Origin of the sequence: Sulfitobacter noctilucae (assembly GCF_000622365.1) — a bacterium.
Taxonomy (GTDB): Bacteria; Pseudomonadota; Alphaproteobacteria; order Rhodobacterales; family Rhodobacteraceae; genus Sulfitobacter; species Sulfitobacter noctilucae.
On the sequence record NZ_JASC01000004.1, the window covers coordinates 1 to 57,671 of the forward strand.

Consider the following 57,671-nt stretch of genomic DNA (forward strand, 5'->3'; position numbering starts at 1 on the left):
GATCGGCAGTTCGAAGTTGATGCCCCTGACCGTGTTTGGGTGACCGATATTACCTCCATCAGGACCCATGAAGGCTGGTCGTACCTCGCTGTGGTCATCGACCTGTTCTCACGGCGTGTTGTGGGCTGGTCGATGCAATCCCGAATGACAACTGATCTGGCCTTGCAGGCATTGCTGAGTGCCGTATGGCGGCGCAAACCAAAGCACAGGGTCATGATCCATTCCGACCAGGGGTCACAGTTCACCGGCAAAGAGTGGCAATCGTTTCTCGGCAAACACTATCTGGATGCCAGCATGAGTAGGCGCGGGAATTGTCATGATAACGCAGTCGCCGAGAGCTTCTTTCACTTGCTGAAACGGGAACGCATCAGGCGGCGAACGTACACCACGCGCGACGCAGCAAGGCAGGACGTGTTCGACTACATCGAGATGTTTTACAACCCGACCCGCAAGCACACCAACAACGGAATGCTGTCGCCAATTGACTATGAAACAGAACAGAGGAAAATGAACGAGGCAAGCGTCTAGGAAACTAGGGGCACGTCACATTGCCCTCGGCAAACCAATGCAGAACGGCTTTGTGGAAAGCTTCAACGGCAGAATGCGGGATGAATGCCTGAACGAACATCTGTTCGACAACCTGCGCCATGCCCGCCAGTTGATCGCTGCTTGGCGTAATGACTTCAACAACCACCGCCCACACAGAAGCCTCGCTGGCATGACTACAGCTGAATATGCTAACCGGTCAGAAGAGGACCAAAACCTGAACAGAGCTAACCTAAATTAGCGGACACAATGGGGAGCAGGTCAGAGCAGGTCACATTCACTGAATAGGACTGCGCCATCGTCAAAGATCTCTATCTAACCGCCGGAACCCCGGGTGTCGTCCTTGCCAGCGTCCAAACTGCTATGTGTCAATCTATATCGAGAACGAAAATTTATATTAGGTCTACCCTGAAAGGGCGTGACCTTCCGGTCGACCGGAGTTTCCACTGAAAGTTTGGGTTTTCCGCCCGATACCAGAGCGTCTAGAGAGTTTGAGCCGGATCCAGAAAGTAGTCTTTACATTGGGTAGCGAGTCATATCCGATCTTGCCGCCCATCGCTTCAACTAGGCCTTTTGAGATCGCTAGGCCAAGACCGCTTCCTTCCTTATCCCTTGTCAGATTGTCTGCTTCCTGAGTGAAGGGTTTAAAGATTTGTTTTGAAAAGCTCGTGGAGACACCTCTGCCGTTATCAGTTACAGAAATTTGACAGGCTCCATTGAACCTTTCAACCCGCACTTCTACAGACCCTTTCTCACTCGAAAACTTTGTGGCATTTGACAGAAGTTGCGAGATGGCCTGCTTTAGAAGTATCGCGTCTGCATCGGCCCAAATGGGATTAGTAGGTAGTTTTAGACTATACGTCACACCTGACTTTTCCGCGATGTCTTGGTGCTGTATGACGGCCTGGCTAATTAATTCAGCAATACTAACCGGTTCCATTTGAACTGCTAGGCCTCCGGTATTGAGTTTCTGAAAATTGAGAAGATCATCGACCACTTCAAGGAGCCTATCGCTATTACGTTCGGCTACCTCAATGAGCCCCTTGGCCTTGTCGCCGGTTTCGAATTGGGCACACTGAGCCAGTAATTTTATCGCTCCATAGACAGATGCTAAGGGTGTACGAAGTTCATGACTTACAGTGGCGACAAAGTCGTCTTTCATTGTAGCCAGCCGCTTTTGCTCAGTGATATCTAACATCTGTGCAATGATTTGGCTCTGCTCAACATCGCCTTCTCTGAGGACAGACAAGCTTATCTGAAGGTCAGCAACTGACCCATCTGGCCTCGTAATGCGCGTTTGCGTCGTACTGGTTGCAGATTTGCCCGAAACTAGGTCGCTAATGCTTCTTTTAATCTCTTTGGTGTTGCCGATGCCCGAAAGATTTCCAATATTTTGACGGACCAGTTGGTTCTTCGTATATCCGAGCAGTTTTTGACACGAGTCGTTGAAAAGCAGAATGGTACCATCCAAGGCAAACACCGACATGGCGATTGGCGCGTTGGATATAAGCAGTTCAAGTTCATCCCGCCTTGACCTTGCAAGCTCCAAGGCAGCTTCTAAAGGCGAGATATCTGTCATTGTGCCTAATACTCTTGTAGCTTTTCCCTGGTCATCACGTTCTGTCACGCGCAAAACTGACTTCATCCAAAGCCATGTTCCGTCGCCGCCTTTCATGCGAAACTTTGCCTCGGATTGTTCGATTTGACCGTCGATACATTTAGCGTCGATTTCGAGCACCGCATCCAAGTCGTCTGGATGGACTCTTTTCCGCCACTCCTCGTCTGAGTTATTTTCGTCGGCTTTCGAAAGTCCGAGTAGTTGGTACCAAGTATCTGACGCTGATCCCAATCCTGTGCGCAGGTCAGATTCAAATACGCCAATTCTGCTGCCTTGCAGCGCTAAATTCCACCGTTTCTCCTGTTCTTCAACCGTTTGCCAGGCTCGTTTGCGCGCCGTGACATCGCTTAGCGTTAAGACATTAGTTCCCTTATGCTCTCCCTCGGAAATGTGATCTACTTTCACGTCGTAGTATCTAAGATCACCCTTGGGTGAGCAAACCGTTATCAAGTTCATTTTCCATGCGGATAGAGACGTCGGGATAGCTAGCCGGCCCTCATGAAGCTCAATCTCTGGGAAAATTGTCGAAATTTTCGAACCGACTAATTTGCTCTGGTCGATATAAGCTAGCCTAGCTGCACTTAAGTTGCAGTATGTGACGTTCCCTGCGGCGTTTACCCCGAATATTCCCAGTGGCGAACTCTCGACGATTGCCTTAAACATTCCATGCTCCAACATGTTGGCGACTTGAGCGCCTTTTACTCATACTTCCAGGAATTAGTTTAATTTCCTTTGGACTACGTTTTAAAACACTTAAACATCGCCTAGCATAACGGTTAGTGGAAACGATCTGAAGGCTTTCGACAAGTGCAAATGCTTCTAAAGCTTGAACCCTTTCAGCATCTGTTTCTGAGGGGCCGCCAATGCTGGCGACCCACTAAGCAACTTAAGATCCGCTCTATTTTGAGATGCGCGCGATGAATTTGGCGCTAGACATCTTAATCTTTAGTCGGCCGTTCCTGATCCAGTCAGGGTCCAGTCTAAGCAAAGCAGTCTCATTGCGAATGATTTTCGAATTCAATTTCAATCGAGCGTCTACTTGGCCGCCGGCGGCAGGTTTAACTTCATAGACCTGTCCAAGGAAAACCCCATCCGATGCCCATACATTCGCACCGATGATGGCCTGTGCGCTAGAAGTCGGTTCCGCCGCGAACGACCGCTGCTTGGTCGTACTGAGCCCCAAACTACGACTAATGCTGCTAAATCCAAAATCACCATTCCGGCCACCCGATGCGGAGCTACTATCTGCTGATCCCGGCCCGCCGCTATCCGAATTGCCGCCTGACCCAGAGCCGCCAGTGCCACTGCCACCCGTGCCTGAACCACCTGTGCCACTACCACCCGTGCCTGAGCCACCTGTACCGCTGCCACCTGTGCCTGAGCCACCTGTGTTCCCGTTTGATCCACCGCTGCCAAGACCCACTCCAAGGCCAGCTCCTAATCCGCCAACAGATGCTCCGAGGCCGCCGCTACCAACGCTGCCCGAGCCACTCCCGGTTCCATTGCCCGACCCTTGGCCGGTTGCGCCACCCGAGCTACTTCCACCACTATTCCCTGATCCACTTCCGGTGCCGACACCAACTCCGGCACCCAGCCCTCCTGACTGACCACTTGAGCCTTGACCACTTCCCCCGGAGCTTGATCCGCTACCGTTGCCACCTCCTAAGCCGACACCGACACCAACGCCGAGCCCGCCGACATCTGCCCCGATGCCCGCGCCGATACCGTCACCACCAATTCCTATGCCTACCCCTGCACCGAGGCCAAGCGCCATTGCACTCGACGAAAGACTGATCGTGATTATCGCTGTTGCAGTCAGTTGCTTTGCGTGTCTCATTTCGTAATCCTTCTTACTTGTTTAAACTGATTAAGACGGCTCCACACAACTTGCGGGGTATGCCATCGGCGTACTTACAAGCGTAGAATCGGTTTTCGGCACAATTCAGGCGTGTGAGAATATATCTCAGAGTTGTATTTTAGGGTTGAAGAATAGGAAATATCAATATCTATCAAGTAGATAGACTAAATTCGAACTTTTATCCTTTAAGAAATACGCCGGCAAATTGGCCTTTCAAACTTAAAATAAGACTTCGTCTAATAAACACAGTTCATATATTGAACTGAGCTACTCCCCATTATTTGGACAGTATCTGGCGTAAATTAAGCTACTTTTTACACCTGTTGATCGGGGTTGGTTTTCTCATTTCTCTGCCTATAGACCAGGGCAGGTGGCCTGCCGCCAAGCGAGGAATGCGGTCGCTTGTGATTGTAGAACTCGATCCACTTTCTGATGCCCGCCTTGGCCTCTGAACCGCTCTCTCAAGCATGCAGATAGACGCACTCGTATTTCAGCGGCCGCCACAGGCGTTCGACAAAGATGTCGTCCAGGAACCGACCCTTGCCGTCCATCGAGATCCGGGTGCCAACCCGCTTCAGTCGGCAGTCCAAACGAAGGACGTGAACTGGCTGCCCGATCTGTGTTCATGATCTCGGGCGGGCCGAACCGGTGGATCGGCTCGTTCAGCGCCTCGACGCAAAAGTCAGCCTCAAGGGTGTTCGAGATGCGCCAAGCCAAAACCTTGCGGGTGTGCCAGTCCATGATCGCCACCAAATACAGGAACCCACGCCGCATCGGCAGGTAGGTGATGTCTGCGCGCCAGACCTGATTGGGCCGATCAACGCGCAACCCGCGCAGCAAATAGGGGTAAGTATTGTGCCCTTTTGCCGCTTTGCTGGTGTTGGGCTTCTGATAGATCGGCATCAAACCCATTAACCGCATGAGACGGCGGATGCGCTTCTCGTTCACGAGATGATCCTCATTGCGCAGGTACCAGGTCATCCATTGGCCGTCAGGGTATTTGCACAGCAAATGTCCCGAGAGGCTGGCGCTCGCCGTAAAACGGGGCCTCCAGGAACTGCTTGTAGATCAGACGCATCAAATCGAGGTTCATCTCGGTCTCGCGTTTCGGCTCATAGTAAAATGACGAACGTGAGATCGACAGCAGCGCACATTGTTTGCCAACAGACAGGCCAGGCAGGTTCGGCTCAATCATCCTACGCCTCACTTGCCGGTCCAGAGTTTGAGCTTTCTGGCCAAAAAATTGTTGGCGACGGCCAACTCCCCAATCTTGGCGTGCAGGTCTTTCACCTGCTCCTCATCAATCTCCAGCGTTTTCGGCCTCCGCATGCCGCCAAACTGGAAAGGGATCGGGCAGGTCCGGCAATGCCTCGGGACCGGGTGCAAGATGTTCAGGTACAAGGCATTGATCCAGCCGGGCCTTGATCGTGGACCAATCGATGCCCGCGCCGATAAAGACCAACTCCTGACGACGGTCGCCCCAGGGCGCGGACCAGTGCGCGGCCATATACTGACGCGCGCTTTCGTGATCGGGCCAGCGCTCTTCAGGCACAGAAGCCCACCATGTGCCCAACGGCTTGATGCTCGACAGTGCCCCGCCAGACTGAACTCAGCCACCCATTCCGGGCGTGTGGCAATCCAGAAGTGTCCCTTGGCACGGATCACACCGGGCAGGTCGCCATTCAGCAGCGCCAAGATCTTTTCCGGCTCGAACGGGCGGCGGGCGCGGTAGACATAGCTGGCTACGCCATATTCCTCGGTCTCGGGCACATGGTCCGCGAAGCCATATAACTCCTTGGCCCACATCGGGTGTTCATGCGCCTTCTCGAAATCGAAAAGCCCCGTATTCAGGATCGCATCCGCCGGGACATCACCGTGATTGGTTTCAATAATCTGCGCATCGCCGTTCAGACTGCGGATGATCTTGCGCGCAGCGTCCACATCATGCGTTTGGGCGTCTGCAACCTTGTTGAGAACAACCACATCGGCAAATTCGATCTGTTCGACCAGAAGGTTGACCAGCGTGCGCTCGTCCTCCTCGCCCAACGTTTCACCCCGGTCACGCAGAAAATCATGACTGGAATAGTCGCGCAGCAGGTTCACCGCATCGACTACCGTCACCATTGTATCCAGGCGCGACACATCTGACAGGCTTTCGCCGGCTTCGTCGCGAAAGTCGAAGGTTGCGGCGACAGGCAGCGGCTCGGAGATGCCGGTCGACTCGATCAATAGGTAGTCGAACCGCCCGTCCTCGGCCAAGCGCCGGACCTCTTGCAACAGGTCGTCGCGCAGGGTGCAGCAAATACACCCGTTCGACATCTCTACCAGCGTCTCATCGGTGTGGCTCAGGTTTGCTCCGCCTTCGCGCACCAGATCGGCATCGATGTTCACCTCGGACATATCGTTGACGATGACCGCTACACGGCGGCCCTCGCGGTTGTTCAAAATGCGGTTCAGGAGTGTTGTCTTGCCAGCACCCAGAAAGCCTGACAGGACTGTTGCGGGAAGACGTTCTTGAAGCACGCGCATACCTCGGTGTTGGTGAAACTCAGAATCATGTAACTAGATGAGTTACCGAATACGCGCAACTGCTACTGTTACAAAATAACGCAACCAATGGAGATTGCCTGTGAAACGCAACAGCCGCCTGTCACTGGCCCTTCACACCCTCGGGCATATGGCACGAGACCCCGAGCAGACGCGGAAGTCTGCCGATATTGCCGCGCATGCAGGGACAAACCCCGTGGTCGTGCGCCGTGTGTTGGGGAGCCTGCGCGAGGCAGGATTGCTGGTGTCCGAAAGTGGCCACGCAGGCGGTTGGCGTCTGGCGCGCGCGCCGCAGCAGATCACACTGGCAGATGTATACCTTGCGTTGGATGAACGGCTCGTCGCCCCCCAAGCCGATACCGAAGAGCATAATTGCAGCGTCGAACATGCACTTCATGCACGTGTCTCCAAGGTCATGGCAGAAGTCGAACAGACCCTTCTTGCAAAGCTGTCCGAGACCAACATCCTTGCCATACGCGGCTCGGCTGATGAGGGGATGGGCGAGTAGGGGCGGGTTTTTTCTATTAGACTGAACGCAATGAACCGTCGATTTTACGGATAATCCCACTGCCTTAGCCACGATCATTTGCGCCGATAAACGTAACGATCACCCATGACAATCACGCCACGCTTTAGGGCCCGCAACCACTGGAGCTATCATGCACGTCACTGATATCCTTTCCGAGCTGATCGCCATTCCCGACCTGCCGGGTCAATCCAATGCTGCGATGGGTGCCTGTATCGGCAAACACCTTGATAACGCCGGCGCCACGGTTACGCTTTTGCCGGGTCCCGAGGGGGATCGCGGGAATATATTTGCTACGCTTGGCCCTGCAGATGAGCGGGGCTATCTGCTGTCGGGGCACATGGATGTGGTGCCGGTGGAAGGGCAGGATTGGACCAGCGATCCGTTTTCCCTGACCGCGCGGGACGGAAAGCTGTACGGACGAGGCACTTCGGATATGAAGGGCTTTCTGGCCTCCATGCTGGCGACGGCCTATGCCCTTAAGGACAAGCCGTTGCGGCAACCGCTGCACTTTGCCTTTTCCTATGACGAAGAAATCGGCTGTCGCGGGGTGCCGCATATGATCACTGAAATGCCCCGGCTTTGCGCGCCGCCGCTGGGTTGTATCATTGGAGAGCCCTCCGACATGCACCCCGTCCTGTCACACAAGGGCAAGCGGGCTGTGTCGTTCACGTTCAAAGGGCGTGCGGCACATTCCTCCACGCCGGATGCGGGGCTGAATGCCCTCTACCCTGCTGCCGACCTGGCATTGTTTGTGCGGGGCTTGAACCTCGAACTGGCACAATCAGGGGCAAAGGACGACAGGTTTGATCCGCCCCACTCTACTGTGGTGGCAAGTGTCATCACCGGCGGCACGGCGGTGAATATCATCCCTGATGGCTGCACCGTGCAGATCGAATGCCGTGCTGTGCCCGGTCAGGATGCAGATGCCATCATCGACAGGGTTTTGCAGTTTGCCCGTGCCGCACAGCGCAGCGGTGCGGCGGATGCGGTGGAAGTAACGGACCTTAGCAGCTATCCCGCGCTTACACCGCCTGACGATCCGGCCTTGGAAAGCATGATGTCGGAACTTACCGGCCATCCAGTGCAGCAAGCCGTCAGCTTTGGCACCGAGGCGGGGCTTTTTCAGGCTGCGGGCCATGCGGCCCTGATTTGCGGTCCGGGGTCCATGTCCAGAGCACATCGCGCAGATGAGTACATCACACAAAGCGAGCTTGATGCCTGCTGTAAGGTTCTCGGGTTGCTGGCAGATCAGTTGCGTCCCTGAACACGGCGCGCTTTGGCACCTGTAGGGATATACCCGGCGGCGGGCCGCACAGAGCGTGACGTCACTTCACCCCTTGGGTTGCACCTTGGCGACGAGGTGTGTTCAGTCACGGCCAGCGCGGCGCTGACGCCGCATCTTACATTCTACTCACCTACTTTGGAGATACTGACATGAGCATCACCGGCAAGCAGCTTTTCACCACGCTGGAAAGCGATGGCACCCTTACCGTCGCGATTGAGGATGTGACCTTTCCCGAACCGACAGGCAATCAAGTGCTTGTCAAAATGGAGGCGGCTCCGATCAACCCTTCGGACCTCGCCATCCTGACCGGCGCTGCCGATCTTGAGAACGCCGATTATTCGGCCGGCAAATACGTGGCCAAGATGCCTGAGCCATTCAACACCGGGTCAAAGGCGCGGCACGGGCTGAAACTGCCTGCCGGGAACGAAGGTGCGGGTACCGTCGTCGCGACAGGCGACGGCGACAAGGCCAAAGCATTGATGGGCCAGCGCGTTGCCTGTGTTCCGGGCAACGCCTACAGCCAGTATTGCATTGCCGACGCCCATATGTGCTTGCCGCTGGGTGATTATACTGCCGAAGAAGGCGCGAGCGCATTTGTTAACCCGATGACCGCTCTGGGCTTTGCCGAGAATGCCAAAGCAGAAGGTCAGGACGCCCTTCTGCACACCGTTGGCGCGTCTAATCTGGGACAAATGCTGACCCGCATTTGTCAGGAAGACGGGCTTGGGCTGGTCAATATCGTACGCAAGGAAGAGCACGCCGATTTGCTGAAAAAGCTTGGCTCAACCCATGTCGTAAATTCTTCGGATGACGACTTCATGAAGAACCTGCGCACCGCGATTGACGATACCGATGCCTTCTTTGGCTTCGACCCGATTGGCGGCGGCAAGACTGTTGATGGTGTTTTCAAAGCGATGGAACAGGTCGCGATCACCAAGATGACCGAATATTCGCGCTATGGCTCCAACCAGCAAAAGCGCATGTTCATCTATGGCCGTCTGGACACGAGCCCAACGACCCTGTCACCCAGCTATGGCTTTGGTTGGACCCTGTCAGGCTGGCTGTTATTCCCGTTCTTGCAGTCCGTCGGTTCGGAAACCGTGGGTCGGATGCGCAAACGTGTGCTGGAAAACCTGACCACCACCTTTGCCAGCCATTACAAAAAGCACGTAAGCCTCGAAGAGATGCTGACCAAGGAAGCCGTGACAGACTATCGCGCGATGAAAACGGGCGAGAAATATCTCGTCACGCCTTGGAAGTAATCTGATAAGGCATTTCGCCTAAAATCTGCACGGGCGATGGGGGCTAACCCTATCGCCCGATTGCCATTCAAAAACAGACACGATCCAGACCAGTCAGAACGCAAGGTGAAACGCTGCCCCTAGCCCGGCCTCGTTTACATCTCCTGGTGAGTGAGACCCATGAGCCCGCTCGACCTCCCCAATTAAGCCACAGACCACCCTTTCACGGTCATGTCAGCGGGCAAGCTGTGTTCCTCCACAAACCGCGCATTCTTCAGATCGTTGCCCCGGGCGCGCACCTTCGCAGCGTCCGTCGTCAATCCATGCTTCACCCATCGCGCGACCAACCTGCGCTCAAGTTCATCATGATCGACCTGCAAGCTGATTGTCAGATCAAAGGCCTTTGCCAAATCAGCCCAGGGCGAGATATTCAGCAGCAGATAATTGCCTTCGATCAGGACAATGCGGGTATCGGTGGTCACCCGCCCACCACCAAGCACAGTTTTATCAGCGGCACGGTCAAAAGTGGGAAAGGACAGTGAAACCTCTTCGCGCAGGTGCGTCACCAGATCGACAAAGGCCGGCGCGTCAAAGGTTTCGGGCGCACCTTTACGATCCAGCAATCCAAGCTCTTGCAATGCCTCATTGTCCATATGAAAGCCGTCCATCGGCATGACCATCGCCGTTGGACCAAGACGCGATGCGAGTTCATCGGCCAGCGTCGATTTACCGGAGGCAGGTGGACCGGCAATTGCAACAAGCACACGCGCCTCGTTGGCGCTCAGATCGGTAATCCGCTCCACAAGAGATGTGAGGCTGGGCACGTTCCGATCAGCACTGCTGGCCCCTCGGTCCACCGTCATCAGCTTAACCAGTTTCCGCCGTCAACGTTGTATGTCTGCGCGACGACATATTCCGCATCTCCAGACGCGAGAAACACCGCCATGCCGGTCAGATCATCCGCCGTGCCCATTCGCCCGTAAGGCACCGCATTACCCACCTCGGTTTTCTTCTGGCCGAGCGGTTTGCCCTCGTGTTTTGCGAAAAAGGCATCAACCCCGTCCCAATGCTCTCCGTCCACCACACCTGGCGCGATGGCGTTGACGTTGATGCCGTGCTGGATCAGGTCCAGCCCCGCCGATTGGGTCAGGCTGATGATCGCCGCTTTGCTTGCGCAATAGACAGCAACCAGCGCCTCGCCCCTGCGACCCGCCTGAGAGGCCATATTAATGATCTTGCCCCCGTGGCCCTGTGCAATCATCTGCTTGGCGACAGATTGCAGGGTGAACAACGCCCCTTTTACGTTGATGTCGAACACACGGTCGTAGTCGGCCGAGGTGATATCAACAATCGGCGCTGCACTGAAGATCGCGGCGTTGTTGATCAGGATGTCGATCCGGCCAAAAGCCTCTACCGTCGCTGCAATGCCAGCGTCGATGCTGGGCTGGCGGGTGACGTCCATCTCGACCGCGATGGCTGCGGGACCGATGCGTTCCGCCTCCGCGCGCGCGCGATCAATGTCGATGTCGGCGATGGCGACACGGGCACCTTCGGCGATATAGGCCTTGGCAAAGGCCAAGCCGATGCCCCGTGCCGCCCCTGTGATCAGGGCCGTTTTACCAGCAAGCCGGCTCATACTGTCCTGCTTTCTGCAGATCTATGGCCAAACAATTTGGTGCTCTCCTTCTCGAGTGGAGCAAATCTGCCGAAACCGATGAATTCTGCCATGCCGTTGATCCTTCGTATTTAATGCAAACGGCCTGCGACATGTGGGCGCGCAACCCGTTTGCTTGATCCATTGCCCCTTGTCCTAGCGGCCTTGGAATACCTGAGCAAGATCATACGGTGGGAAACCAAAGCACACGGAGGATCCCAGACCAAGCCCGGCGTTGCCTTGCTCAAGTTGATCTTGCTCGCCGGGTCACAATCGTGTTGGCGGCCTGGCTGGTGCGATGCGAAGGGCGCGTATGGGCTGCGCTGACCGCCCGGACCGCGGGTATCACACCCCTATATAAGTCTTCAGCTTGGTTTTGTCGCGGCGCAACTCGGCGGCCAAGACAGTCTCTCGATCTTTGCCGTTTTCGATGAAAGTTACACGGTCGGCAATCGACAAAACTGCATCGACCCGCTGTTCGACCAGAATGATGGCATAGCCTTCGGCTTTCATCTTGATGACCACTTGCCGGATCAGTTCGATCATCGAAGGCTGCAGCCCTTCGGTCGGCTCGTCCAGCAACAGCACCTTGGGTCGCAGACACAGGGCGCGGGCTGTGGCGAGCATTTGTTGCTCTCCGCCTGACAGTGTGCCCGCCACCTGACTTAGCCGTTCGCGCAGGCGCGGGAACAGGTCGAGCACCCAGTCGCGGGTCGACGCCCCCTCGCCCCGTGTCATCAGACCGACTTCGATGTTCTCGGCCACCGTCAGTTCTTTGAACAGCCGCCGGCCTTGCGGTACATAGCCAATGCCCTGTTTCGGGATCAGATGCGCGGGCATCGTATGGAGCGGCTTGCCGTCCAGTGTGATGCTGCCCCCGGTCACCGGAAGCTGCCCCATGATTGCCTTGAGGATCGTGGATTTGCCGGCGCCATTCCGGCCCATCAAGCACAGGATTTCACCCGCGTTGACCTGCAACGACACATCAAAGAGCACTTGGACAGGCCCGTACCCGGATTCGATATTGCTGACCTCAAGCATGAGGCGTCGATCCCAGATAAGCGGCCTGAACCGCGTCGTTCGCGTGGATTTCTGCAAAGGTGCCAGAAGCCAGCACACGCCCCTGGTCCAAAACCGTGACGTGATCCGCAAGTGCCGCCACCACGCGCATATTGTGTTCGATCAGCAGGATGGTGGTCTCCCCCGCGATTGATTTCATCAGAGCAATAAAAGCATCGACTTCGGTTTCCGACAGACCCTGCGTCGGCTCGTCCAGAATGAAAACCTCGGGCTCCTGCGCAAGCCCCATCGCAATTTCGAGCACCCGTTGGTGGCCATAGCTCAGATCGCCGGCGGTTTGATCGGCGCGGTCGTCCAGACCGATACGGTCCAACACGGCATGTACCTTGGCATCATGGGCCTGTTTGTCGTGCGCCAGTCGCAGGCCCGCCGCCAGCGCCACGTTGTCATAGACGCTCAATCCCGGAAAGATCGACGTGATCTGAAACGTATAGGCCATGCCCAACTGCATCCGCTTGTGCGCGGGCAATTGGCTGATGTCGCGGCCCTTGAAATACACAGTGCCGCGGGTGGGTGCGATGCGCCCGCTGATCATGCCGACAAAAGTCGATTTGCCCGCCCCGTTGGGGCCGATCAGCGCGGTGATTTTTCCCTGATCCAAATGCAGATCGACGTCGACGTTGGCCTCTACCCCGCCATAGATTTTCGTCAGCCCCTTGGCCTCAAGCACATTCACGGCAGCCATGCGACACCCCTCTTGCGCAGCGTGCCGACAATCCCTTGCGGTGCGAAAAGGGTCAACAAGACCAATACAATACCTGCCACCAGCATGTAGGCATTGGTCCAACCGCTAGAAATGTCGATCAGGTAAAACATGAAGATCACGCCGATCAGCGGGCCGATTGTCGTCCCTGCGCCGCCCAGAAGCACCCAAAGCAGCGGGAAGATCGAATATTGCACCCCGGCAAAGCTGGCCCCGACATAGCCGAACAGCAAGGCATATGATGCCCCGGCAACGCCAGAAAACACCCCCGAGATTACCATCGCCCGCAATTTCAGGTTGGCCACATCATAGCCCAGCATCCGCGCGCGTTCTTCGTTCTCCCGGATCGCGATAAGGCGCTTGCCGAAAGGCATCTGCACCAGTTTCGCCATTGCCAGAAAGCAGACCGAGAACAGAATGAAAGCGGTAAAATAGCGGGCGGTTTCGGTGGTCAGGTCGATGCCTGCTAATTGGCGCTGCGCCTGTTGCACGACGAACCCTTCGTCGCCACGGGTGTAGGTGCCGAAATAAAGAATGATCAGGTAGACCGTCTGTGCGAACATCAGCGTGACGATCATGAAAGCGACCCCGGCCGTGCGCAGCGCCAGATACCCCACGCCCAGCGCCAGCAGTCCAGCGGCCAGCATCGCGGACGCGAACGCCGGGATCACCGAAAAGCCGGTAAGGTTCGTGGTCAGCCCAAAGCCGTACATCCCCGCGGCAAAGAACATCGCATGACCAAGGCTGAGCAATCCGGTGTAACCGAACAACAGGTTATACCCCATCGCGTAGATCGCCAGCACCATGATCCGCGAGAACGCCCCGACATGGTAGGCGGGCAACACGAAGAACAGGACCAGCAGCAGCGCGAGGATGCCCAAGTGCAGGGCCAATGGCTTGCGGCTGGCCATCATGTCTCGGCCCTGCCCAACAGCCCCTGAGGGCGAAAGACCAGCACCATAGCCACCAGAAACGTCGCGATAATTTTGGCCAGGGTGGGCGAGAAAAATACCGAGATGATGCCGTCGCTCATTCCGATCAACAGAGCCGCGATGACGGTGCCGGGCAAACTGCCCAGACCGCCGATGATCACCACGATAAAGGCCAGCAACAGCGGGTCGCCCCCCATCAGGTAATGCGCCTGCTGGATCGGCACGACCAACACCGCACCCAATGCAGCCAGCCCCGCACCCAGACCAAAGACCCAGGAATAGACTTTGCCGACCGGCACACCAAAGGCCTGCGCAGTATCGCTGTCTTGTTGGGTGGCGCGCATGATCAGACCGATCCTCGTTCGGGTTAGCAGCAGCCACAGGGCGACCAACACAGCGGCCGCGGCAAAGATCACGAAGAGCTTGTAGCTGGTGATACTCAGCCCCCATGGCCAGATCATCGCAAAACCGTTTTCGCCAAACTCGAACCACGGCAGGGACAGCCGCGTGTTGAAGGGTGGCTGGACGGGGCGTGCTTCGGGTCCGTACAGCATCAAGGTGGATTGCTGGATGATATAGAGCACACCAATTGTCGCGACGATGGTGCGATCCGCATCATAGTTCACGCGCTTGAGAACAAAGCGGTCAACGCCCGCCGCGATGCACCCCACCAACACGGGTGCCACGATTAACGCGCCGATAAATCCAATCGCCGGATGCCCGCCCAGCGTGGTCGACACCACCCAGGCCAAGACCGCACCGAGCATGAAAAACTCGCCGTGCGCCACATTCACCACGCGCATCACACCAAAGACAAGGCTGAGCCCCATCGCGGTCAGCACCAAAATCGCCGAGATGACCGCCCCCTCGAGGGAGGCGAGCATCAAATGAGGCCCGAAATCCATAGATGGTCTCTTTTCCTGTTCGGTCTGCGCGCGGGCCTAGAAGGTTTGCGTCGTATAGTCGACTTCGTCTTCGTACATGCCGTCCTCAATCGAAGTGGAATGTTCGACTACCAGCGTCCCGTCCGTGACCTTGGAAATATGCTGCTGGGCAAAGACCTGATGAGTTTTGCCGTTGAAAAGCTTGTCACCCTGCGGATGATCTTCGGAGGCCGGGATCGCTGACATGGCCTCGACTGCTTCAATCAATTTGGGGCGATCTGCCGGACCTTGGTAATCGGCGGCTTCCATGCCGGCCTTGATCACGTTCAATGTCTCCCAGCAGCCAAACATATGCGCATAGGTCGAGACGTTGGCAGGATCCTCCACCGATGCACCGCGCTCATTACAGCCCACCGCCGCGCGGTAGGCTTTCTGCGCCTCGGTGTCACCCGCCTGCGCATGGCGCGGCATGCCTTCCCAGAAATACGACCCTTCAAGGAATTCAAGGCCGGGACTTTGGATGTCGACCGCCTCTAGGCTGTCGATAAAGCCGAAAAGCTCGGGCCGGTTGGGGCCAAAGAATTCGCCCAGCTCCTTGACGAAGGTCAGAACAGCAGGGCCGACCATGACGTGATAGATCACTTCGGTCTCGCGCGGGATGTTCGGGAAATAGCGGGTGAATGTTGTCTCGGTTGGCGGGATTGCGATCTTGGCAACAACCTCGCCGCCTTGCGCCTCAATCGCCTCCGAGAAAAAATCGCGGTGGTCGTGGCCAAACGCAAAGTCGGGATAGATCATCGTGACCTTTTTACCGAGGTTTTCCGCCACAAAAGGGGCCATTGAGATGACCTGGCTTTTCACATCCGTGATGCACGGCTGAAGCGTGTAGCGGTTCAGCATGCCGCTGGCGACATGGTGGCCTTCGGAGACCACGAAATACGGCAGTTTCAGTTCGCCCGCACGCGGCGCGGACCCGATCACCACATGGCTGAAGAGCGTCCCGAAGGCCACGTCGACCTCGTGCTGTGTCGCGAACTTCTCAAGCACCTCTGCACCACGGCCGGGATCGGTCGCATCGTCTTCGACCACGATCTCGACGGGGCGTCCGTTGATGCCGCCGTTTTCGTTGATCCGCTTGACCGCCGCGTCCGTGGTCGCACCGTACCAGCGACCATAGGCAGCACCGATGCCGGTGGCGTGCTTTTGAAAACCGATCTTTATGGGCGCGGCGCTTTGCGCATGTGCAAATCGTTCAGCACCGGGAAAGGCACCGCCTGCGGCCAGAGCACCCGTGCTGGCACCCAATCCAATCAGCGCCTTGCGGCGGTTCATCTTGGTGGGCTTTTTGGTCGGTTGTGTCATTGGGTATCTTCCTGTCAGAGCGGCGCAACGTTTCGTCGCGTGCGAAATACTGTCTATGGAAGCCGACAAGATGTCTAGAAACTTGTCAGACCCCGCGCGGGCTTGCCAGCAGCCATAACCCGAAAACAGTGTAGGCCACCATGAGGAATGACAGTCCAAGCTGCATCTTGAGTACGTCAGCGCGTGTTCTACACAGCGTTTCGGCAGTTTTATGGGTAAGAATGACACTCAGGATATGGGCCAAGACAACGATCCCGGCTTGCGTCAGCCAGATCAGCTTTACGGTTTGCGGCACCGTCAGAAAGCCGACCATGACCCGCGATTGGGCCAAACCGAACAGGTTCCATCCTTTCGCCAGCGGATCAGCCAACGTCGCCACGACAACCTGCATCTGCACAAGGAATGTGACGAAGTAATGCGCAAAGTGATAGCCGATGGCGATTGGCAGCAGGGCAATTGCGAACCTGATGAAGGCTTCGGCAAAGCCTGCTGCCCGTTGGCCGTCGACCACAGGGACCGCTCGCAAGCCGATCCAGACCGCCCCTGCAAAAACCGCTGTCAGCAAGCAAATCGCGCCAATCAGACCAAGTGTCGTGATCTGAACCATCGCGGTGCGGCCGGGATACTCCAAAGGATTGATGCCGAGTTGACCCAGCCACCAGAATGTTTCGTGAAGACCGTCGAAACTGCCCGCCGCAAGGAGAACGAGCACAAAGAACGCATGGCTTAGGTCAAACCTCGTCCCGTGGAATGTCTGCCATCCTGGAACACCCAGTTTGAGCGTGCGATCCCCCCCCGCGATACGCATGTTGCCGATCAGGCCGAAAAGGACCGTGAAACACTCAACCTGCCGCAGCCAGGCTTTCCTGCCAAACAGTGCCATCCCGGTCAGGGTAAAAAGCCAATAGCCCAGCGCGAAAGTGGCGAGCCGCTCCGGATCGTTCGGCGCGGTGTCTGCCAGAACAAAGCCCATGAAGGCGGCAAAGAGGAGGACCGCAGGCCAGACCGACAGGGACTTGGGTAAGACCAAAGGAGCTTTATGATCGGGAAAAACCGTGTCAAACACTCCGGTCCAGGGGTTAATCCAGCGCCAGACGTCGCAGACGACCCCCTGCACCACAAACAGCGCCATCCACCAGACCGTCCAGAGGGTCAGCGGCAGCAGGTTTGCCTGCGGGTCCGTGGGTCCGGCCAACCCGATATAGATCAGCGCAGCAAGTGCGGCCGAGGCCAAAAGCGAAAAGCCGCGCGGGGGCGTGAACCACCGGCCCGGCAGTCCTGTATCATAGGGTGTAAAGGCGCGGGCTAGCTGATGGGTATTTAAAAAAAACATCAGCAGGATTGTGACCGCCACTGCGATTGTGCCGCCGGTGATATAGGCCGTGGTTGGCAAAAGCAGCACAAAACCCTGATCCGCTGCATGCGCATGCGCGGCGTCCCCGGTCAGAACCGCGCCTATGAGCATGCCAATAAAGCGCTTTGTTCCAACCACCATCTTGTTAGTTTACACCTGAGTTCTCGACGGGAGACAAGATAGACAATGAAGCGGTTCTTTGTATTCGGCGCGGTGATTGCCATCGCGGCTCTGGTCTATTTCTCAACGAAACCGCCGCAAAGCACGGTCACGGTTACAAACGCCATCGCAACGCCAATGGGCACGGGTGGGGATGTTTTCATGGTATCCCTGGAAATGCACAACAGCGGTGATGCGGTTACGCTGATCGGTGTCACCGCACCGGCTGCCGATGTTTCTATTACGAACCCCGGTGGCGCGGGCCCGCTTGTAGTGCCTGCAATGGGGCAAGGCCTGCTGGCGATGGACGGTGCGCATCTGATGTTGTCCGCACCCCAGGGCAGCTTTGCAAAGGGGACGTATCAACCCATCGCGCTGGTCTTTGATGATGGCAGCGAAGTCGCAGCGCGCGTGATCAGACCCGCAGGCGGCGATGGCATGGCAGAAATGCATCACGGCATGATGCAGGGTGTTGATGCATCTCCGACACCTGAAATATCACTCCCGTCTCCCCCGGCCGCCGATAACGACGGATTTGAGATCAGCCTTGCGCTGAAGAATTTTACCTTCGTCCGCGTAGCTGATAATGCCGGTCATATTGCAGGTGAGGGGCATGCCCATATCTATCTAAACGGCCTCAAACTTGGCCGGCTTTATGAAAGCAGCTTTACGCTGGGCGCGCTTCTGCCCGGCCGTTATGCCTTGCGCATCGCGCTTAATACCAATGATCACCGCCCCTATATGAACAAGGATGGTCCGGTCGATTTGGTCTATGACTTCGAGATCGAGTAGTCCGCCTCCAGAATAAGTCTCACTCGGCAGATCCAAGCCGTTAGGCCCATCCGTACTGGCGGAATTAGGCCAAACTTTACCCGACCTTAACTTCTGGATAGCCACAGTCGTTTGCATGTCTAGGGTCCGCCGAAAGCCCTACGATAATTGTGCGGGCAATCGGGGGTAGCATGGCAGGAAATACGCTTTTCATCGGGCACAGCCTTATTGGGCAGGTCATGCCTGACATGTTCAACAGCTTCATGGCGGATCACGGTCAGGCGACCCGTGCTGATGCGCAAATCATCAACGGTGCCCCGCTGCGCTGGAACTGGGACAATGGCGATACCGCACAAGGGGTGAATGCACGGGCTGTTTTGCCCAGCGGCGACTACGATACGGTTGTCGTGACAGAGGCGATACCACTGGACGATCAAATCCAATGGAATGACACGCACGGCTATGCCAAACGCTATGCCGATCTGGCCTATGACGCCAATCCGCAAACTCAATTCTATCTCTATGAGACATGGCATCCGCTTGGCAGCGATCCCGCCGCGTGGCGTGACCAACTGACGGCGGATCTGCCCAAGTGGCAAGGCATCCTCGACCATGTGAACGCAACGGCCGCATCCGGTGCGTCCGATGCGTTGCTCATCCCTGCCGGTCAGGCGATGGGCCGTCTTTATGATGCGATCGAGGCCGGGGAGGTTCCGGGCCTCAGTAGCATCACCGCGCTTTTTACCGATGACGTTCACCTGAACGATACCGGGATGTGGTTCATCGCGGCACTGCATGCCGAGGTGATTGCAGACGTTGATGCCGCAGCGCTGCCGGTCGAGACGTTCTCGCAATGGGGCAGCGCATATGGCGGGCCGGATGCAGCATTGGCGCAGGCGATGAACGATGTGATCGACGAAACCCTTGCCGCCGTCGGACAGAATGGCGATGTCGGCGCGCCAGGTCCGGTGCCCCCGCAAGTGCCTGATCCAGCGCCGGATACGGATACAGGCGATACGCCTGATACGCCGCCGGTCGGCAGCCCTGTCGATACGGTGCCGGAAGTCGGGTTGGGCTTTGGCTTGAGTGGCATTGCAGACTACGCAACCGCCTCTCCCTTCCTTGATGTTTTCAAGTCCTCACGCCCGTTCTTTGGCCATGAAACGGGCCGATGGGGTGGATTTGAACATGACGCATTGGATCAGGGTGGCTTTCTTGACCCGATGGGTTGGCCGACCGATATCCCGGCCGGTGTCGACCGCATTAGCGCCCTGGTCCTGACCGAGCTGCCAGCCGAGATGGAAGACGCGCAGGGACGCTACCGCGTGACGTGGCAGGGGGAGGGCGAGGTCCGGTTAAGTCTGAGCGCAGAGGATGTAACCTATGGTCAGAACGAGGCGTGGTTTACCTATACGCCTGATGGCACAGGCCTTGTCAGCGTTGACATTCTATCGACCGATCCCAACGGCACCGGCAGCTACATTCGCGACATCTCAGTCGTGCATGAACGCCATATCCCGGCATTCGAGGCGGGCGAGATCTTTAATTCCAAATGGATTTCCGTCATCGAAGACGCCCATGCGCTGCGTTTCATGGATTGGATGGATACCAATAATTCGACCATTTCTGATACTGCTGACGCCCCGCAATTCGCCGATGCCAGCTGGGCCACCACGGGTGCCCCGCTTGAGGTGATGATCCGCCTTGCCAATGAAACCGGGACCGACCCGTGGTTCACCCTGCCCCACCGTGCCACCGAAGATTATATGCGCGATTTCATTACCAAGGTGAAAGCGATCCTCGACCCTCAGCTGACACCCTATTTCGAATTCTCGAACGAGGTTTGGAACTGGCAATTCAGTCAGGCGCAAGAAGCCCAGACCGAAGGGCAGGGCCGCTTTGGCGATGTCAGCTCGGCCTGGGTGCAGAACTATGCCGCTGATGCCGTTACAATGGCCCGGCTGATTGACGACATCTACGGCGCGAACAGCCCCGATGTGGTCAAGGTGATTGCGACCCAGACGGGTTGGCGCGGACTTGAAGAACCGATCCTGAACGCTCCCGATTGGGTGGCCGAGGACCCGGGCAACCGCGCGGCCCCTTCGAGCTATTTCGACGCCTACGCGATCACCGGCTATTTCGACGGTGGTTTGGGCCGTGAGGACAAAGCACCCACGGTACTTGAATGGATCGCCGACAGCCTGTCGCGCGCGCAGGCGGAGGCGGCGGCCCTCGGGCTTTCGGGCGATGCGGCGGCGCAATATGTGCAGGACCACCGCTATGACCATGCCACGACCCTCGCCATCCGCGAGTTGCGCGATGGATCGGTCACGGGAAACCCGGATGGATCGCTGGCCGAACTATCAGAGCTTTTTGCCTATCATAAAGAGCAGGCCGACAAGGCAGATCTGGATCTGGTCATGTACGAAGGCGGCACGCATATTGTGGGCGTGGGCCAATGGCAGGCCAACGCCGATTTGGCAGCCTTTTTCGCTCATCTTAATTATACCGCAGGAATGGGAGAGATTTATACGGAGTTGCTCGCCTCTTGGGTACGCGAAGGTGGGACGCTCTTTAATGCTTTCACTGCTGTGGACCGGCCCACGCCCTTTGGCAGTTGGGGGCATTTGCGGCATCTGGACGATGAAAACGCACGCATGGATGCGGTGATTGAATTCCTTGAAGTCTTTCCCAAAGATGTCAGCACAGCACCTGACGGTGGTTCCGATATTCCATCACCGGGTTTGCCCCTTACCGGCGATGGAGAGGATAACCAGCTGGCCGGTGACGCGGGAGATAACGTGCTGCGCGGGCAAGCAGGCGACGATTGGCTCAGCGGCAACGCAGGCGATGATCTTCTTTATGGCGGCAGCGGCTGGGATGTTGCAACCTACAGCGGCCCGCAAGACGCTTTCACCCTGACGTTTGCACCGGACGGCACCATCATGACGGACCGCCGGGCGAGCGGCGATGGCAAGGACAGGTTGATCGACATCGAAGAGGTGGTGTTTGGATCGGGTGGGGAGATCGACAGTCTGGATCTGACCTTGTTGCAAGGCATTTCGAACCTGTCCACGCAAAGCATCGCCGATGTGGTCGAGCTTTATATCGCCTACTTTGACCGCGCGCCTGCTGCCAAGGGATTGGCCTATTGGGCAAGCAGACTGGACGACGGTATGACACTGCCCGAGATCGCGCAGAGCTTTTTTGTTCAGGATGAGACCCAGGCAACCTATGCCGGTTTCCTGAACAACGATGGCAGCCTTGCTGATACAGAGGCTTTCGTAACGGCCGTCTTCAACAACCTTTTGGGCCGCGATCCCTATAGCGCCTACTGGATTGACGCCCTTGATCGTCCCGATAGCGGGATCACACCGGGCATCTTCATTCTTGCTGTTCTAAACGGTGCCAAAGCAGAGAGCGGCGGCGTGGCAGATGCGGCTTATCTGGAGGCCAAGACCGACATCGGGGTCTATTTCTCGGCCATAAAAGGGCTGGACGGATATGAAAATACTGTGTCGGTGATGCAGATGTTCGACGGAAGCCGCGCCAGCGTGGAGAGTGCAACGCGGGAAATAGACAGACTTCACGCCGAGGCGTTGGACTCCGAAACAGGCAGCTTTCTGATCGAACTGGTCGGGGTGATCGACAATCCCTTCGCCTTGGTATGAAGGCTGTTGCGCAAGCCCGACATGACAGCCGCCGCCCTCAGCATAAGCGTCCGCTTAGCCCAGCCACTCTGCGTAATCACTGACCAGCAGATGCCGTGGCGGCGCGTCTTCTTCGATCTCGGAGAACCGTCCGACCGGGTCGCGAAAGATGTTGTCGGTGGCGTCGTCGTTCACGCTAGATACTTCGCCCACCAGCACTTCGCCCCCTTCGGCCCAAAAGGCATGCCAATCGCCGGGCTGTAACGTGACACTTTGCCCGGGGGCCAGACGCAGCTTTTCACCGGGGGCAAAACCATATTGCATCCCATCGCGCATCACTGTTCCGCCGCGTTCCTGCGCGAAGGCACCGGAAGGGTCAGAGCCATAGAGCATCACCACCAGCACCCCACCGCCCCTGTTAATGATATCTTCGGTTTTACGGTGATGACGGTGCATCGGGCTGAGTTGATCCTGCCGCGTGATCATAAGTTTTTCAGCGTAGCACATGCCTCCGCCAACCCGCTGGCCAGCCTGCGCGCCATTGCGGAGCGTGAACAGGAACAGACCCGTCTTTTCAAAGTCACCCGCGCCGTAGTCTGTCACGTCCCAACCACAACGACTGTCGATCAAATGTCTGGCCTCGGGCGCGTTCTGCTTGAACTGCTGCGGCGTCCAATAGGCGAAAGGGGGCAGCGAGAAACCGTATCTACGGATCGTCTCATCCGCTGCTGCAAGAATAACATTGATATCAGAACGCTGCATTGAGCCACCTTTCGAATGCCCGATGGCACCGATCCGTCAGCTTTGATGCAGAGCGTTGTTTGAGCTGACGGGATTAGGATAAGGCGAAACCGGTTTTTTCCTCAATCCTGATGCTGCGTTTAATGCCCTGCGCTATCAAGCTTGACGCAGATTGCCATTGGTCTGATTGTAGTATGACACCGGCACATGCCATGGCATCACGGTCGAAAGGTCTTTTGTCTTGATGAAAACGCGGATCACAACCAGCCATTGGGGTGCTTTCGAAGTCCGCGTAAAGGACGGGCGCATCGTCGGCACCGCCCCGTTCAAGGATGATCCGCATCCCCCTACAATCTTCCGCACCGTCCCGCAGGCGGTGCATCATCACACCCGGATTAACCGCCCGCATGTGCGCAAGGGCTGGTTGGAGAAAGATAGGACAAAGTCGCGCAGCAATGACACTTTTATCCCAATGGATTGGGATGAGGCGCTTGATCTTGCCGCTCAAGAGATTGATCGCGTGCGCACCCAACACGGGAATACGGCAATCTATGGCGGCTCTTACGGCTGGGCCAGCGCCGGGCGATTTCACCATGCGCAAAGTCAGGTGCACCGGTTTCTCAATCTGCTGGGCGGCTATGTCAGCTCGTTTGCCAGCTATAGCACCGGGGCGGCGCAGACCATCATTCCGCATATTCTGGGGACAAATTTTCACAAGGTCACATGGGGTGAGCAAAGCACCTGGGACATGATCGAGGCCCATACCGATACGCTTTTGATGTTCGGCGGGATCAATCCCAAGAACGCTCAGGTCAGCATGGGCGGCGTGACGGAGCACCGCACCGCAAGCCATCTGGAGCGTTTTGCGGCGCAGGGCAAACGGCTGATTTCGGTCAGTCCACAGCGGAGTGACAGTCCCGATTGCACCGAGTGGTTGGCCCTGCTGCCCGGCACCGATGTGGCGTTGATGCTGGCGTTGGCCTATGTGCTAGAGACCGACAAACTGGCAGACCATTCCTTTCTGCAAAGTCATTGTGTAGGCTACGACCGTTTCCGCCCCTATCTTTTGGGTGAAAGTGACGGAGAGCCCAAAAGCCCCGAATGGGCGTCAGGCATTTGCGGGATCGGCGCCGCTGAGATCCGCGCGCTGGCGCTGCGGCTGACCCAGGGGCGCACAATGATCAGCGTGGCATGGTCCTTGCAGCGCGCGCAGCACGGGGAACAGCCCTATTGGATGGCCTGTGTATTGGCGGCGATGCTGGGCCAAATCGGCCTGCCGGGTGGCGGCATCGGCTTTGGCTACGGCGCGATTGGCAACGTCGGATCTAATGTGACCCGTCTGCGTGGTCCGACTTTGGATCAGGGCAGCAACGCGGTCGAGGAATTCATCCCGGTGTCGCGCATTGCCGACCTGTTGCTAAATCCAAATCAGCCGTTTGATTTCAATGGAAAGCGCCGCACCTATCCTGACATCCGGCTGGTCTATTGGTGTGGTGGCAATCCTTTTCACCACCATCAGGATCTTAACCGCCTGATGCGCGCATGGGACAAGCCGGAAACGATTATCGTGCATGAACCCTGGTGGACGCCCACCGCCCGACGTGCCGATATTGTCTTCCCTGCGACCACACAGTTTGAACGTGAAGATATCGGTTGGGCCAAAGGCGATCCCTATCTTTTTCACATGCCTAAAATGATTGAGCCGGTGGCCGAGGCCCGTGATGATTATGCGATTTTCTCGGGGCTTGCCCAACGGCTTGAACTGCATGAAGCCTTTACTGAAGGCCGCGATGCCACGGCGTGGCTTGCGCATCTTTTCGATGAATTTATGCATAATGCGCAGACCGATGGGATTGCCGTCCCGGATTGGGCGACCCTGAAAGAGCACAATTTCATCAAGCTGCCGATTGTGCCCGATGCGCCCGCCCCTGCCCCTTTCGCCGCCTTTCGCGCCGACCCTGCGCAGGCCCCCATCGGGACGCCTTCGGGCAAGATCGAGGTTTATTCCGATACCATTGCAGGCTTTGCTTATGCCGGGATCAAGGGCCATCCAACCTGGCTGGTGCCGACCTGCGATACGGAATACCCGCTGCGCCTGCTGTCGCCGCAACCCAAAGACAAACTGCATAGCCAGATGCAATCGGCGCTGATGGACGGCACTGCTGGTACCCTGGCGGAACTTACCCTCCACCCCCAAGACGCGGAAGCGCGGGGGCTGGTGGAGGGCGATCTGGTCCGGATTTGGAACGCGCAGGGCGCGTGTCTCGCCCGGCTGACTGTCTCGAACACGATCCTTACAGGCGTGGCGGCCCTGCCCACCGGCGCGTGGTTTGACCCCGCGCCAGACGGCACCGACCGCGCAGGCAACCCCAATGTACTGACACGGGATTGCGGCACCTCGCTTTTGGGTCAAGGTGCTGCGGCGCATAACGCCGGGGTCGAGGTTGAGAAAGCGAATGCCAGTCAAGCGACCTCCTGAGATTGCCGATATCAACGATGCCTCAAAAACGGCACCCACCTGCAGTCGACAGATTGATTGCCCATGCCGCAAATGGCAGTACTCTGCACAGACAGACCGAGATCTTCCGGTCGCAGGGGTGAGGCACATCGACGATGGCAAAAGCGAAGAACATTCTGTTCATCATGTTCGACCAACTGCGGTGGGACTACCTCAGCTGCTACGGTCACCCCCACCTGAAAACGCCGCATATTGATGCGATTGCCGCCAAAGGTGTGCGCTTTGACCGGGCCTATATCCAGTCGCCGCTATGTGGCCCTTCGCGGATGTCGACCTATACGGGGCGCTATGTGCATAGCCATGGCGCGTCCTGGAACAAGGTGCCGTTGAAGGTTGGCGAAATCACGATGGGCGATCACCTGCGCGATGCGGGAATGGGATGCTGGCTGGTGGGCAAAACCCATATGGAGGCTGATGCCGAGGGAATGCGCCGCTTGGGATTGGAGCCTGACAGTGTGATCGGTGCGAGGGTCGCGGAATGCGGCTTTGACATCTGGGAACGGGACGACGGGATGCGGCCCGAAGGCCCGGACGGGTTTTATGATCCGGGTGGGGCGTTGAAATACAACGATTATTTACGAAACAAAGGCTATGAGGGTGAGAATCCCTGGCATGATTACGCCAACTCCGGAATTGATGATGCGGGCAATGTGCTGTCGGGCTGGTTTCTCAACAACTCCGACCAGGCGGCCAATATCCGCGAGGAAGACAGCGAAACCCCCTATCTGACGCGGCGGGGGATCGAATTTATCGAGGCGCAGGGCGATAAGCCGTGGTGCTGCCACCTCAGCTATATCAAACCGCATTGGCCCTATATTGTGCCAGAACCCTATGCCAGCATGTACAGCCCGCAGGATTTCCTGTCGCCCGTGCGTAGTGAGGCGGAGCGTGAGACGGATCACCCTGTCTACAAAGGATTTCAGAACGCCCCCGTGGGCCGCGCCTTTTCCCGCGATGATGTGCGCGACAAGGTTTTGCGGGCCTATATGGGTCTGATCAAACAATGCGACGATCAGATGGGCGTGTTGTTCGACTGGTTGAAAAAGACCGGACGGATGGACGACACGATGATCGTGATCACCTCTGATCACGGGGATTTTCTGGGCGATCATTGGCTGGGGGAAAAGACGTTCTTTCACGACGCATCGGTCAAGGTGCCACTGATTGTCTACGATCCTTCGCCCGAAGCGGACGCCACCCGTGGCACGGTTTGTGATGCTTTAATTGAAAGCATTGATCTGCTGCCGACATTCGTCGAAGTTGCCGGGCAGGATGCAGGCAAACTGGATCACATCCTTGAGGGGCGTTCTTTGCTGCCGCATCTGTACGGCACGGCAGTACCGGAACGCGGCTTTGTGATAGCAGAGTATGATTTTTCGGCCAGCCCGCTGGCAGGCAAGCTTGATCTGCATCCCGATCAGGCGCGGATGTTCATGGTGGCCGACAAGGCTTGGAAACTGATCCACTTTGAAAGCGGCCATCGCCCGATATTGTTCGATCTGGCCAATGATCCAGGTGAGATCACCGATCTGGGCGGTAGTACTGAGCACGCCGATGTCCGGGCAAAACTCTACGACCTACTTTTTGAATGGGCCCGCAGACCAGCGGCACGCACGACCATGTCAAACGACAGCTTTATCGCAAAACGCGCGGGGTCGCCCCGACATGGTGTCATGATCGGCATACCGGAGCAAAGCGACGCAGCCCCGGAAGCCGTTGCAAAATACGTAGGCCGCAAAGCTGTGGACAAACGCAGTTAACTTACACGCCAGAGATTTTGCCGCTTACGCGAGCCCCAGCAAACGGGCGGCATTGCCCTTGATAATGTCAGGGCGCAGCTCGTCCTTGATCGCGATCTTTTCGAAATCCGACAGCCAGCGTTCGGGTGTGATCATGGGCCAGTCGGAGCCGAAGAGCACCTTCTTTTTCAGGATCGAATTGCAGTATTTCACCAGAATTTCGGGGAAATATTTGGGCGACCAGCCCGACAGGTCGATATAGACGTTGGGTTTGTGCTGGGCCACCGCAAGCGCTTCTTCCTGCCAAGGAAAGGACGGATGCGCGAGGATGATCTTCATATCAGGGAAATCCACGGCGACATCGTCCATATACATCGGGTTGGAGTATTTCAGCCGCATGCCGTTGCCGCCCGGCATCCCCGACCCTACGCCGGTCTGGCCCGTGTGGAACAGCGCGATCCCGCCTTCTTCGGCAATCGCTTCGTACAATTCATAGGCCATGCGGTCGTTGGCATAAAAGCCCTGCATCGTCGGGTGGAACTTGAACCCCTTGATGCCGAAGTCCTTGATCAGACGGCGGGCTTCGCGCGCGCCCATCTTGCCTTTGTGCGGATCAATCGAGGCGAAGGGGATCAGCACATCGTCGTTGGCGGCGGCAATCTCGGCGACTTCTTCGTTCTTGTAACGGCGGTAGCCGGTCTCGCGCTCCGCATCGACGGGAAAGATCACCGCGGCGATGTTCTGGTCGCGGTAGTGTTGGGCCGTCTGCTCGACCGTTGGTGGGTGGCTCCACGGCGCGCCAAAGTAGTTGGCCATCGTCGCTTGCAGATCATCATAGCCGTCATCGGCGTGACAGCCGCAGGGTTCCTCGGCATGGGTGTGGATGTCGATGGCGCGTATTTTTGTCAGGTCGACCATAGGTTTGGCCCTTTCGTTACTGTTTGATCACAGCTGTGTCGGACGGCGCATAAAGCCGGTCCAGCAGATGTTTGCGGCGCGTCAGCACCTTGCGGAAATTGAGGTTGCCCTTGGCGGTCATCTCGCCTTCGGGCATGGAGGCAGGCTCGCTCAGGACAATCAAACGGGTCACACGGGTGGAGCTACCGGCCCCTGTGCGCGATCGCAGGCGGCTTTCGAATTCACCCTGCATCTTGGTGCAGATGAGAGCACCGCCCGCGTCCTGCGGATCAAAGCCTGCGTTCATTAACGCGGCCCTATCAGGAAAAATCATCAGCCCGATCTCGTTGCGGTCGGCACCTGTCACTACCAGATCGGCGGCGAAGGGCGCCAGATGCGCCAGCATATCAAGCCGCAATTGCGCCGCCCGCACCCATGTGCCGGTCAGCAGTTTGAAGTCTTCCGAGATCCGTCCATCAAAGCGCATGCCCTGATTGATGTCGGCGGAATCGTTGAATGCCATTGCATCGCCAGTGATGAAATACCCCTCTTCATCAAACGCTTCTGCGGTCTTGGTCGCGTCGTCCAGATAGCCCGGCATCACGTTAGGCCCTTTGACCCGCACCTCGCAGCGCATGTCCGCGTCCGGCACAAGCTTGAGCGTGACACCTGTCATCGGAACGCCCACAACACCAGAGCGGTCGATCGGTTCTTGTTGCATCATGGTGGCAGGCGCGGTTTCGGTCAGCCCCCAAGACGATGTCATCAGCGGGATCTCTCCCTTGATCTCCATCGCCATGCGCTCGAACCCCTGCCAGACATCCTGCGGCAAGGATGCACCGGCGTAAAAGATCAGGTCGAGGTTTTCGAAGAAGCGCTGCTGCAAGGTTTTATCGTTCTGCAAGGCCTGCAACAACATCGCATAGCCCACCGGCACATTGAAACTGAGCGAACCTGTGACCATCGACAGGTTTTCCACCGTGCGGTCGAAGAGACCTTTCACCGGCTTGCCGTCGTCAATGTAGAAACTGCCGCCATTGGCCAGCATCATGTTAAAGTTATGCGAGCCACCAAACACATGGTTCCACGGCAGCCAGTCCACCACGCTGGGCGGACGTTGCCGCAGGAAAGGCAGCGAATCCGCCACCTGCGTCTGGTTCACGCACATCATGCCTTGGGTGGTCAGCACACCCTTTGGCGCAGAGGTCGAACCGCTGGTCATCAAGATCTTGGCGACAGTATCAGCGTTCACCTGCCGGTAAGCGGCTTCAAGATCAACGCCTGTATCCCCCTTCAACAGATCATCCACCGCGGTGACGCCGGGTTGCGCGCCCGGTCGGCTCGCGATGATCTCGACCCCGTCAAAGGCATCCAGCGCCAGTGCTTTGGCGTATTGATCTGCATCTTCAACAAAGGCCATCCGTGGTTTGATCAGCTCCACCGCATGCGTCAGCCGAGGATGGGCTGCTTCGATCAGCGAGTATTGTTCGGCCACGGGGGCTGTCGGCATGCCGATGTACTGTGCGGCAAGACTGAGCAGCCCGTGATCCACACTGTTGGCCGACATGATGAGCAATGGTGTGTCCGGCCCCATGCCCCGCGCCAGCAACGCCTGCGCTAGGGCGCGCACCTTGCCCAGCGTGGACGCATAGCTTTCGCTGCGCCATCCCGCGCCGCTGCGTTCAGCCAGAAAGGTCCGCTCAGGCGCTTTTCCCGCCCAATCGTGCAGCCAGACGCCCGTTTTTTCCACCACCGGTCCCAACGGATACTCAGATCGCAACAGTATCGTGCCATCATCGCGGTCTTCGCGAGTGACTGCATGTCCAAGATAGTCGGATGTGCGTTTCATCAGCCTTCTCCGGTCTGGCCGATTTCGATGCTGTGCAAGGCAGCGATCACGGCTGTGCGCGTTGCCTCGTCAATGCCAGACAACAGGCGTTTTTCGTGGACAGCAACGGCAGCGGTCGCTTTCTCATAGAGCCGTCTGCCCGCCAGCGTGGCAGTCAAAGCATAGGCGCGGCGGTCGGTCGGCACACGGTCGCGGTTGATCAGCGCCCGGCGTTCCAACTCATCCATGAGGACCACCAAATTGGGCCGTTCGATATCCATCGCGGCGGCAAGCTGCGATTGGCTCAGGCCCGGATTATCAACGATCAGCACCAGCGCCGTATAGGTCAGCATCCGCAGGTCGAAGGGCTTGAGTGTTGCCACCAGATCGGCTTGCACCACGTTGAAAGCCCGTTTCATGTGATACCCGACCGACAGGCGCAGCGTAGCGTCGTTGATCTGGTCAGCAGCGGGATCGGGAACGGGCGAAAGCTCGGGCCGTTTCATCTTGTCACCTGAATTTCGGGGCACGCTTTTCCAGAAAGGCGCTCAGCCCCTCTTCTGCGTCCGGTGTGGTTTGCGCCAAGGCTGCGGCAAGGGATTCCGTAAACAATCCATCCGATTGGCCCATATCGCTGATCCGCGCGATGGATTGTATCATCAGATAATTGGACAGCGGCGCGTTGCGGGCAACCTTGCCGGCAAGCTCCTGGGCCAGTGCCAGGGCTTCGCCCTCCCCCACGGCGTAGTGTGTCAGGCCCAGCGCCAGCCCTTCATCAGCGCCGTATTTGCGACCGGTCAGCATCATTTCTGTCATCCGGTCCGGCCCAAGCAGACGACCAACCCGTGCCGTCGCCCCGCCACCGACAAAGATACCGCGTCGTCCTTCGGGCAGTTGAAACAAGGTAGAGGGTTCGGCGATGCGTACATGGGTTGATGCGGCCAGTTCCAGACCGCCCCCAATAACCGCCCCGAACATGGCCGAGACCACGGCCAGCCCGCCAAACTGGATCTTATCCATCACCTGATGCCAGCGCCGCGAGTGGTACAGGTTTTCCTCTGCCGAGCGGTGCACATGTTCGGACAGATCAAGCCCGGAGCAAAAATGCCCTGCGACACCGGTCAGGATGACCACCCGAACGTCTTTGGGGGGTGCTGTGAAAAAAGCATCAAGCGCTTCCAGCAGTTCTTCGCACATGGCGTTGCGTTTGTCGGGGCGGTTCATTGTCAGCGTGGCGATGGGGCCATCGATGTCGATCTTCAGCACAGGCGGCTCCTGAAAAGACGGGTCAGCGGGAACGTTTCAATAATAGTTATACAGCATAACTTTATTTGGCTAGATATTTTTCGCTCTGAAAAAATCTTCGTCAGCAGCAAAGACGTCGCTGATCCCGAAAACATCGATAAATTGGCGGTCATTGCGCACAGAAGCAATTTTTTAACACCTCGTACGTACTCAGGTGTGCAACTGAGAATGGAGTATGAAATGGCGCGGGACCAAGCGGCGCATTCAAGCGGCATAAGGGCGTTTCATATTGCCGTCATCGGGTTGTCCTTACTCCTTACGCTGACGGCTTGGCACTTTGCGACCCGTCAGGTTGAACTTCAAACGAAACAGCGTTTCGACGGGGCCAGCAGCCGTCTGCTCGCCTTGATCGAAGAACGGATGAACAAATACGAAGATGCGCTTTGGTCAGGCGTTGCCGCAGTCGAATCGCATGGCGGTGACATGTCACATGAAGAATGGGAGCAATTCTCCCGCAACCTGCGTATAGGCGAACGGTATCCGGGCATCAGTGGTATCGGCGTCATTCACTATCACACTGGCGAAACCCTTCCCGCCTATCTGGCCGAACAGCGCAAGGTCAGACCTGATTTCAGGGTGTTCCCCGAACATGCATATTCTGAATATATGCCGATCACCTATGTTGAACCCCGCGAAGCGAACGAGGCAGCCATCGGGCTTGATGTGGCCTATGAAACCAATCGGCGCACGGCTGCCCTGCTAAGCCGCGACAGTGGTCAGGCTCAAATCACCGGACCTATCGTGTTGGTGCAGGATTCGGCCAAGACACCGGGTTTTCTGTTCTATGCCCCCTTCTATCGCGATGGCCCACCTGGTTTCCTGCGAGGGCGGCGGTCGCGCTTTATCGGCGCAGTCTACGCACCATTTGTGGTCAACCGTCTGGTTGATGGTCTGCTGTCGCAAAACGTCCGCGGCGTTCGGTTCAGTATCCGTGACGGAGACAAGGTAATTTTCGACGAACATGAAGCGCAGGACGAAAATACAGACCCGAACCCCATGTTCTCGCAGGAGGTTCCGCTGGAGCTTTATGGACGCACCTGGCTGATCGATATCCGTACGAACATGGCGTTCCGGGCAGAGAATACGCAGTCCAAGCCGACGATTATTCTGGCTGCGGGGCTCGTGATCGAATGTTTAATCATACTGCTGCTGTACCAGATGTCACAAGCCAACGCGCGCGCCATCAGCTATGCCGACCGCGTCACCGAAAGATTGAAGGAAGAAAGTCAGGCGCTGGAAGCGACAAATCAGGAATTGAGCCACAAGAATGAAGAACTAGAGCAATACGCCTATGTCACTTCGCATGATCTCAAGACACCCATACGGGGCATCGGCGGCCTGACTGAGATGATACAGGAGGATTTGAAAGACTATTTTCAATCTCCCGATGCCAACTTCGAAGTTGCTGAAAACCTCGAACACATTCTGGAAAGGGTCAGGCGAATGGACCAGCTGACACGCGGGATATTGGAATTTTCTCAAATTTCACCGCAGTTGGATGCCAACAACCATGTGGAACTGACTGAAATCGTCAAGGCCCTGCGTTTGGATTTCGAGCTCTCGCCGGGGAATCTGCGCCTCGACACCGACGTGGACCGCATCTCGGTAGATACGATCAATTTCCGCAGGGTCATAGAAAACCTGGTGGGCAATGCCATCAAATACCACCACGCGCCAGAGGAGATGCAGATTGTCGTGACCGTCCGTGAAGAAGGTCCAAATTGCCGCGTGTCAGTGGCGGATAACGGCCCTGGGATCGATGAACGTTATCACGAGCGCATTTTTGAAGTCTTCCAAACCCTACGTGCGGCGGACGCCCCGGAAAGCACCGGCATCGGCCTCGCAATTGTGAAGAAAGCAATCAAACGGCATGGCAGTGGGATCACCCTGACCTCCGAGCCGGGCAAGGGGGCTACTTTCACGTTTGAATGGCCGATTTCGAGCACTAAAAATACCGCGTCGGAAATGGCCGCATAGCATGGTTGCCTTAAGCCGAGGGCTAGCAATACCGTTCCGGCCCAACCCATTGCACCGCCGAATAGCGATCTCCATGGGCCCATCCCACCGGCAGAACCTTTTCGATCGCGGCCATGTATTCTGCACTCAGCGACAGTTCCGCGCCCTGTAGAATTTCGGCGAAGTGCGTGACAGAGCGGGTGCCAGGTATCGGAATGATATGGTCACCCTTGGCCAAGAGCCATGCCATCGCCAGGCCCGCAGTGGCGATGCCCATATCCGCAGCCAATGCCTGAAACCCCGAAACAGCTGAGATGTTAGCGGCGTAGTTCGGCTGCATAAATCGTGGGTTGTTCTGCAAAAAAGGCAGCGCCTGCGCAGCCTTAAAGCTCAGGGGGTTGTCCGTTAGTAACGATCGCCCCACGGGTGAGAATGCCACCAGCGCTGTACCAAGCTCGGCACAGGTCTGGACAAGGCCCAACTCGGGTGCGCGGGTCGACAAGGAGTACTCAGATTGCACAGCTGCGACCGGATGCACCGCATGAGCACGGCGCAGCGAGCTAGGCGCAATCTCCGAAAAGCCTATGCTTTTGGCTTTGCCCGCTTTGACCAAGCTGGCCATGGTTTCGGCGACTTCTTCGATGGGTATTTCGGGATCACGGCGGTGCACATAATAGAGATCGACCGCCTCTATCCCCATCCGCTTCAAACTGCCTTCCAACTCGGCTTCTAGATGCGCGCGGGAATTATCGAAATAATTGCCTGATCCATCAGCCTTGCGCCGAATGCCACCCTTTGTCGCGATGGAAAAGAAATCACGCGCAGTCGGGTTTGCTGCAAGATAGCTTCCGATCACGGATTCTGATCCGCCCATGCCATAGACGTTTGACGTGTCGATATGGTTCACCCCCGCATCGCGGGCCGCGTCCAGGATGGCGTGGCTGTCAACTTCGGTGGTAGGTCCGTAGAAATCAGAAAACGACATCGCACCAATGCCGATGGGATGGACCAATGGCCCGCCCGCCCCAAGCTGCCGTTTCTGTACCATGCGATTGCTCCCCGATGCGCTTTATGTTGAACTGAACATCGCAACCGCGCAACGGATTGTCCACGCGGGATCGCATCCCACGGTTTGAGATTGCATGTATCGCAAAGGCGGAGTGGTCGGTTACTAGACCGCGATCACACCCTCGGCCCGCCACGCGTCAAAGACCTCGAGCACCATATCCGTGAACGCGGTATCGTTGATATGCGCATCCATCGAAATCAGGCGCAGGTTATCGGGGCAGCGCAGCTTGATCTCTTCCACGAAGGCCGCGAGCCCTTCGGGATCACAAAGCGGTCCGCCGGGGCGGTCCCACTCGTTGCCGCCCTGCTCGGGCAGGATAAGCACACTTGGCCCTTTCGCGCTTGCCAACTTACTGCACATCTCGCGCGCCATTTCGCGGCGCTGCTCAGCGGTCATCATCACCGAAGACAGCAACCGGTTGTGTGCATGCACTTCTTGCCCGGCCAGTTTGGGTGGAACGTCCTGCCAGCCCACGAAATCAACCAGATCGTAACAGCCCGGTGCCACGATCTGCGGTGTGCCATTGCGGCCAGCGGCGGTCATCCGGTCTGCGCCGGCGCTGATGTTCGACCCCATCAGGTGGTTGCCGACTTCTTGTGGCGCAAAATCCATAACGGCGGCGAATGCGCCTTCTGCGGCTAGGCTTTCGAATGCGCGCCCGCCCATGCCTGTCGCGTGAAACACCGCCACTTCAAAACCGCGTTCTTCCAATGCCGGTTTCAGCGCCACCATATAGCGCAACACGGTTTTGCCGAATGACGTCATCCCGATCAGCGGTCGGTCCCGACGCGGCGGCTCCACCGCCCGGGCGGCCCCCAGCACCGCGCCCGCCGCCTGTGACAGCGACGCCTTGCAAACCGAATTCAAACCATAAAGTCCGCCTGCCCAGAGAAGCATCTGCACATCCGCAGCCAGCCGTTCTGGCGGGATCAACGCTGAAAAGCTGACCGTTGATACGATGTATTTCGGCACGCCCAGCGGCAGAGCGGCGCAAAGGTCCAGCGCGAGGTCGGTGCCCATTGTACCGCCCAGAACGATCACGCCGTCGAATTGGCCCTCCCGGTGCAGCTGTACTGCAAGCCTTGCCGCCCCTTTTGCCATGATCTGCATCGCCAGATTTTCGTCATCGCCGTCAATGGCTTCCTTGATCGAATGCCCTCCCGCATCGGCGACTTGATGTTTGGAATAGTCCGTCGGTTGCGTTGGATCGCCCAATACGCTGACATCCATGCTCAGCACGGCGCCACCCTGCCCTTCGATCACCTCGCGCAGATAGGTTAATTCTTCGTCTTTGGTGTCGTAGGTGCCAACGACCAGAATTGTGCGGTCCGTCATAGTTTGATCCACGCGGTTTTCAGGTCGAGAAATTTGTCGAACGCATGCAATGACTTGTCATGACCGTTGCCCGATTGTTTGACACCGCCCAAGGGCACCGTCAGGTCCGACCCACCATAGGTATTAACGTGCACCACGCCCGCACGAACGGCCCGCACCATACGGTGTGCGCGGCTTAGATCAGCGGTCCAGACGGCGGCGGCCAGTCCATACTCGCTGTCGTTGGCAAGGCGTACGGCTTCTTCTTCGCTGTCAAATGGCAATACGGCCAGCACGGGGCCAAAGACCTCTTCACGGGCAATCGCATCCTTGGGAGCGATGCCGGTCACGATGGTAGGTGCCATGTAATAGCCGCCTGTTTCCTGTAGAACACGCGCCCCTCCAGTGACAATGGTGGCCCCGGAGGCGCGCGCGTCTTCGACAAAGGCCAAATTGCGTTCGAGCTGCGGCAGAGAATTGATCGCCCCCGACGCAGTGACCGGATCAAGCGGGTCGCCCACCTTCATCCCTTCGGTAAACGCTGCCAGCTTTTCGACAAAGGCGTCGTGAATGCTGCGCTCGACCAGCAGGCGGGAGCCCGCGATACAGACCTGACCGGCGTTGCGGAAAATGCCGTTTGCAGTGACTTTGACGGCCTCGTCCAGATCAGGCGTATCCGCAAAAACGATATTGGGGGATTTGCCACCCAACTCCAGATAGACCCGTTTGAAGTTTGACCGCGCGGCGGCCCCCAGCAACTTGCGGCCCGTGCCGCCCGATCCGGTGAAAGCCAGAACATCGACATCCATCGACTCCGCGATTGCGGCACCCACCGTGCCCCCCTCGCCCGTCACGACGTTCAAGACGCCGGGCGGCAGGCCCGCGTCCAAAGCCAGCTCTGCAATGCGCAGCAAGGTTAGCGAGGCGGTTTCCGCGGGTTTCAAGACCACGGTACAACCTGCCGCCAATGCCGGTCCCAGCTTCCACGCGCCGATCATCAACGGAAAGTTCCAGGGGACGATCGCGCCAACGACACCTACAGGCTCGCGGTGGACAAGACCCAGAGTACCGGGGGCCGTCGGCGCGATTTCCCCGTTCAGCTTGTCGATCGCTTCCGCGTAGTAGCGGATCGTGGCGGCGGCGGACATCGGCTCTGCCTTCAGCGCCATGCCGATTTCAGTACCATTGTTGCGCACGCCGAGTACCGCCAGTTCCAGCGCGTTCTCCTCAATTAGGGCGGCCCATTCCAGCTGGACTGTCTTGCGCGCGGCAGGAGCGAGGCCAGACCAGATGCCATTGTCGAACGCCTGCCGTGCTGCGGCCACGGCGCGGTCTGCATCCTGACGGGTCCCCTTGGCCATTGTGGTGAGTTGCTTTCCGTCGAGCGGCGAAATCACCGGCATCACGCCACCATCGGAGGCCGCGCAAGGAGTTCCGTCAATCAGATGATGCGCGGGCGGCACGGATGTATTGCGCAGCGCCTCGATTCGATTCTGGTCCATTCTCGTTCTTCCCTTACCCAAGATACGTCAGCTGCTCTGCATTTGCCCTGCATTCGGGCAATAACCGCGCTTGAGAGCCCCTCTCGCAAAAGAATTGTTGACAGGTGCCCGAGCAAAGTCAAGAATTTCAAACTAGCGGTTCAAATAATGAGCCGATCTTAGAAAGACAGGGAGTCTCCATATGAAATCGGTTTTGACCGCAGCAATCGCGGCCCTCACACTTGGCCTTGCCGGCCCGGCGTTGGCTGAATACCCCGAAAAGCCTGTCAGCTTTATCGTGCCGTGGCCTCCGGGCGATCTCGAAGACGTGCTGACGCGCATGATTGCCGAAGACTTTCAGGCCGAATACGGCGTTGCCGCGGCAGTGGTGAACAAACCCGGTGGCGGCGGTGGCCCATTCCCCGGTGCGATCGAAGTCGCCAATGCGCCTGCGGATGGATATACCATCGGATCCTTTGTGCCCGCCGTGCCTTTGGTCGGTCATACCATCGGCATTCCTGATCTGGATCCGGAAAAGTTCGACCCCATTGGCATTTTCCTGACCTATCCTTTTGTCATCGCCACGTCAGGCGATGCGCCCTATTCCACGATGGAAGAGCTGGCAGCACACGCCAAGGAAAACGACGTGGCCTTGGGCCATTTCGGTGACGTGCTGACGCCTACACAGGTGACCAAAGCGCTGGCCAAGAAGATGGAATTCGACTGGTCCTCTGACGCGGCGTTTGATGCGCTGGATTGCAACACGCTGGCCTCGGGCGATGCGGATGTGATCAACACGACCTTGCAGCTGGTGCTTCCTTGTCTCGATCAGGTAAAGGTGCTGGTCGCGATCACCGGCGAGCGGATTTCCATCGTGCCGGACACGCCCACGATTGCCGAAGTCGACGGTGATCTGAACATCGCGCTGTGGAACGGTCTGTTCGTGACCAAGGACACACCCGAAGACGTGCGTGCCAAGATCGCCGCAGTCGCAGAGAAAACCATGATGAGCGAGCGCGCGCAAAAGGTCGCGGAAGAGACCGGCGCATTGGTCTATTGGCAGGATGCTGCGGAAAGCGCCAAAGTGATCGAGGCTGACAAAGCCACGCTGGGCACCGTTGGTGCAATCCTTGAGTAAATAAATGCGAAGGGGCCGCACTGGCCCCTTCACCTTTGTGGGACACACCAGTGAGCATTGAAACTGAACTTCAAGCCAAGACACGCAGCAGCGGGCAAGTGGTATTTATCATCGGTGCGCTTGCGCTGTCGCTGGTGCTGCTGTCGCAGATCACGACGCAAACCGCCTGGATCGAGAACAGCAAATCCGTGCCTGCACAGCCGCGTTTCTGGCCTGCTGTTGCACTGGCGCTTATGGTTGCGGGCTTTGGTCTGCACCTGCTGCGGATGCAGCGCCGCCGTGCACGGCCACAAGACTGGACCGAAGCCCGACGCTGGGTTGAGCCGCTTGAATATATCGGATGGTTCATGGGCTATGTCTTTGCCGTGCCGATCGTGGGCTTTCTTCCAATGAGCGTGATCTTCGCCTGCGCGCTGTCCTACCGTTTGGGCTATCGCGGGCGGTTTTACATCGGGCTTGCGGCTGTGTTTGCGCTCGTGACTGTGGTGATCTTCAAGGCTCTACTGGGGGTGCGCATCCCCGGTGCGGCGCTCTATGAAGTGTTGCCGGGTGGCCTGCGCAACTTCTTCATTCTGTATCTGTGATGGAGCTTCTTCTATCCGCATTTGACGTTCTGGCCCGCTGGGATGTGGTGCTGGCACTGGTCGTCGGGTCCATCGGCGGTGTCGCCATTGGTGCGATCCCCGGGGTGGGGCCTGCGGTTGCCATCGCCATTCTGCTGCCTGCAACGTTCTCGATGGACCCGATTGTCGGGCTGACTGTTCTTTTGGGCATCTACGGATCATCCATGTTCGGTGGCGCGATCCCGGCGATCCTGATCAACACGCCCGGTACTGCCGTCAACGCATTGACCACCTACGACGGCTTTCCCATGACGCAGCGCGGCGAAGGACGGCGGGCGCTGTCGCTCGCCTATTCGGCCAGCTTTTTCGGCGGCGTCTTCTCGGTGGTTTGTCTGATTTTGTTGTCCCCGCTGCTGGCCAAGGTTGCCCCGATGTTCGGCAGCCGCGAGATTTTTCTGGCCGCCCTTCTGGGCATTATTCTCGTGATCGTCGCGCATAAAGGTCAGATGCTCATCGCCACGGCGTTGACGGGTTTCGGCATCTTTCTCGCCACCGTCGGGCTGGAGCCGGTCAAGTACACACGCCGGTTCACCTTTGATCAGACCTGGCTCGCCAGCGGCGTGAACCTGATTGTCGTGGTGCTGGGGCTATTCGCCCTTAGCCAGGCGTTGATCCTGCTGACCTCCGATGATGAAAAAATCCGTCTGAGCAAATCTCGGGGATCGCTGTTTCAGGGATTTCGCGAATTGGGTCGCCACCCCCGTGTTGCCGCAATCTCTGCCAGCTTCGGCGTCTTCATGGGCATGATCCCCGGCGTGGGCGAGTTCACGGCACAGTTCATGTCCTACACCTCGGCCCGCAAACTGTCGAAAACGCCGGAGGCTTTTGGCCAGGGGTCGTCCGAAGGGTTGATCGCCTCTGAGGCCTCGAACAATGCCGTACCCGCCGCGGCGATGATCCCCTTGCTGGCGCTTGGCATCCCCGGCGAAGCGCTGACGGCGATGATGCTTTCGGTGTTCTACGTGCACAATGTGGTGCCGGGGCCGGGCCTGTTTCAGAACCAGATGGATTTCGTCATCGCGCTTTATCTCGCGCTGCTGATCCTGAACGTGCTGGTGGTGATCTTCCTGCTGATCTCGACAGGATGGCTGGTGCATCTGACGCGGATCCCGAACCGGTTTCTGGGTATGTGCATTCTGCTGCTCAGCTTTGTCGGCGTCTATTCGATCCGCAACTCGGCGGTAGATTGCGCCATCGCCGCAGTTTTTGGTCTGATTGGCTTTGTCCTCAAGCGGCTGAACATGCCGGTGGTGCCAATCATTCTGGGCATGGTGCTGGGCGGCATCATGGAGGTGAAGCTGCGGGCCTCGATGAACCGGGTGAAGACACCGCTTGATTTCATCGACAGGCCCATCGCGTTCATCCTGTTCTGCCTGATCGCGCTTATCCTGCTTGGCACGCTTTGGCGCGTCTGGCGGGAATGGCAGCCGGTGGACCGCCGCACGCCCGCACGCAAAGCCTCGCATCACTTCGCAAAACGCATTGCGGGACGCAAAACCCGGCACTTCGAAGTGCGCACCAAACAGCAAAGAAGAAAGCGGAAATATGACCATTTGGGTTCCTGAAGACGACGGCCATGCCGATCTGGGCGCGCATGACAGCTTTGCCCGGGGTGCGCCCTATAACACCTTTGAACGACTGCGGCGTGAGGCACCCTGCCACTGGTCTGAGTTTGATCAGGGCGAAGGATATTGGTCGATCACCCGCCATGCCGATATTGATCGCATGATCCGCGACACCGAGACGTTTTCGTCCGCCCAGGGCATCCGCATGGAAGACCAGACCCATGAGGAATACATGGCCCGCCGGACCTTTCAGGAAACTGACGGTACCGATCACCGCAAAGTGCGGATGAAAGTTGCCCGTGCCTTTTCGCCCGGTGTTGTGGCCGGGTTCGAAGAGCAAATCCGTGATCTCTGCCATCCCATACTGGATGCGGCTCTGGCACAGGGCGAATTTTGCGCGACCCACGCCATCGCGCGTGAATTGCCGATGCGGATGCTGGGCCAGATCCTCGGCGTGCCGGATGAAGACCTTGGCTGGCTGGTCGACAAGGGCGATGCGCTGATGGCCAATACCGACCCTGATTTCACCGACCATGTGGCCGACCGGATGGAAACGGACGCCTACCGCCTGATGCCCTTCAACTCGCCTGCGGGCGCAGAGCTGTATGAATACGCCCGCGATCTGATGGAGAAAAAAAACGCCCGAGGCGACACCGACGGCATTTTGCATCTGATCCTGCAACCGGACGAGAATGGCGAGACGATTTCCGAAACCGAATTTCGCAACTTCTTTTGCCTGCTGGTCGCGGCGGGCAATGACACCACACGCTACTCCATTGCCGCAGGTATTCAAGCGCTCGCGCGTCAACCGGGGCTGTTGGAGCAGATGCAGGCTGGCGATGTCTGGGGCACGGCACCCGACGAGATTGTCCGCTGGGCCTCCCCCGCCACATATTTCCGCCGCACAGCCACCAAGGATGTCGAGGTACATGGGCAGCAAATCAAGGCGGGCGACAAGGTGCTCTACTGGTTCTGCTCGGCCAACCGCGACGACGCCATGTTCGCGGATCCCTACAAGCTGGATCTCGCGCGCAAACCAAATCGCCAGCTTGGCTTTGGTCAGGGCGGGCCGCATGTCTGTCTGGGCATGCATCTGGCACGGTTGGAAATCCGGGTGCTGTTTCAGGAGTTGGTCAAGCGGATCAAGGCCGTGGAACTTACCGGACCGGAGGCATTTGTCCGCTCGAATTTCGTGGGCGGTATCAAGCGTCTGCCCGTCCGTGTCACGCTGAACTGAGGTATCACATGTCCGACCGTCTTCGCGCCCTGTTCATCGACCATCTTTCGATCCCCCGTGGCAAGTATTTGCCAGGCTCTAAGATCGGCGACAATGACACCCGCTTTGCTCGCGCGACCTTTGGCGTACACTACGATCGTGATCTGCTGCTTGAAGCGCCGCATGCGATGGTCCGCGAGGGGATGCCGGATATGGAGTTGCGTTGGCGGGCAGACGATATCCGCGACAGCTGGGAACCGGCGACCAAGGTTGTTCTGGGCGATCTATATGACACCGATGGTGCGCCCTTGCCGCTTTGCCCACGCGGCGCGTTGAAACGGGCGATTGCGGATTGGCAAAAACTTGGGTTGACCCCGAAGGTCGGAATCGAGCTTGAGGCCTATGCCTTTCAAGGTGATGAAAACGGGCGCCTGCGCCCTTATGATGCGCCGGGCGGCGTGGTTTATGGTACCGGACCGTTTTCAGACCCGATGCGCATGAACGATCTGATCTGGCGCAAGGCAGAAGAGTTGGGCTTTACCCTCGATATGATCACGGCGGAATATGACAGCCCGCAATTCGAGTACACGTTGACATTCGACGATGCCCTCAAGGCGGTAGACGATATCGTGCTCTTTCGTCTGATGGCGCGGGAAATTGCGCTGGACCATGGTATCATCCTGACCTTCCTACCGAAACCTATTGCCGAAACCGGTGGATCGGGGATGCACATCAACTTTTCCTTTGTCGATGAAAACGGCCAGAACGCGCTGGCGAGCGGGCTGCAAGGAGGCCCCGATCACCTCAATGATTTGTCGCGTGGCTGTCTGGCTGGATTGGTCGAGCATCATAAGGGGCTGGCAGGCCTCGTCGCGCCCACCACCAGCTCCTACCTGCGGCTGCAACCGGCGTCCCTTTCGGGCTATTGGCAGAACTGGGGCGGCGATCACCGCGCCGTAACCACCCGCGTGTCCTGCGAAGGCGGGGCAAAGGCGCGGCTGGAACACCGTATGGCCGACGCCAGCGCCAATCCCTATACCGCGACTGCTGCGGTGCTGCAGGCCGCGCGACTGGGGTTTGAGGGCAAGCTGCCCCTTCCGCCCATCGAGACAGGCGACGGATTTGACAAGACCGATGCCAAGCATGGCACCGCGCCGAACCTGCGGGCTGCAATGCGGGATCTGCAAGCTGACACCGCGCTGACACAGGCCGTCGGGCCAGAGCTTGTCGAACACCAGCTTTTCATGAAGGAACGCGAGTACCGCAAGACCCGCGATCTGGAGCCGAATGCCCTGCTCGATTTCTATGTGTGGTTTATCTGATATGCGGCTGGCCACCCTGATCACCAATACTGACGACAGCGACTTTGCCCGCGCCCGTCCCGATGATGGCGCGAAATTTGCGGCGATGATCAAGGCGGTGCGCCCGGACTGGACCTGCACGCCTGTTTGGGTCTGCAAGGGCGAGTTCCCGCCAGATATTGCTGCGTTTGACGGCGTGATGATCACCGGCAGTCCGTCTTCGGTCCATGCTGACTTGCCGTGGATTGCTCCGCTGAAGGCCCTGGTGCAGCGCATCATTGAGAGAGGCCAACCGCTGTTCGGGACCTGTTTCGGGCATCAGTTGATTGCATCGGCATTGGGTGCGCCAATTGTGCGAAACCCGCAGGGCTGGGGCCACGGACGGCTTGAGATCACACGTTCAGAGGCCACACCCTGGGCTGGCGACCAAGAGCAATTGTCGCTTTACGGCTCTCATATCGAACAGGTCGGCGCATTGCCCAAGGGGGCCAAAACCGTCCTTACCGCCCCCGGCTGCCCGATTGCAGGTTTCGCGATTGGCAACGATGTCTTTACCGTGCAGCACCATCCAGAAATGGATCACACATTCATCACCGATCTGGTGGATCACTACGCAGATGAGGTCGGGCCAGAGGTCACCGAGGCCGCTCGAGCCTCTCTTGCCTCGCCCGCCGACAGCATCGCCTTTGCCGAAGAAATCGCCCGGTTCTTCGAACAGGCCGTGGCGGCGAAGGCGGGAGGCTAGACCACTATGGGAACGATATCCAAGGCACTGGAATTGTTGAACCACTTCTCCGCCTCCCGGTCCGAGATCGGGTTGGGCGAGTTTGTGCGCCTGTCCCAACGGGACAAAGCAACCGTGCATCGCCACTTGAACGAATTGGAGGAAAACGGCTTTCTGGAACAAGATGCAGCGAGCCGCGCCTACCGGCTCGGGCCTGCACTGTTGCGGCTGGCTGCGGTGCGCGAAGCGGCCTTTCCCATGCGCCGTCTGTTGCGGCCCATTGTGACCGAGCTGGCGGATGCCGTGGGTGAGCTGGCCCATGCCTCGCTACTGGAGGGCGATATGTTATCGCCGCTTGTCCATGCCGACCCGCTGCGCCACGGCACGCAGGTGCATTTCGACGAAGCAGAGCGCCTGCCGTTGCACGCGACCTCTGGCGGTATGGCGGTTCTGGCCTTTGCCGAAGCCGCCTTGCAAGGCCGTATCCTGAACCACCCCCTTGCGGCACTGACGCCCGGCACCCCCACTGAACCGGATAAACTGCGCGAGATGATTGCCAAAATCCGCCACAGCGGGATCAGCCTGATGGCGGGCAGCTTCGACAGCGAGGTTATCTCGCAAGGGGCACCGCTGTTTGATCAGCACGGACGGGTGATCGGCGCGCTGTCTGTCGCGGTCCCGCAAGCCCGCGCCACGTCCGAAGGCCAGCGCATCATTGGCCAGAAACTTCTTGCCGCTGCCCACACTGCCACCCGGTCGCTTGGCGGCCTGCACCCCCAATTCAATGCAACCGACACCGCCAATCCGGCCCTGTCGCAAGCCCAATAGAAGGTATCCTGCCATGAAAGATGACAATTTCCTCAAGGAACATAATGCCCGCAATCTTTGGCATCCGATGACCCATCCTGCTGACAGCCTTGCCAACCCGCCTGACATCATCGTAGGCGGCGAAGGGGTCGAGATCATCGATATTGACGGGCACCGCACCGTGGATGCGGTCGGCGGGCTTTGGAACGTGAATCTGGGCTATTCCTGCGCGCCGGTAAAACAGGCCATTGCCACGCAACTTGACGCTTTGCCCTACTATTCCATCTTTCGCGGCACCACCAATGACGCGGTCATCGAGCTGAGCCAGATGCTCAAGGACTTTTTCGAGCCCGAAGGAATGACCCGTGCGTTCTTTACCTCTGGCGGGTCGGATTCAATCGAGATCGCTTTGCGGCTGGCGCGGCAGTATCACAAAATCAGGGGCGAGGCCGGGCGCGTCAAATATCTTTCGCTGAAAAAAGGGTACCACGGCACGCATACGCTGGGTGCCAGCGTCAATGGGAATGCCAACTTCCGTAATATGTATGAGCCGATGATGCCCGGCTGCTACCACATTCCCGCCCCCTATACCTATCGCAACCCCTTCAACGAAACCGACCCTGAGCGGTTGGCGCAGTTGTGTCTTGCAGCGTTGGAAGACGAGATTGCCTTTCAGGGGGCCAACACCATCGCGGCCTTTATCATGGAGCCGATCCTGGGCGCGGGCGGTGTGATCCCGCCGCATGCCTGCTTTATGCCTGGCGTGCGCGAGATCTGCGACAAGCACGGTATCTTGCTTGTGGCGGATGAAGTCATCACCGCGTTTGGCCGCACCGGCAGTTGGACGGGTTCGCGGCACTGGGGCGTGAAACCCGATATGATGTGTACCGCCAAGGCGATCACCAACGGGTACTTCCCTTTCGGGGCGGCCATGATCAACGACAAGGTGGCAGAGGTGTTCGAGAAAGACACCAGCGGCATGGGGGCCATCGCTTCGGGCTATACCTATTCGGGTCATCCTGTCGGCGCGGCGGCGGCGATTGCTTGTCTGAAAGAAACTGAGCGGCTTAAGGTCAAGGACAACGCAGGACTGCGCGGGACGCAGATGTTCGAAGGCCTCACACGCCTGGCGCAGACCTATGATGTGATCGGGGACGTGCGCGGTGGCCACGGGTTGATGAGCGCGATCGAACTGGTCAGCGACCGCGGCACCAAGAAACCCGTGGACAAGAAGACCACCAATACCCTGCACCAAGCGACCTATGAGGCGGGTGCGATGATACGCATTTCCGGGCCGAATGTGATCCTATCGCCGCCTCTGATCATCTCCGAAGCTCAGGTTGATGTGATACTGGCAGCACTGGATAAAGGATTGGCGGCGGTCAGTTAAGCCGCTTGCACCATTGCCGATATGATCACTATGCAAGCGGGGCTTGAGCGAACATCGGGCGCGAACTATGGCGGATGCGTCAACAAAGTCTAGGTCTTTGCCACATCCTGCCAACCCGGCAGGGTCTGATCCAGAAAATCGCTGATTTCGGTCAGGCCCGCCGCTGCAAGCGCTGTCTGCATCTGGCGCATGACCCGTGGCATGAACCGCAAATAGCCCGGTTTGCCATCCCGCCTGTTCAGGCGCGGGAAAAGCCCCGCCAACCGCGTGTGCCGTTGTGCGCCCAGCAGGTGATAGCGGTGCATGATGTGCTCGGGCTCGCCAAGTTGCGCGGGTGCCTCTGCGATATACCGCGCCAGCATCGCCTCCTCCAACCCGGGGGCAAGATCGCGGCGCGCGTCTTGCAGGAGGGACATCAGATCGTATTCGCCTGCCCCCCGCACCGCATCCTGAAAGTCGAGCAGTCCGCATCGGGCGATCCCGCGGCGGTCCGCCAACAGCATCAGGTTGTCGATGTGAAAATCCCGCAGGACCAGAGCGGATTGATGCGCCTCAAGCGGCGTAAGGGCTTTGCGCCACAGCGCACGAAAGGCTTGGTCAAAATCGGGCACACTGACTTCTGCGAAAAATTCGGGGATAAACCAGTGCGAAAAGATCGACAGCTCATCAAGCAGAAGCGAAGTATCAAAAACCGGTACATTTACCGCAGTCGCCTGCGGATGGCTGTGCAGATGCACCAGAGCGTCGATGGCCAGAGCGTAGAGAGCCGCCTCATCCCCGCCTGAATTAAGCAGGGTGCCATAGGTGCCGGTCCCGAAGTCTTCGATCAGGGCGACCCCCTGTGAGGGATCGGTCGCATGGACCACAGGTGCGCTTAGTCCAAGCGTCGCCAGATGCGCGGCCAGTCGGACAAAGGCGTCAAAACCAACAGGATCGGTCGGGTCCTCCATCAGCAAAAGGTTTTGCCCTTCAAGCCGTGAGTAGCGGCGCGCCGATGCGTCCGCTTGCAGCGGCACCAAAGCGGCATCACCAAGACCTTGGTTTGCCAGAAAGCGGCTCTTGAGATCGGAAGTATCAGGCATGTGGGTAAGGGCTTTCGCAGAATATGGAGCGAAAGAACGATTTTAGCGGCATCGCGTCAACCGCTACTGCTGAACCTGAACGGTGACCACCATCGCTTCGTCAGATGGCCCCAATCGCATGCCCGAAATGGGTGCCGCATCGGCCGCATCGCGGCCAATCGCCAGACGCACATATCTTTCATCGGGTGCAACCGCGTTTGACACATCAAAGCCGACCCAGCCCAGCCCATCTACATGCGCCTCGGCCCAGGCATGGCTGGCATCCTGATCCACCCGGTCGTCCATCAAAAGATAGCCGCTGACATAGCGGGCGGGCACCCCCGCAGCGCGGGCGGCGGCGATGAAAATATTCGCATGGTCCTGACAGACGCCCGCCGCCACTGCCAGCGCCTGTTCCGCCGTTGTGGTGGCATCGGTTTTGCCGAACGCATAGGGCACAGCCTTGATCACTGCGGAAGAGAGCGCATGTAGACCGTTCAACACCGTGTCCGCACCCTGCACAATGCTGACAAATGGTTCGACCGCTGCGCCGACGGTGGTCAGCGGTGTCACTTGTTGAAAATGCCAAAGTGGCGCCCGCCCGTAGACACTACCGAAAACACCGGATGTATCAGACGTCTCAACCTGTCCTTCGACGCGCACAACCAGATCGGTGCCGCCGATGTCGGTGCTGATCAGATCGACATGGTTGCCGTAATGATCCGAATACCCGCATTCGATCTTGCCGCCCTCAACCTCAAGCGCCCAGCTGCTGACGGTTTGCACAGCAGAAGACAACGGCCGCAACCGCAGCTTTTCCAAGGCATAATCGACGGGCCGGTCATAGGTGTACCGGGTTTCATGGCGGATTTTCAGCAGCATCTAGCGCGTGAACCTGTAATCATTTTCAATCTGTTGACCCAGCCTCGCCACGTCCTGAAGGATCGAGGTTATGAATTCGTGAAGGCCTTCTTCGAAAATCGCATTGATGTCCCGATCCTTGAGCCGCGCCCGAAGCGCACGGGCCATATCATAGCTTGGCATCGGCATATCATATTCCTCGGCTAGTTGGCCAAGGTTATCGACAATTTGCCCGGCGCTGAACGCGAGAGATCGCGGCATGCGTCGGTCTAGGATCAGAAAGGATGCGATGCTTGTGGCATTGAACTCTGAATCGACGGCCCAGCGGAACGACCGATGCGCCGACACGGACCTGAGCAGAGTTTCCCATTGGACGTTATCCATGCTGCTGCCCACAAAGGACGGCGCAGGCAGGAGGGAATAATATTTCACGTCGATGATCCGCGCCGTGCTATCGGCCCGCTCAATGAAGGTGCCCAAACGGCAGAAATCATAAAGGTCGTTGCGCAGCATTGTGCCATGCAAGGCACCGCGCACCAGCCCGGACTGCTGTCGGATGGTGGCCAACACGTCGGGCAATTCTGTTTCTTCGACAGGCTCCTTCAGAACCTCGTTGAACAGCATCCAGGTTTCGTTCACAGCCAACCAGACTTCGGTCGTCAGCGCCGTGCGCACCATACGGGCATTATTCCGCGCCTGTTTCATTACAGACAGGACAGAGCTGGGGTTGTCGGTATCGCGCAGCAGGAAATCCGTCACCCGCGCACTATCGTATCCATCGTGTTTGTTCTCATAGGCCTGACGCACGGCAGAGGTCGTTATCACGGATCGCCATTCCGCCTCGGCATCGCTTGACCGGGTCAGTGCGATGCGAAAGCCAGCCTCGATTAGTCGGGCCGTATTCTCCGCCCGCTCCAGAAAGCGGAACATCCAGTACAGGCCACCTGCGGTTTTACCCAGCATATTAGTCCCCCAAGACCCAAGTGTCTTTGGTGCCGCCGCCCTGGCTTGAGTTGACGACAAGGCTCCCTTCGGTCAGCGCCACACGGGTCAGGCCGCCGGGAATGATGTTCACCCCCGTGGGCGACACCAGCGCAAAGGGGCGCAGGTCAACATGGCGCGGGGCCAGCCCGCTTTCGGTAAAGATCGGTACGGTAGACAGCGATAGCGTGGGCTGAGCAATATAATTGCCGGGGCGGGCACGCAGTTTATCCGCGAAATCAGCAAGCTCTTGTTTCGATGCTGCAGGCCCGACCAACATGCCATAGCCCCCAGATCCGTGGACTTCCTTGACCACCAGATCGGCGAGGTTATCGAGTACATATTGCAGCGATTGCGGCTCTGAACAGCGGTGTGTTTCGACGTTCTTCAGTATCGCTCGGTCGCCGGTGTAAAATTCGACGATCTGCGGCATGTAGCTGTAAATCGCCTTGTCATCAGCGACGCCCGTGCCCGGCGCATTTGCGATGGCAATATTACCAGCGCGGTAGACATCCATAATGCCCGGCACGCCCAGCAGCGAATTTGGATTGAAGGTCAGCGGATCCAGGAATTCATCGTCCACCCGGCGATAAAGCACGTCAATCACCTTGTAACCCTTGGTGGTGCGCATGGCGATATGGCCACCCACCACCCGCAGGTCATGCCCTTCGACCAACTCCACCCCCATCTGGTCGGCCAGAAAGCTGTGTTCGTAATAAGCCGAGTTATGGATACCGGGCGTCAGCACCGCGACACAGGGCCGCCCGCCGCAAGACTTGGGCGCGGAGCCTTCCAACGACCGGCGCAGCTCTTTGGGATAGTCGCTGACCGGCTGCACTTTGACTTTGCTGAACAATTCGGGGAACATTTTCAGCATCGTTTCGCGATTTTCCAGCATATAACTGACGCCAGAAGGGGTTCGCGCATTGTCTTCCAAGACAAAGAAATCATCCTCGCCCGTGCGCACAATGTCAGTGCCAACGATATGGGTGTAAACGCCACCCGGCGGGCTGAAGTCGATCATCTGCGGCAGGAAAGCGTCATTCTTAGCGATCAACTCCATCGGGACAATGCCCGCACGGATGATCTCTTGCCGGTTATAGATATCGTGCAAAAATGCGTTGATAGCACGGACGCGCTGGTCGATCCCCTTGGCCAGTTTGGTCCATTCGCGCGACGACAGGATACGGGGCACCAGATCGAAAGGAATCAGGCGTTCCTCGGCATCAGTCTGGCCGTAGACATTAAAGGTAATGCCGGTGCTGCGAAAAAACGCTTCGGCTTCGCTCGTTTTTTTCGCCAACCGTTCGTTGTTCTGTTTGGCAAACCAGTCGCCGTATGTGGCGTATGGATAACGTGGGCCATCCGGACCCTGCATTTCATCGAAAGGTGAAGGTTTGCCTATCATGCACCTAATCTATCGCAATTCGGTGGTGTGACAATGATCCCCTTCTAAACTAGAGGCATTTGACAGGGACTGCCTGTATTTTGTGCGAAGGTGCTGGATGGTGACCGGATCAGGCGCGCAGATGCACCTGTGCGCTCAGTGAATTTTGATCGGCAACAGCACACATTCTGAGTAGAGCATGTCGATCTCGGAAGGATCCAGAAGGCCGGGCTGGCAGTAACGGGGCGTGGCGAACTGGCGGACCTCGTCGGGGACGATACCGGGTGCCGCAAATCGGCGATCCAGCGACAGGATCGCGGCGGTTGCGGGCAGGACGACCGATGCAATTTCGGCAGCATATTTTGCAAAAAGAGGCTGATCACCCAGGTACATGATCTCGTGGGTAACGAATTCATCGTTCTTTTGCTGTGGGTAGACGACCATCGCGACCAATCCCTCTGGCGTGTCAATCGCCAGATGACGCAGACGCAGGCCCTGATGGTCCTCTATGATTTTGCGATCTTTGCGGTTTAACCTGTCGGCAATGGTCAGTGCATTTTCGTGCAGTGTAAACCCTGCCGCCGCGTCGCGCGGATGCCAGACCAGGCGTTCCGCATCCAATACGGTCAGGCCTGCGTTGACCAGCACCTTCACCGCCGCTTTGGCGGATGAGAAATTGGTCACCGTCACCGCCGGGTCAGAGGTTGCCAGCTTGATCATCTTCTGGCCGATGCCCTGCCCGCGATATTCTTTGAGCACATACCAGGAGGTCATATCCGCCGTGGTGCGACGTCCGGCGCTGGTGATGCGTTCGGCATAGACCAAGCCCAGCACACCGATCATACGGCCTGCGTCCCGCACGATGATCGCATAGCGGCCCTCAGGCCCGCACCACCGTCCAGCGAGCAAGGTGCGCCATCCCTCGATATCCCACTTGGCCCGAACAAAGACGTCGTTCATGAACTGTGCGACTTCCTCGCGTTCATCTGGGCGGGCATAGGCGATATCAAGCATTGGTTTGCTCCCTGACCAACGGATCAATGGCGATCCAGTCGGCGCGATTGTTGTGGGACAGACGCGCGGCAAGGGCATCGCAGAACTCCCAAACCACCTCCGGGGTTTGCAGATGGTGGGTGACCAGCCCTGTTGCTTCGTCCTTGTCAGCAAGGCCTGTGCGGCGTTCTCGGAGGTGCGTGACACATTGCTCAAGCGTCTTGGCCTCGCCCGCGAATTGCGCGTCGGGCCGCCAGCGCAGCGGTTCGATATGGCCGTTGATCTGGTGCAAGCCGGAAGGATGCTGGCGCAGGCTGCGCCGGTCAAAACCCGAAAGCGCGAGATAGCCCCAGTCCGAAAGATGCGGCACCACTTGATCACCGATGCGGTTCCACGGCGGCACAAAGATTGGCGTAAGACGTGGCAAGGCTGCAGCCTGCATCCGTCGCCAGCCCTCGCGCAGGTCCGTTTCCTGCAGCGCCAGATCACGCGATACGCCCACTTCGGAGGCGCGCAAGCCTTTGGGTTCGTGGTTTTTATGAGCAAAGCCGTGCTGCATGGACCAGACATGCGGCGCGGTTTCCAACAGGGGCGCAAGCCCCGGATCAATCTGCGCGGGGATCACGGCCAGATGCAAAGGTGCACCGTATTTCCCACTCAAACCAATCAAGCGGCGCAATGCATCGGTGGGTGCTTCCGTGTCGTCGTCGCGCCACCAGAACGTGGGCCGTTCACCCGCTGCCCGCCACAGCTCCAACTCGGTCTCAAGATCTTGCCACGTCGCCATGCTTGAATATGCCTTTTGGTTTGATCCCAGTCGGGCAGGTGCATTCCATAGAAACCCGTCTTTGTCGATATGCGCTTTGCCCGCTCACCCGCCCATCACGTTTTAAAGAGAAGCGGAACCATCCCCTTGGCGGCGTCGTTTCTAGGCCCAGATTTCAAACAAACAACACCAAAGGATAAGAACTATGCAAAGCAAATTCTTGATGGCGCTGCCCTTCGTCGCCCTTGCCGCGACAGCCAATGCGCAGACCTACACAGCCCAGAACAAGGTTGAAGTCACCCCCGTCACCAACAGCAGTTTTTCAGTACCTTCGTCCGGTCGGTATGGGGCACAAGGTACATGGTGTGCTGCTGCCGATTATGCGATGCGGGTTCTGGGCCAGTCCGGCACGACGCGGGTTTATATTCAGCAAGCAAAAGCCGCGAACAGCGGTCCGGTGACCTTTGGCCTCGACCCTGGCACCGCCGCACCGCAGTCGGTGTTCAGCGTTGGCGCTTCGCTGGATGTGCCCGGCTCCAACCTCTCAATCGACCACGCAATCCAGTTCTGCCGCACGATCTCGCGCAGCTCTCCATAACACGACACTGAGCCAGTCAGCGTGCCAGCTGGCTGGCCTCACGCGCCAAGGCTTCGATCTGATCCCAGTCGCCTGCGGCCACCAGATCGGAGGGGCAGACCCAGCTGCCGCCCGCGCAGATGACATTGGGCTGGGCCAAATAATCGGGCGCGTTCTTTGGGTTCACACCTCCCGTGGGGCAAAACGTGATTTGCGGCAGCGGACCGCCGATCCCTTTAAGAGCCGGTACACCGCCCGACGCTTCTGCAGGGAAAAATTTCAGCACATCATAACCGCGTTCCAGCAGCGCCATCGCCTCGGACGCGGTAGCAGCACCGGGCAGCATCGGCAAGCTGGCGGCTTCGGCAGCGTCCAGCAACGCAGGCGTAGACCCCGGAGAGACACCAAAGGTTGCGCCGGCTTTGACCGCTGCCGTGACGTCCGCAGGGGTTACGAGGGTACCCGCGCCGACATGTCCCCCTTCGACCGATGCCATTTCGGTGATGACATCTAGTGCTGCGGGGGTGCGCAGGGTCACTTCAAGCACCGGGAGACCACCCCGCACCAGCGCTTCGGCGAGCGGGCGGGCATGGGCCACATCATGCACCACAAGCACCGGAATGATTGGCGCAAGAGCACAAAGCTTGCGGGTTTCGACAGAGCGATTGCGTTCAGTCATAGCGTTTTCCTTACCAGCCAAAGACAGTGGCACCGTCATCTGCAGCACCCACCGCAGCACGGAAGGGCGCGAATAGCTCGCGGCCCGTACCTGCGTGATTGCCGCTGAGATCGGCGGTTACCGGGGTACGATCTGCAGCATCCGGCGCGAGGTTTTCCAGCGTTCCTGCCACCGCATCAACGCGCAGCATGTCTCCGTCGCGCACCTGTGCGATTGGCCCGCCGTCCATCGCTTCGGGACAGACATGGATCGCGGCAGGCACCTTGCCCGACGCACCCGACATGCGCCCGTCGGTAATCATCGCTACTTTATGCCCACGCCCCTGAAGGATCGCCAGCATCGGCGTCAGGCTGTGCAGTTCCGGCATACCGTTGGCTTTCGGTCCCTGGAAACGCACAACAACGATGACGTCACCCGTAAACTCGCCTGCCTTGAACGCGGCCTTCGCTTCTTCCTGATTGTGAAACACCCGCGCCGGTGCCTCGATCACATGGAACTCCGGTTTGACCGCGGACACTTTGATCACGCCCGTCCCAAGGGATCCGGCCAGCCGTTTCAAACCGCCCGTGGCCTGAAATGGATCCGTGACGGGCTTGAGGATCTTGTCATTCAGGCTCTCTTTCGTGCCCTCACGCCAGATCAACTCTCCGTCTTGCAAGAAAGGCTCTTGGGTATATTCCGCAAGCCCCCCACCCGCGACAGTCTTGGTATCGGGGTGCAGCAGCCCGCCTTCCAGCAATTGGCCGATCATATAGCCCAGACCGCCTGCCGCATGGAAATGGTTCACGTCCGCCAAACCGTTGGGATAGACCCGCGCCAGCAACGGCACGATGTCGGAGATCTCAGAGAAGTCTTCAGGCGTGAGCATGATGCCCCCCGCCCGTGCCATTGCGACCAGATGGATCAACAGGTTGGTCGAGCCACCCGTCGCCATCAGCCCGACCATGCCGTTCACAAAAGCCTTTTCATCCAGAATATCGCAGACCGGTGTATAGCTGTTGCCCAGCGCCGAAAGCGACAGTGCACGCCGCGCGGCCTCGGTCGTCAGCGCCTGCCGCATATCGGTATTTGGCGTGACAAAGCTGGACCCCGGCAGGTGCAGGCCCATGAATTCCATCAGCATCTGGTTGGTGTTGGCCGTACCATAAAAGGTGCAGGTGCCCGGTCCGTGATAGGCGGCCATTTCAGCGGCCATCAATTCGGGTCGACCCACTTCGCCTGCGGCAAATTTCTGGCGGACCTGCGCCTTGTCATCATTGGCCAGACCGCTGGTCATGGGACCCGCAGGAACAAAAACGGCGGGCAGATGGCCGAAGGCCTGTGCGCCGATCACCAGACCGGGGATGATCTTGTCACAGACACCCAGGAATACGGCGGCGTCAAACACGTTGTGGCTCAGCGCCACTCCGGCGGCCATCGCGATTACATCGCGTGAAAACAGGCTCAGCTCCATACCCGCCTCGCCCTGGGTCACGCCATCGCACATGGCAGGCACGCCGCCTGCAACCTGCGCAGTGCCGCCGACACTGCGGGCGGCGGCGCGGATCACATCGGGGAAATGCTCGAACGGCTGATGCGCCGACAGCATGTCGTTATAGGCCGTCACTATGCCAAGATTTCCACCCACGCCAGTCGCCAGCGGCGCTTGATCCACACCCGCCGCAGCATAGGCATGCGCCTGCCCGCTACACGACAAATGCGCGCGCGATGGCCCTTTGCTGGTCGCATTGCGCATCCGCTCAAGATAGCCGTCCCTGCTGGGGCCGCTACGGTCGATGATGCGGTCGGTAATCTCTTGGATCTTGGCCTGAACCATGTGATTTCTCCCAATATGTTAGCGCTAACTTAATCCTAAGTACGCTGAATTTGCGATCCATGCAACTGTCGCGTTGTCAGATACAGCGACCCCCATCCACCTCCATGCAAACCCCGGTGATCATGCTGGCTTCGTCCGAGCAAAGGTAGCAGGCTGCATTGCCCATGTCTTCAGGTGTAGAGAAGCGGCCCAGCGGGATGGTCGCCAGAAACTTGGCCCGCATTTCGGGCGTATCCTCGCCCAGAAAGCTCTTGAGCAGCGGGGTTTCTCCGGCCACGGGGTTCAGTGCGTTCACGCGGATGCCCGCAGGGGCCAGTTCCACCGCCATCCCTTTGGTCGCATTGTTCATCCAGCCTTTAGAGGCGTTGTACCAGCTCAACTTGGGGCGCGGGCTGACCCCTGCGGTGGAGGCAACATTGAGGATTGCACCCTGCCCTCGTTCCTTCATCAGCGGCACGATAGCGCGAGCGGTCAGGTAGACCGATTTAACGTTCACCGCGATCACGCGGTCAAAGTCCTCTTCCGAGATATCCTCCATCGCGGCGGGCAGGTGCGTGACACCGGCGTTGTTGATCAGGATGTCGATCTGCCCCCAAAGCTCCATGGCCCGATCAGCCATCTTTTGCACGTCCGCCGAATCCGCCACATTGGTGGTGATCACCTCAACCCCCGCGCCCAGCTCATCCGCCAAGGCCTGCGCCATCTCTGTGTTGAGGTCCGCAATCAGCACCTTGCCCCCTTCGGCGTGAAACTTGCGCACGATCCCCGCGCCAAAGCCCGAAGCCCCGCCGGTTACAATCGCTGTCTTGTCCTGAAGCCGCATGATGTTCCTCCTATCCGTGCAAAGCTGCCACTGTCTTGAGCGTCGAAAAGCCGTAAAGCGCCTCGAACCCCTTTTCACGTCCGTGCCCCGACAGGCCACTGCCACCAAACGGCAATTCCACCCCGCCCCCGGCACCATAGTTGTTCAAGAACACCTGTCCCGCCCGCAGACGTTTGGCCAATCGCATCTGCCGCGCACCGCTATCGGACCAGACCGACGCGACCAGCCCGTAGGCCGTGCCATTGGCGATACTGACCGCTTCCTCTTCGGTGTCAAACGGGATGACCACCTGTACCGGGCCAAAGATTTCATCCTGCGCCAGCCGATGGTCGGGGGACACCCCGGTAAAGAGCGTGGGTGCCACATAGGCACCGCCTTCGGGCGCGCTTTCCACGACCTGCCCGCACGCCGCGACCTCGAGGTCCGCGCCTTGCGCCAGAAATCCTTCAACGATCTGCTTTTGTCGGGCGGACACAAGCGGGCCCACGTCCAGATCATCCATCGCCGGACCCGCCCGCAGCGCCGCATAGCGTGCCGCCATGCCACTGACGACCTCGTCATAACGACTGCGATGCACTAAGATACGTGAAGATGCGGAGCAGGTCTGGCCCGCATTCTGGATGCCCGCGTTGGTCAGAAACGGCAACGCCGCCGCCACATCTGCATCCTCGAACACCAGTTGCGGGGATTTGCCGCCCAGTTCCAAGGTTACTGGCACCACGTTTTGCGCCGCTGCGGACTGGATCAATTTGCCTACGCCCACCGAACCGGTGAAAGAAATATGCCGCACGCCCGGATGCGCGGTCAGGGCAGCACCGGCCTCGGCCCCCAAGCCCGGCACGACATTCAACGCGCCTGCGGGTAGACCTGCTTCATGGGCGATCCCGGCGAATGCCAAAGCGGTCAGGCAGGCTTCCTCGGCGGGTTTCAGCACGGCGGCATTGCCCATCGTCAGGGCTGCCCCCACCGATCTGCCGATGATCTGCATCGGGTAGTTCCATGGGATGATATGGCCCGTCACCCCATGTGGTTCGCGCATCGTATAGACGGTATAGCCGTCGAGAAAAGGAATGGTGGTGCCATGAATTTTGTCCGCCGCCCCCGCGTAGAACTCCATATAGCGGGCCAGCGCGATCACATCGGCGCGGGCCTGTTTCAGCGGTTTACCAACGTCCAGTGCTTCAAGCTCGGCAAGTGTCTCCACATGCTCCAGCACCTTTTGCCCGATACGGTGCAGGATGCGTCCCCGCTCAAAGTTCGCCAGGCGCCCCCATTCACCCTCCAACGCCTGCTCTCCCGCCGCGACCGCGCGGTCGATATCTGCCTCCGTCCCACGCGCAATTGCGCAAAGCGTGCTGCCGTCAGACGGATTGCGCAGGTCCAGCGTTTCACCGCTCTCACCCGGTGCCCAAACGCCCCCGATAAAGCAATGCGATGGGTCAATTCCAAGGGGGCGCAGGGACATGGTCTATATCTTTCACAGAAGTTGTCTTGCGAGACTAGGCGACCCGTCGCGCAGATTCAAATGCTGCGCTCGAAAGTGACCGTGCCATCGCAAATCGTTACCATCGCGTGCACGCGCGGCACGTCGGCGGGCGACACGGCGGTGATGTCTTCGGTCAAGATCACGACATCGGCCATCATGCCGGACGACAGTTGGCCCTTGCGGTGCTCATTGAACTCCACCCAGGCGTTGTCGCGGGTATAGCTCGCCAGCGTATCCATCAGTGTCTGCGACTGGTCCGGCCAATCAGGCCCCAAATCAAGGGGTGCGATGGCGGCTTTGATGTTGTCCATTACATTGACGGGCATTACGGGCCAGTCTGTGGAAAAGACCATCTTGGCCCCGGTGTCACGGATCGTCTGCCAGGCATAGGCCCCTTCAATCTGATGCCGGTGCAGATAATCGCCAACGGCTCCGGGCGCAAATATATGGCCGCAT

Annotated in this window: 47 protein-coding genes and 3 pseudogenes (1 of these 50 running past the window's edge); 19 read left to right on the plus strand and 31 right to left on the minus strand. The window is 58.3% G+C overall.

The genetic code is table 11. From position 1 onward, the window contains the following. Both Z945_RS0104310 and Z945_RS20240 read left to right on the plus strand, forming a co-directional pair. Positions 1-528, plus strand: a 528-nt coding sequence (locus Z945_RS0104310) for an IS3 family transposase (protein ID WP_025050887.1), incomplete at its 5' end; no start/stop codon positions are given. A gap of 16 nt (positions 529-544) precedes the next feature. Beyond that, positions 545-787 (plus strand): annotated as a pseudogene (locus Z945_RS20240) (integrase core domain-containing protein); the annotation flags it as partial. A gap of 162 nt (positions 788-949) precedes the next feature. On the opposite strand, the gene Z945_RS0104320 reads toward Z945_RS20240, so the two are convergent. From Z945_RS0104320 to zigA, 4 genes and pseudogenes are all read right to left on the minus strand, one after another. Next, entirely contained in the window at positions 950-2,827 is a 1,878-nt protein-coding gene (locus Z945_RS0104320; RefSeq protein WP_161634073.1) for a sensor histidine kinase, read from the minus strand. 774 nt (positions 2,828-3,601) lie between these two features. Beyond that, entirely contained in the window at positions 3,602-3,823 is a 222-nt protein-coding gene (locus Z945_RS20445; RefSeq protein ID WP_025050890.1) for a hypothetical protein, read from the minus strand. A gap of 513 nt (positions 3,824-4,336) precedes the next feature. Continuing rightward, positions 4,337-5,193, minus strand: a pseudogene (locus Z945_RS19340) (IS3 family transposase); the annotation flags it as partial. 129 nt (positions 5,194-5,322) lie between these two features. Beyond that, positions 5,323-6,551: pseudogene (gene zigA, locus Z945_RS19345) on the minus strand (zinc metallochaperone GTPase ZigA). Between the two features lie 100 nt (positions 6,552-6,651). Between zigA and Z945_RS0104350 the strand changes: the two are divergent. From Z945_RS0104350 to Z945_RS0104360, 3 genes are all read left to right on the plus strand, one after another. Next, the gene (locus Z945_RS0104350; protein ID WP_025050891.1) at positions 6,652-7,077 is read left to right on the plus strand and encodes an Rrf2 family transcriptional regulator; all 426 of its coding nucleotides are present in this window, start codon (positions 6,652-6,654) and stop codon (positions 7,075-7,077) included. Between the two features lie 151 nt (positions 7,078-7,228). After that, positions 7,229-8,362: an acetylornithine deacetylase gene (gene argE, locus Z945_RS0104355; protein ID WP_025050892.1), complete on the plus strand. Its 1,134-nt coding sequence runs from the start codon at positions 7,229-7,231 to the stop codon at positions 8,360-8,362. A gap of 170 nt (positions 8,363-8,532) precedes the next feature. Next, positions 8,533-9,645, plus strand: coding sequence for a zinc-binding dehydrogenase (locus Z945_RS0104360; RefSeq protein ID WP_025050893.1), 1,113 nt, complete (start codon positions 8,533-8,535; stop codon positions 9,643-9,645). Positions 9,646-9,827: 182 nt separating this feature from the next. Here the strand turns inward: Z945_RS0104360 and Z945_RS0104365 are convergent, their stop codons facing one another. The 8 genes from Z945_RS0104365 to Z945_RS0104405 all read right to left on the minus strand — a co-directional run bounded on the left by Z945_RS0104365 (position 9,828) and on the right by Z945_RS0104405 (position 17,734). Then, on the minus strand, positions 9,828-10,487 hold the full coding sequence (locus tag Z945_RS0104365) for a nucleoside/nucleotide kinase family protein (protein ID WP_025050894.1): 660 nt from the start codon (positions 10,485-10,487) through the stop codon (positions 9,828-9,830). Beyond that, a complete protein-coding gene (locus tag Z945_RS0104370; protein WP_025050895.1) occupies positions 10,487-11,260 on the minus strand; it encodes an L-iditol 2-dehydrogenase in 774 nt (257 codons plus the stop codon). The genes Z945_RS0104365 and Z945_RS0104370 overlap by 1 nt, the downstream gene beginning before the upstream one ends. 363 nt (positions 11,261-11,623) lie before the next feature. Then, on the minus strand, positions 11,624-12,319 hold the full coding sequence (locus Z945_RS0104380) for an ABC transporter ATP-binding protein (protein WP_025050896.1): 696 nt from the start codon (positions 12,317-12,319) through the stop codon (positions 11,624-11,626). After that, a complete protein-coding gene (locus tag Z945_RS0104385) occupies positions 12,312-13,043 on the minus strand; it encodes an ABC transporter ATP-binding protein (protein ID WP_037970562.1) in 732 nt (243 codons plus the stop codon). The genes Z945_RS0104380 and Z945_RS0104385 overlap by 8 nt, the downstream gene beginning before the upstream one ends. After that, positions 13,031-13,975 carry a branched-chain amino acid ABC transporter permease gene (locus Z945_RS0104390; protein WP_025050898.1) on the minus strand — a complete coding sequence of 315 codons (945 nt, stop codon included), beginning with the start codon at positions 13,973-13,975 and terminating at the stop codon, positions 13,031-13,033. The genes Z945_RS0104385 and Z945_RS0104390 overlap by 13 nt, the downstream gene beginning before the upstream one ends. Continuing rightward, the gene (locus Z945_RS0104395; RefSeq protein ID WP_025050899.1) at positions 13,972-14,898 is read right to left on the minus strand and encodes a branched-chain amino acid ABC transporter permease; all 927 of its coding nucleotides are present in this window, start codon (positions 14,896-14,898) and stop codon (positions 13,972-13,974) included. Before Z945_RS0104395 ends, Z945_RS0104390 begins: the two co-directional genes overlap by 4 nt. Positions 14,899-14,934: 36 nt before the next feature. Then, a complete protein-coding gene (locus tag Z945_RS0104400) occupies positions 14,935-16,209 on the minus strand; it encodes an ABC transporter substrate-binding protein (protein ID WP_420911448.1) in 1,275 nt (424 codons plus the stop codon). 115 nt (positions 16,210-16,324) lie between these two features. Beyond that, complete coding sequence (locus tag Z945_RS0104405; protein WP_037970565.1) at positions 16,325-17,734, minus strand: hypothetical protein; 1,410 nt, start codon at positions 17,732-17,734, stop codon at positions 16,325-16,327. A 45-nt stretch (positions 17,735-17,779) separates the two neighbouring features. Here Z945_RS0104405 and Z945_RS19990 point away from each other — a divergent pair, with 45 nt between their 5' ends. After that, the gene (locus Z945_RS19990) at positions 17,780-18,544 is read left to right on the plus strand and encodes a copper chaperone PCu(A)C domain-containing protein (RefSeq protein ID WP_025050902.1); all 765 of its coding nucleotides are present in this window, start codon (positions 17,780-17,782) and stop codon (positions 18,542-18,544) included. A gap of 170 nt (positions 18,545-18,714) precedes the next feature. Further along, positions 18,715-22,194, plus strand: coding sequence for a DUF4214 domain-containing protein (locus tag Z945_RS20755; protein ID WP_052862601.1), 3,480 nt, complete (start codon positions 18,715-18,717; stop codon positions 22,192-22,194). Between the two features lie 54 nt (positions 22,195-22,248). On the opposite strand, the gene Z945_RS0104420 is transcribed toward Z945_RS20755, so the two are convergent. Continuing rightward, a complete protein-coding gene (locus Z945_RS0104420) occupies positions 22,249-22,935 on the minus strand; it encodes a D-lyxose/D-mannose family sugar isomerase (protein WP_025050904.1) in 687 nt (228 codons plus the stop codon). A gap of 223 nt (positions 22,936-23,158) precedes the next feature. Here Z945_RS0104420 and Z945_RS0104425 point away from each other — a divergent pair, with 223 nt between their 5' ends. Beyond that, positions 23,159-25,393, plus strand: coding sequence for a molybdopterin-dependent oxidoreductase (locus Z945_RS0104425; protein WP_025050905.1), 2,235 nt, complete (start codon positions 23,159-23,161; stop codon positions 25,391-25,393). Positions 25,394-25,527: 134 nt separating this feature from the next. Beyond that, complete coding sequence (locus Z945_RS0104430) at positions 25,528-27,192, plus strand: sulfatase-like hydrolase/transferase (protein ID WP_025050906.1); 1,665 nt, start codon at positions 25,528-25,530, stop codon at positions 27,190-27,192. Between the two features lie 24 nt (positions 27,193-27,216). On the opposite strand, the gene Z945_RS0104435 is transcribed toward Z945_RS0104430, so the two are convergent. The 4 genes from Z945_RS0104435 to Z945_RS0104450 are packed head-to-tail and all read right to left on the minus strand — an operon-like array spanning position 27,217 to position 31,162. Next, a complete protein-coding gene (locus Z945_RS0104435) occupies positions 27,217-28,089 on the minus strand; it encodes an amidohydrolase family protein (RefSeq protein WP_025050907.1) in 873 nt (290 codons plus the stop codon). Between the two features lie 16 nt (positions 28,090-28,105). Then, positions 28,106-29,917 (minus strand): feruloyl-CoA synthase, encoded by a 1,812-nt coding sequence (locus Z945_RS0104440; RefSeq protein WP_025050908.1) that lies wholly within the window; start codon positions 29,915-29,917, stop codon positions 28,106-28,108. After that, complete coding sequence (locus Z945_RS0104445; protein WP_025050909.1) at positions 29,917-30,402, minus strand: MarR family winged helix-turn-helix transcriptional regulator; 486 nt, start codon at positions 30,400-30,402, stop codon at positions 29,917-29,919. The genes Z945_RS0104440 and Z945_RS0104445 overlap by 1 nt, the downstream gene beginning before the upstream one ends. Before the next feature lie 4 nt (positions 30,403-30,406). Next, positions 30,407-31,162: a crotonase/enoyl-CoA hydratase family protein gene (locus tag Z945_RS0104450; protein ID WP_025050910.1), complete on the minus strand. Its 756-nt coding sequence runs from the start codon at positions 31,160-31,162 to the stop codon at positions 30,407-30,409. A gap of 141 nt (positions 31,163-31,303) precedes the next feature. Between Z945_RS0104450 and Z945_RS0104460 the strand changes: the two genes are divergently transcribed. After that, the gene (locus Z945_RS0104460) at positions 31,304-33,178 is read left to right on the plus strand and encodes a CHASE domain-containing protein (RefSeq protein ID WP_152541061.1); all 1,875 of its coding nucleotides are present in this window, start codon (positions 31,304-31,306) and stop codon (positions 33,176-33,178) included. 22 nt (positions 33,179-33,200) lie between these two features. Here Z945_RS0104460 and Z945_RS0104465 read toward each other — a convergent pair whose 3' ends face one another. The 3 genes from Z945_RS0104465 to Z945_RS0104475 form a co-directional block, all read right to left on the minus strand. Further along, entirely contained in the window at positions 33,201-34,205 is a 1,005-nt protein-coding gene (locus tag Z945_RS0104465; RefSeq protein ID WP_025050912.1) for an aldo/keto reductase, read from the minus strand. 123 nt (positions 34,206-34,328) lie between these two features. Then, a complete protein-coding gene (locus Z945_RS0104470; protein WP_025050913.1) occupies positions 34,329-35,561 on the minus strand; it encodes a Tm-1-like ATP-binding domain-containing protein in 1,233 nt (410 codons plus the stop codon). Then, positions 35,558-37,042 carry an aldehyde dehydrogenase family protein gene (locus Z945_RS0104475; RefSeq protein ID WP_025050914.1) on the minus strand — a complete coding sequence of 495 codons (1,485 nt, stop codon included), beginning with the start codon at positions 37,040-37,042 and terminating at the stop codon, positions 35,558-35,560. The genes Z945_RS0104470 and Z945_RS0104475 overlap by 4 nt, the downstream gene beginning before the upstream one ends. A 181-nt stretch (positions 37,043-37,223) precedes the next feature. On the opposite strand from Z945_RS0104475, the gene Z945_RS0104480 reads away from it, so the two are divergent. The 8 genes from Z945_RS0104480 to Z945_RS0104515 are packed head-to-tail and all read left to right on the plus strand — an operon-like array spanning position 37,224 to position 45,785. Further along, a complete protein-coding gene (locus tag Z945_RS0104480; protein WP_025050915.1) occupies positions 37,224-38,159 on the plus strand; it encodes a tripartite tricarboxylate transporter substrate binding protein in 936 nt (311 codons plus the stop codon). Between the two features lie 50 nt (positions 38,160-38,209). Continuing rightward, positions 38,210-38,743, plus strand: a complete 534-nt coding sequence (locus Z945_RS0104485) for a tripartite tricarboxylate transporter TctB family protein (RefSeq protein ID WP_037970604.1) — start codon at positions 38,210-38,212, stop codon at positions 38,741-38,743. After that, positions 38,743-40,347, plus strand: coding sequence for a tripartite tricarboxylate transporter permease (locus Z945_RS0104490; protein ID WP_025050917.1), 1,605 nt, complete (start codon positions 38,743-38,745; stop codon positions 40,345-40,347). Before Z945_RS0104485 ends, Z945_RS0104490 begins: the two co-directional genes overlap by 1 nt. Next, positions 40,328-41,584 carry a cytochrome P450 gene (locus tag Z945_RS0104495; RefSeq protein ID WP_025050918.1) on the plus strand — a complete coding sequence of 419 codons (1,257 nt, stop codon included), beginning with the start codon at positions 40,328-40,330 and terminating at the stop codon, positions 41,582-41,584. The genes Z945_RS0104490 and Z945_RS0104495 overlap by 20 nt, the downstream gene beginning before the upstream one ends. 8 nt (positions 41,585-41,592) lie before the next feature. Next, on the plus strand, positions 41,593-42,885 hold the full coding sequence (locus tag Z945_RS0104500) for a type I glutamate--ammonia ligase (RefSeq protein WP_025050919.1): 1,293 nt from the start codon (positions 41,593-41,595) through the stop codon (positions 42,883-42,885). A 1-nt stretch (position 42,886) separates the two neighbouring features. Continuing rightward, positions 42,887-43,609: a type 1 glutamine amidotransferase gene (locus Z945_RS0104505; RefSeq protein ID WP_025050920.1), complete on the plus strand. Its 723-nt coding sequence runs from the start codon at positions 42,887-42,889 to the stop codon at positions 43,607-43,609. A 6-nt stretch (positions 43,610-43,615) separates the two neighbouring features. Then, positions 43,616-44,416 (plus strand): IclR family transcriptional regulator, encoded by an 801-nt coding sequence (locus Z945_RS0104510; protein ID WP_025050921.1) that lies wholly within the window; start codon positions 43,616-43,618, stop codon positions 44,414-44,416. A 13-nt stretch (positions 44,417-44,429) separates the two neighbouring features. After that, on the plus strand, positions 44,430-45,785 hold the full coding sequence (locus Z945_RS0104515; protein ID WP_025050922.1) for an aspartate aminotransferase family protein: 1,356 nt from the start codon (positions 44,430-44,432) through the stop codon (positions 45,783-45,785). 89 nt (positions 45,786-45,874) lie between these two features. Here Z945_RS0104515 and Z945_RS0104520 read toward each other — a convergent pair whose 3' ends face one another. From Z945_RS0104520 to Z945_RS0104545, 6 genes are all read right to left on the minus strand, one after another. Beyond that, complete coding sequence (locus tag Z945_RS0104520; protein WP_025050923.1) at positions 45,875-46,867, minus strand: aminoglycoside phosphotransferase family protein; 993 nt, start codon at positions 46,865-46,867, stop codon at positions 45,875-45,877. A gap of 63 nt (positions 46,868-46,930) precedes the next feature. After that, complete coding sequence (locus Z945_RS0104525; protein WP_025050924.1) at positions 46,931-47,728, minus strand: transglutaminase family protein; 798 nt, start codon at positions 47,726-47,728, stop codon at positions 46,931-46,933. Next, entirely contained in the window at positions 47,729-48,670 is a 942-nt protein-coding gene (locus Z945_RS0104530; RefSeq protein ID WP_025050925.1) for an alpha-E domain-containing protein, read from the minus strand. It lies immediately after the preceding gene. A gap of 1 nt (position 48,671) precedes the next feature. Then, the gene (locus Z945_RS0104535) at positions 48,672-50,096 is read right to left on the minus strand and encodes a circularly permuted type 2 ATP-grasp protein (RefSeq protein ID WP_025050926.1); all 1,425 of its coding nucleotides are present in this window, start codon (positions 50,094-50,096) and stop codon (positions 48,672-48,674) included. 135 nt (positions 50,097-50,231) lie between these two features. Then, on the minus strand, positions 50,232-51,089 hold the full coding sequence (locus tag Z945_RS0104540; protein WP_025050927.1) for a GNAT family N-acetyltransferase: 858 nt from the start codon (positions 51,087-51,089) through the stop codon (positions 50,232-50,234). Further along, complete coding sequence (locus Z945_RS0104545; protein ID WP_025050928.1) at positions 51,082-51,855, minus strand: polysaccharide deacetylase family protein; 774 nt, start codon at positions 51,853-51,855, stop codon at positions 51,082-51,084. Before Z945_RS0104545 ends, Z945_RS0104540 begins: the two co-directional genes overlap by 8 nt. Positions 51,856-52,039: 184 nt before the next feature. Between Z945_RS0104545 and Z945_RS19995 the strand changes: the two genes are divergently transcribed. Further along, positions 52,040-52,432, plus strand: a complete 393-nt coding sequence (locus tag Z945_RS19995) for a hypothetical protein (RefSeq protein WP_025050929.1) — start codon at positions 52,040-52,042, stop codon at positions 52,430-52,432. Positions 52,433-52,448: 16 nt separating this feature from the next. On the opposite strand, the gene Z945_RS0104555 is transcribed toward Z945_RS19995, so the two are convergent. The 5 genes from Z945_RS0104555 to Z945_RS0104575 all read right to left on the minus strand — a co-directional run. Further along, positions 52,449-53,090: a bifunctional 4-hydroxy-2-oxoglutarate aldolase/2-dehydro-3-deoxy-phosphogluconate aldolase gene (locus Z945_RS0104555; protein ID WP_025050930.1), complete on the minus strand. Its 642-nt coding sequence runs from the start codon at positions 53,088-53,090 to the stop codon at positions 52,449-52,451. Positions 53,091-53,100: 10 nt separating this feature from the next. Further along, a complete protein-coding gene (gene edd / locus Z945_RS0104560) occupies positions 53,101-54,906 on the minus strand; it encodes a phosphogluconate dehydratase (protein ID WP_025050931.1) in 1,806 nt (601 codons plus the stop codon). 76 nt (positions 54,907-54,982) lie between these two features. Beyond that, on the minus strand, positions 54,983-55,729 hold the full coding sequence (locus Z945_RS0104565; protein ID WP_025050932.1) for an SDR family oxidoreductase: 747 nt from the start codon (positions 55,727-55,729) through the stop codon (positions 54,983-54,985). 10 nt (positions 55,730-55,739) lie between these two features. Then, complete coding sequence (locus Z945_RS0104570) at positions 55,740-57,194, minus strand: aldehyde dehydrogenase family protein (RefSeq protein ID WP_025050933.1); 1,455 nt, start codon at positions 57,192-57,194, stop codon at positions 55,740-55,742. Positions 57,195-57,250: 56 nt separating this feature from the next. Beyond that, positions 57,251-57,671: the 3' end of an amidohydrolase gene (locus tag Z945_RS0104575; protein ID WP_025050934.1), read on the minus strand. The gene runs 1,268 nt beyond the window's last position; the window shows 421 of its 1,689 coding nt (coding positions 1,269-1,689); the start codon falls outside the window, past its right edge; the stop codon is at positions 57,251-57,253.

Bases quoted from the DNA above. Each gene is read 5' to 3' on its own strand.
- Z945_RS0104470 (WP_025050913.1), bottom strand. From the start codon at position 35,561: ATGACGGACCGCACAATTCTGGTCGTTGGCACCTACGACACCAAAGAC.
- Z945_RS0104500 (WP_025050919.1), top strand. From the start codon at position 41,593: ATGTCCGACCGTCTTCGCGCCCTGTTCATCGACCATCTTTCGATCCCC.
- Z945_RS0104525 (WP_025050924.1), bottom strand. From the start codon at position 47,728: ATGCTGCTGAAAATCCGCCATGAAACCCGGTACACCTATGACCGGCCC.
- Z945_RS0104380 (WP_025050896.1), bottom strand. From the start codon at position 12,319: ATGCTTGAGGTCAGCAATATCGAATCCGGGTACGGGCCTGTCCAAGTG.
- Z945_RS0104495 (WP_025050918.1), top strand. From the start codon at position 40,328: ATGACCATTTGGGTTCCTGAAGACGACGGCCATGCCGATCTGGGCGCG.
- Z945_RS0104435 (WP_025050907.1), bottom strand. From the start codon at position 28,089: ATGGTCGACCTGACAAAAATACGCGCCATCGACATCCACACCCATGCC.
- Z945_RS0104535 (WP_025050926.1), bottom strand. From the start codon at position 50,096: ATGATAGGCAAACCTTCACCTTTCGATGAAATGCAGGGTCCGGATGGC.
- Z945_RS0104530 (WP_025050925.1), bottom strand. From the start codon at position 48,670: ATGCTGGGTAAAACCGCAGGTGGCCTGTACTGGATGTTCCGCTTTCTG.
- Z945_RS0104540 (WP_025050927.1), bottom strand. From the start codon at position 51,089: ATGCTTGATATCGCCTATGCCCGCCCAGATGAACGCGAGGAAGTCGCA.
- Z945_RS19995 (WP_025050929.1), top strand. From the start codon at position 52,040: ATGCAAAGCAAATTCTTGATGGCGCTGCCCTTCGTCGCCCTTGCCGCG.
- Z945_RS0104430 (WP_025050906.1), top strand. From the start codon at position 25,528: ATGGCAAAAGCGAAGAACATTCTGTTCATCATGTTCGACCAACTGCGG.
- Z945_RS0104505 (WP_025050920.1), top strand. From the start codon at position 42,887: ATGCGGCTGGCCACCCTGATCACCAATACTGACGACAGCGACTTTGCC.
- Z945_RS0104370 (WP_025050895.1), bottom strand. From the start codon at position 11,260: ATGAGCCGGCTTGCTGGTAAAACGGCCCTGATCACAGGGGCGGCACGG.
- Z945_RS0104420 (WP_025050904.1), bottom strand. From the start codon at position 22,935: ATGCAGCGTTCTGATATCAATGTTATTCTTGCAGCAGCGGATGAGACG.
- Z945_RS0104510 (WP_025050921.1), top strand. From the start codon at position 43,616: ATGGGAACGATATCCAAGGCACTGGAATTGTTGAACCACTTCTCCGCC.
- Z945_RS19990 (WP_025050902.1), top strand. From the start codon at position 17,780: ATGAAGCGGTTCTTTGTATTCGGCGCGGTGATTGCCATCGCGGCTCTG.
- Z945_RS0104565 (WP_025050932.1), bottom strand. From the start codon at position 55,729: ATGCGGCTTCAGGACAAGACAGCGATTGTAACCGGCGGGGCTTCGGGC.
- Z945_RS0104405 (WP_037970565.1), bottom strand. From the start codon at position 17,734: ATGGTGGTTGGAACAAAGCGCTTTATTGGCATGCTCATAGGCGCGGTT.
- Z945_RS0104440 (WP_025050908.1), bottom strand. From the start codon at position 29,917: ATGAAACGCACATCCGACTATCTTGGACATGCAGTCACTCGCGAAGAC.
- Z945_RS0104515 (WP_025050922.1), top strand. From the start codon at position 44,430: ATGAAAGATGACAATTTCCTCAAGGAACATAATGCCCGCAATCTTTGG.
- Z945_RS0104360 (WP_025050893.1), top strand. From the start codon at position 8,533: ATGAGCATCACCGGCAAGCAGCTTTTCACCACGCTGGAAAGCGATGGC.
- Z945_RS0104320 (WP_161634073.1), bottom strand. From the start codon at position 2,827: ATGTTTAAGGCAATCGTCGAGAGTTCGCCACTGGGAATATTCGGGGTA.
- Z945_RS0104365 (WP_025050894.1), bottom strand. From the start codon at position 10,487: ATGACGGTGGACCGAGGGGCCAGCAGTGCTGATCGGAACGTGCCCAGC.
- Z945_RS0104385 (WP_037970562.1), bottom strand. From the start codon at position 13,043: ATGGCTGCCGTGAATGTGCTTGAGGCCAAGGGGCTGACGAAAATCTAT.
- Z945_RS0104490 (WP_025050917.1), top strand. From the start codon at position 38,743: ATGGAGCTTCTTCTATCCGCATTTGACGTTCTGGCCCGCTGGGATGTG.
- Z945_RS0104570 (WP_025050933.1), bottom strand. From the start codon at position 57,194: ATGTCCCTGCGCCCCCTTGGAATTGACCCATCGCATTGCTTTATCGGG.
- Z945_RS0104465 (WP_025050912.1), bottom strand. From the start codon at position 34,205: ATGGTACAGAAACGGCAGCTTGGGGCGGGCGGGCCATTGGTCCATCCC.
- Z945_RS0104555 (WP_025050930.1), bottom strand. From the start codon at position 53,090: ATGACTGAACGCAATCGCTCTGTCGAAACCCGCAAGCTTTGTGCTCTT.
- Z945_RS0104475 (WP_025050914.1), bottom strand. From the start codon at position 37,042: ATGGACCAGAATCGAATCGAGGCGCTGCGCAATACATCCGTGCCGCCC.
- edd (WP_025050931.1), bottom strand. From the start codon at position 54,906: ATGGTTCAGGCCAAGATCCAAGAGATTACCGACCGCATCATCGACCGT.
- Z945_RS0104445 (WP_025050909.1), bottom strand. From the start codon at position 30,402: ATGAAACGGCCCGAGCTTTCGCCCGTTCCCGATCCCGCTGCTGACCAG.
- Z945_RS0104480 (WP_025050915.1), top strand. From the start codon at position 37,224: ATGAAATCGGTTTTGACCGCAGCAATCGCGGCCCTCACACTTGGCCTT.
- Z945_RS0104425 (WP_025050905.1), top strand. From the start codon at position 23,159: ATGAAAACGCGGATCACAACCAGCCATTGGGGTGCTTTCGAAGTCCGC.
- Z945_RS0104520 (WP_025050923.1), bottom strand. From the start codon at position 46,867: ATGCCTGATACTTCCGATCTCAAGAGCCGCTTTCTGGCAAACCAAGGT.
- Z945_RS0104545 (WP_025050928.1), bottom strand. From the start codon at position 51,855: ATGGCGACGTGGCAAGATCTTGAGACCGAGTTGGAGCTGTGGCGGGCA.
- argE (WP_025050892.1), top strand. From the start codon at position 7,229: ATGCACGTCACTGATATCCTTTCCGAGCTGATCGCCATTCCCGACCTG.
- Z945_RS20755 (WP_052862601.1), top strand. From the start codon at position 18,715: ATGGCAGGAAATACGCTTTTCATCGGGCACAGCCTTATTGGGCAGGTC.
- Z945_RS0104390 (WP_025050898.1), bottom strand. From the start codon at position 13,975: ATGATGGCCAGCCGCAAGCCATTGGCCCTGCACTTGGGCATCCTCGCG.
- Z945_RS0104395 (WP_025050899.1), bottom strand. From the start codon at position 14,898: ATGGATTTCGGGCCTCATTTGATGCTCGCCTCCCTCGAGGGGGCGGTC.
- Z945_RS0104400 (WP_420911448.1), bottom strand. From the start codon at position 16,209: ATGAACCGCCGCAAGGCGCTGATTGGATTGGGTGCCAGCACGGGTGCT.